This is a genomic window from Streptomyces sp. NPDC054765 (assembly GCF_053612065.1).
The window spans coordinates 1-40,489 of sequence record NZ_JBSHBP010000069.1 but is presented as its reverse complement, the minus strand read 5'-3'; the positions used below and the strand labels follow the sequence as shown (position 1 = coordinate 40,489).

At 69.7% G+C, this 40,489-nt stretch carries 29 protein-coding genes and 2 pseudogenes; 10 read left to right on the top strand and 21 right to left on the bottom strand.

Annotated features, from left to right (window positions below):
- Nucleotides 1-324 (top strand): transposase (locus ACWGJY_RS31250; protein ID WP_453264231.1); only part of this gene is annotated, 324 nt, incomplete at its 5' end.
- Nucleotides 325-364: 40 nt separating this feature from the next.
- Here ACWGJY_RS31250 and ACWGJY_RS31245 read toward each other — a convergent pair.
- The 5 genes from ACWGJY_RS31245 to ACWGJY_RS31225 form a co-directional block, all read right to left on the bottom strand.
- On the bottom strand, nucleotides 365-1,195 hold the full coding sequence (locus tag ACWGJY_RS31245; RefSeq protein ID WP_453264230.1) for an alpha/beta fold hydrolase: 831 nt from the start codon (nucleotides 1,193-1,195) through the stop codon (nucleotides 365-367).
- A gap of 531 nt (nucleotides 1,196-1,726) precedes the next feature.
- On the bottom strand, nucleotides 1,727-2,284 hold the full coding sequence (tpg, locus tag ACWGJY_RS31240) for a telomere-protecting terminal protein Tpg (protein WP_453264229.1): 558 nt from the start codon (nucleotides 2,282-2,284) through the stop codon (nucleotides 1,727-1,729).
- 139 nt (nucleotides 2,285-2,423) lie between these two features.
- The gene (locus ACWGJY_RS31235) at nucleotides 2,424-2,960 is read right to left on the bottom strand and encodes a hypothetical protein (RefSeq protein ID WP_453264228.1); all 537 of its coding nucleotides are present in this window, start codon (nucleotides 2,958-2,960) and stop codon (nucleotides 2,424-2,426) included.
- A 588-nt stretch (nucleotides 2,961-3,548) separates the two neighbouring features.
- Nucleotides 3,549-7,781: an nSTAND1 domain-containing NTPase gene (locus tag ACWGJY_RS31230; RefSeq protein ID WP_453264227.1), complete on the bottom strand. Its 4,233-nt coding sequence runs from the start codon at nucleotides 7,779-7,781 to the stop codon at nucleotides 3,549-3,551.
- Nucleotides 7,782-7,824: 43 nt separating this feature from the next.
- Nucleotides 7,825-8,166, bottom strand: a complete 342-nt coding sequence (locus ACWGJY_RS31225; RefSeq protein ID WP_453264226.1) for a CU044_2847 family protein — start codon at nucleotides 8,164-8,166, stop codon at nucleotides 7,825-7,827.
- 221 nt (nucleotides 8,167-8,387) lie between these two features.
- Here ACWGJY_RS31225 and ACWGJY_RS31220 point away from each other — a divergent pair, with 221 nt between their 5' ends.
- On the top strand, nucleotides 8,388-8,621 hold the full coding sequence (locus ACWGJY_RS31220; protein ID WP_453264225.1) for a DUF6087 family protein: 234 nt from the start codon (nucleotides 8,388-8,390) through the stop codon (nucleotides 8,619-8,621).
- Between the two features lie 9 nt (nucleotides 8,622-8,630).
- Here ACWGJY_RS31220 and ACWGJY_RS31215 read toward each other — a convergent pair whose 3' ends face one another.
- The 5 genes from ACWGJY_RS31215 to tap all read right to left on the bottom strand — a co-directional run bounded on the left by ACWGJY_RS31215 (nucleotide 8,631) and on the right by tap (nucleotide 17,336).
- Nucleotides 8,631-10,940, bottom strand: a complete 2,310-nt coding sequence (locus ACWGJY_RS31215) for a TniQ family protein (RefSeq protein ID WP_453264224.1) — start codon at nucleotides 10,938-10,940, stop codon at nucleotides 8,631-8,633.
- Nucleotides 10,937-12,067: an AAA family ATPase gene (locus ACWGJY_RS31210; RefSeq protein WP_453264223.1), complete on the bottom strand. Its 1,131-nt coding sequence runs from the start codon at nucleotides 12,065-12,067 to the stop codon at nucleotides 10,937-10,939. The genes ACWGJY_RS31215 and ACWGJY_RS31210 overlap by 4 nt, the downstream gene beginning before the upstream one ends.
- Nucleotides 12,064-14,193: a Mu transposase C-terminal domain-containing protein gene (locus ACWGJY_RS31205; RefSeq protein ID WP_453264222.1), complete on the bottom strand. Its 2,130-nt coding sequence runs from the start codon at nucleotides 14,191-14,193 to the stop codon at nucleotides 12,064-12,066. Before ACWGJY_RS31205 ends, ACWGJY_RS31210 begins: the two co-directional genes overlap by 4 nt.
- The gene (locus tag ACWGJY_RS31200; RefSeq protein WP_453264221.1) at nucleotides 14,190-14,972 is read right to left on the bottom strand and encodes a TnsA-like heteromeric transposase endonuclease subunit; all 783 of its coding nucleotides are present in this window, start codon (nucleotides 14,970-14,972) and stop codon (nucleotides 14,190-14,192) included. Before ACWGJY_RS31200 ends, ACWGJY_RS31205 begins: the two co-directional genes overlap by 4 nt.
- Before the next feature lie 189 nt (nucleotides 14,973-15,161).
- Nucleotides 15,162-17,336: a telomere-associated protein Tap gene (tap, locus tag ACWGJY_RS31195; RefSeq protein WP_453264220.1), complete on the bottom strand. Its 2,175-nt coding sequence runs from the start codon at nucleotides 17,334-17,336 to the stop codon at nucleotides 15,162-15,164.
- Between the two features lie 738 nt (nucleotides 17,337-18,074).
- On the opposite strand from tap, the pseudogene ACWGJY_RS31190 reads away from it, so the two are divergent.
- Nucleotides 18,075-18,311: pseudogene (locus ACWGJY_RS31190) on the top strand (short-chain dehydrogenase); the annotation flags it as partial.
- A 45-nt stretch (nucleotides 18,312-18,356) separates the two neighbouring features.
- Here the strand turns inward: ACWGJY_RS31190 and ACWGJY_RS31185 are convergent.
- Together ACWGJY_RS31185 and ACWGJY_RS31180 are read right to left on the bottom strand one after the other, a co-directional pair.
- Nucleotides 18,357-19,091: a dienelactone hydrolase family protein gene (locus tag ACWGJY_RS31185; RefSeq protein WP_453264219.1), complete on the bottom strand. Its 735-nt coding sequence runs from the start codon at nucleotides 19,089-19,091 to the stop codon at nucleotides 18,357-18,359.
- Nucleotides 19,092-19,472: 381 nt separating this feature from the next.
- Nucleotides 19,473-19,751 (bottom strand): hypothetical protein, encoded by a 279-nt coding sequence (locus tag ACWGJY_RS31180; protein ID WP_453264218.1) that lies wholly within the window; start codon nucleotides 19,749-19,751, stop codon nucleotides 19,473-19,475.
- 631 nt (nucleotides 19,752-20,382) lie between these two features.
- On the opposite strand from ACWGJY_RS31180, the gene ACWGJY_RS31175 reads away from it, so the two are divergent.
- On the top strand, nucleotides 20,383-21,144 hold the full coding sequence (locus ACWGJY_RS31175; protein WP_453264217.1) for a class I SAM-dependent methyltransferase: 762 nt from the start codon (nucleotides 20,383-20,385) through the stop codon (nucleotides 21,142-21,144).
- A gap of 240 nt (nucleotides 21,145-21,384) precedes the next feature.
- Here ACWGJY_RS31175 and ACWGJY_RS31170 read toward each other — a convergent pair whose 3' ends face one another.
- Nucleotides 21,385-22,206, bottom strand: a complete 822-nt coding sequence (locus tag ACWGJY_RS31170) for a maleylpyruvate isomerase family mycothiol-dependent enzyme (RefSeq protein WP_453264216.1) — start codon at nucleotides 22,204-22,206, stop codon at nucleotides 21,385-21,387.
- A gap of 466 nt (nucleotides 22,207-22,672) precedes the next feature.
- Here ACWGJY_RS31170 and ACWGJY_RS31165 point away from each other — a divergent pair, with 466 nt between their 5' ends.
- The gene (locus ACWGJY_RS31165; protein WP_453264215.1) at nucleotides 22,673-24,685 is read left to right on the top strand and encodes an ArnT family glycosyltransferase; all 2,013 of its coding nucleotides are present in this window, start codon (nucleotides 22,673-22,675) and stop codon (nucleotides 24,683-24,685) included.
- Between the two features lie 351 nt (nucleotides 24,686-25,036).
- Here ACWGJY_RS31165 and ACWGJY_RS31160 read toward each other — a convergent pair whose 3' ends face one another.
- From ACWGJY_RS31160 to ACWGJY_RS31145, 4 genes are all read right to left on the bottom strand, one after another.
- Nucleotides 25,037-25,429, bottom strand: coding sequence for a hypothetical protein (locus ACWGJY_RS31160; RefSeq protein WP_453264214.1), 393 nt, complete (start codon nucleotides 25,427-25,429; stop codon nucleotides 25,037-25,039).
- Between the two features lie 177 nt (nucleotides 25,430-25,606).
- On the bottom strand, nucleotides 25,607-27,019 hold the full coding sequence (locus tag ACWGJY_RS31155) for a M1 family metallopeptidase (protein WP_453264213.1): 1,413 nt from the start codon (nucleotides 27,017-27,019) through the stop codon (nucleotides 25,607-25,609).
- Nucleotides 27,016-30,990 carry an epsilon-poly-L-lysine synthase Pls gene (gene pls / locus ACWGJY_RS31150; protein ID WP_453264212.1) on the bottom strand — a complete coding sequence of 1,325 codons (3,975 nt, stop codon included), beginning with the start codon at nucleotides 30,988-30,990 and terminating at the stop codon, nucleotides 27,016-27,018. Before pls ends, ACWGJY_RS31155 begins: the two co-directional genes overlap by 4 nt.
- A gap of 425 nt (nucleotides 30,991-31,415) precedes the next feature.
- Nucleotides 31,416-32,189, bottom strand: a complete 774-nt coding sequence (locus tag ACWGJY_RS31145; RefSeq protein WP_453264211.1) for a hypothetical protein — start codon at nucleotides 32,187-32,189, stop codon at nucleotides 31,416-31,418.
- 422 nt (nucleotides 32,190-32,611) lie between these two features.
- Between ACWGJY_RS31145 and ACWGJY_RS31140 the strand changes: the two genes are divergently transcribed.
- From ACWGJY_RS31140 to ACWGJY_RS31130, 3 genes and pseudogenes are all read left to right on the top strand, one after another.
- Entirely contained in the window at nucleotides 32,612-33,694 is a 1,083-nt protein-coding gene (locus tag ACWGJY_RS31140; protein ID WP_453264210.1) for an alpha/beta hydrolase, read from the top strand.
- Between the two features lie 409 nt (nucleotides 33,695-34,103).
- Nucleotides 34,104-34,775 (top strand): fasciclin domain-containing protein, encoded by a 672-nt coding sequence (locus tag ACWGJY_RS31135; protein WP_453264209.1) that lies wholly within the window; start codon nucleotides 34,104-34,106, stop codon nucleotides 34,773-34,775.
- 69 nt (nucleotides 34,776-34,844) lie between these two features.
- Nucleotides 34,845-35,021 (top strand): annotated as a pseudogene (locus tag ACWGJY_RS31130) (FAD-dependent monooxygenase); the annotation flags it as partial.
- Nucleotides 35,022-35,167: 146 nt separating this feature from the next.
- Here the strand turns inward: ACWGJY_RS31130 and ACWGJY_RS31125 are convergent.
- Nucleotides 35,168-35,575, bottom strand: a complete 408-nt coding sequence (locus ACWGJY_RS31125) for a VOC family protein (RefSeq protein ID WP_453264208.1) — start codon at nucleotides 35,573-35,575, stop codon at nucleotides 35,168-35,170.
- Between the two features lie 102 nt (nucleotides 35,576-35,677).
- Between ACWGJY_RS31125 and ACWGJY_RS31120 the strand changes: the two genes are divergently transcribed.
- Nucleotides 35,678-36,739: a helix-turn-helix transcriptional regulator gene (locus ACWGJY_RS31120; RefSeq protein WP_453264207.1), complete on the top strand. Its 1,062-nt coding sequence runs from the start codon at nucleotides 35,678-35,680 to the stop codon at nucleotides 36,737-36,739.
- Between the two features lie 137 nt (nucleotides 36,740-36,876).
- Here the strand turns inward: ACWGJY_RS31120 and ACWGJY_RS31115 are convergent, their stop codons facing one another.
- Complete coding sequence (locus tag ACWGJY_RS31115; RefSeq protein WP_453264206.1) at nucleotides 36,877-37,935, bottom strand: RICIN domain-containing protein; 1,059 nt, start codon at nucleotides 37,933-37,935, stop codon at nucleotides 36,877-36,879.
- A gap of 406 nt (nucleotides 37,936-38,341) precedes the next feature.
- Between ACWGJY_RS31115 and ACWGJY_RS31110 the strand changes: the two genes are divergently transcribed.
- Complete coding sequence (locus ACWGJY_RS31110) at nucleotides 38,342-38,755, top strand: VOC family protein (RefSeq protein WP_453264205.1); 414 nt, start codon at nucleotides 38,342-38,344, stop codon at nucleotides 38,753-38,755.
- 142 nt (nucleotides 38,756-38,897) lie between these two features.
- Here ACWGJY_RS31110 and ACWGJY_RS31105 read toward each other — a convergent pair whose 3' ends face one another.
- Nucleotides 38,898-39,632, bottom strand: coding sequence for a class I SAM-dependent methyltransferase (locus tag ACWGJY_RS31105; protein WP_453264204.1), 735 nt, complete (start codon nucleotides 39,630-39,632; stop codon nucleotides 38,898-38,900).
- A gap of 313 nt (nucleotides 39,633-39,945) precedes the next feature.
- Nucleotides 39,946-40,275 (bottom strand): hypothetical protein, encoded by a 330-nt coding sequence (locus tag ACWGJY_RS31100; protein ID WP_453264203.1) that lies wholly within the window; start codon nucleotides 40,273-40,275, stop codon nucleotides 39,946-39,948.
- Nucleotides 40,276-40,489 lie beyond the last annotated feature (214 nt).

Here is a 40,489-nt window from a genome sequence, read left to right as displayed (position 1 = left end):
CTGCACGGGGCGATCTTCCACAGCGACAACGGGGCGCAGTACGCCTCGAAAGAGTTCGCCCAGGTCTGCGAGGACCTCGGTGTGATCAGATCGCGCGGCGCGGTGGGCACCAGCGCGGACAACGCCGCCGCGGAATCGCTGAACGCATCCCTGAAACGGGAGACGCTGCAGGGGAAGAAGCGGTGGAACAGGGCGCACGAGGCCCGGCTCGCGGTCTTCCGCTGGGCGACCCGCTACAACACCCGAAGGAGGCATTCCCGCCTCGGTCAGATCAGCCCGACCGCCTTCGAGCAACGATCAACTACGCTGGCCACTGCCGCATGACAACCGGTGTCCACGATCAAGGGTCAAGGCCCCAGGACGATCAGGCCGCCGTCGTCGTCTGCATGACAAACGTGTCTGCGATCTGCGCAACCCACTCCGGATTCTCAAGCGGCGGGTAATGCCCGATGTCAGGCACCCGCAGCAACTGTGCCACCGAGCCCATTTCCGCGACCGTGTCATCGACCAGCTGATCCTGCACGAAGAAATCGTCGGTGCCCTGCACGAGCAGGACCGGGCACCGCACATCGCCGAGCCGGCCGCGCAGATCGTGGGAAGCCCACGCCTGACCGTCGCACTGCCCGGCCTGCTGGGCAGTGCTGCGCTGAAGCCACCGAAGCTCGGCTTCCTGCCCGGATGTCAGCTTCTTGCTCGCCGAGGCCACCGCCGCATACTCGAGGTGATCCGTCCAGCCGGCATCGGGCGGGCTCGTCCGACCTGCCAGCAACGCAGCAGCCTCGGCCGACAGCGGTGTCCACGACGCTGCTTGCATCGCGACGACCCCTCGATAGCTGTCTCCATGGTGAGCGGCAAGATCCAGTGCTGTCAGGCCTCCGACAGAGGCTCCGAGTACAAACGGCGAGATTCCAGGCAGCACCGTGCGCACGAACGCGTGCACGAACTCGGCGTGGTCGTGAATAGAAGTCCCCGGCTGCCACTGCGCCGGGTAGGAACGGCAGTGCCCGGGAAGATCGGGGGCGATCGCGCGGTATCCGCGTTCAGCGAGCAACGGCAGAAGGTGCCTGTAGACCCGAGAGTCGGTGGCCCCGGGGTGAATGCACACGATCGGGATGCCTTCCCCAGCCTCGTCGAAGTAGGTGCGTGCACCGTTGACCGCGACATAGCGGCCCGTGATCGGTTCGAAGTTCGTCATTGCTCAAGTCCTTGCTGACCACGTACAGAGATCTTTAGCCGTGCGGTAGCGGCCTGGCGCCAGCATCCCTCATGAGATCCCTGTAAAGCAATCTGGGATCTCAGATTGCGTCCGCAGCTGATCCACGAAGCCCCGTCGAATCGGATAGACGGCACGCTTGGCCGTAACGGCTCCTGGGTGCCCGACCCGCCACGGACAGCGCGCGGCCGGCCCGCGGCCCGGCCGACGCGGGCGGCGCCTTGTCCGCGGGCCAGCCGCGGACAGGAACCAGCGGACCAAACACTCAGCCAGAGGTCTTCGTGGTACTCAGTTGGCGATGCTGGCCGGGTGGACCCGGATCTTCTCGTCGTAGGGGCCGGCCAGCTTCGGCGTTTCCCAGGGTGGTGTCAACCACCAAGATCAGGTGTCACCTATCCCGAAATGTCGCCGTTCTTCGCGGACAGATGCTCGCTGCCGCCAACTCAAGCGCTCATCCGCCAAGTGAAGCGCTCCGTCACACGTGGGTTCCAGGGCCTCACGCATGACACCTGATCAGAAGTCCAGGTCCACATAGTCGATGTCGGTGAAATCGACCAGGAGGCCGTCGGCGCGGCGCCCGCGGTCCTTGAAATAGATCTCCTGCAGACCCTCGGCGGCGATGTTGCGCAGTTGCTGCTCGGTAGCGCCGGCGGCCTGGGCGTCGAAAAGCCGGGCGGCGTAGGCGGGCGGGAGGTGCTGGGTGATCAGCCTGATCCGGCCGTCGTCCGTTGTTCCAGGGGCGGCGCTGAATCCGAATCGGGCCCGGGTCTCGATGGTGATCCCGCCGGTCTGTGCGGCGCGGCGCCGGGCCTTCTCGCGCACCTTGGGCTGCCAGCGTCTGCGGACCTCGCGCTCCATGCGGGCGGCGAGCTCTTTGCGGGGCCGCTTGATCTGGTCTTTGACGTACCGCTCGACGGTGCGCTGGGAGACGCCAAGGAGCTGCGCGACGGCGTTGGTGGAGCCCTTGTGCTGCTTGACCAGGAACCGCATCTGCGGGCCGGCGGATTTCGGGATCGGGCGGGTGGTGTTGGCGGCTGCGGCCTTCTCCAGGCTGTCGCCGAGGATGCCCACGGGAGCTCCTACTCTCCGTCGAGTGCGGCGTCGTGTAGGTTCGCGCTGCCCTTGTCATAACCGGCCGCGCTTACCTGCTGCTTGGGCTGCAGTCTCATCAGATGTCCCACGGCTTCCGTCTCAGTTCGGTGGCATTTCTTCATGCCACATCGTCCTGCTGGTCCTCATCGGCCTTCCAGGTCTGGTCGAACCAGGTGATGAAGTCCATCACGGTGCCGACGCGGGCGATGCGCTCGTGGATGGCTCGTTGGTCGTGTCCCGGGAGGAAGTCGCCGCGCTCGATCGGTTTGCCGCAGCCGCAGCTGCACTTCCGGTTGTCCAGGGAGGACTTGAAGTAGGTGATGGGGTTCTGCTGGGCGCCGTTCGGGGCGGGTTTGCCGACGTAGTGGTCGTACACCGGGTGCCCGGGTCCGAGGATGCGCCCTTCGAAGGCCCGCCGGCCGTCGGGGGTGTCGACGACCCGGTCGATCTCCATGGCCTGCCTGATGATGGCGTCTCCGCTGACGACGGCGAACCGCTCTCGTTCGAGGCGTTCGCCGGGCATCACCCAGGTTCCCCGGGCGATGTCGTGAAGCTGCTGGTCGGACAGCCCTTCGACCCATCCGATCTGGGACCGCGCGAAAGCATCTTTGCGTGGGTCGATCGACCTGCGTCTGCCCAGCGTGATCTGGATCATCGCGCCTCCCTGAGACCGCCTCTTAACGGGGTTGATGTGTCTAAGCCACCCGAGAGACGGCAGACCATCAGTCTCCCTTAAAGCAAGGTCTCATGGTATACCTCCGAGGAACGCAAGGCGCCTTGGGCGGGGGCCGTCACTCTCCCCGCCCCAGGCGCCTGAAGGGCCCGGTCAGGGCCTGGGCAGCGGCAGACCGGGCATCTGCGGGTGCCGCAGGTGCTACCCGCCGTCGTACACGTGCAGGGTGAAGGTCTCCGGGCCCTGCACACCATCACGCTCATCCGGATGCGGCTGGACCTGCGACCAAGACGTAGGTCGCTCGCCGCCGCGTCGCCGAGGGCAAGACCACACGCAACGCGCAACGCTGCCTCAAGCGAGCCATCTGCCGACAACTCCTCAAGATCCTCGAACGCTCCGGCCGAAACACCGGAACGAAAGCCGAGGAGCTCCCTCAAGCTGCTTGACGCGATATAGCAGCCTCGGCCAGGGCGTTGCCGCGCCGGTTCGAGTGACGTACCCGCGGCTGCTCGACCTTGGGCCGGGGCTGCGAAGCTGGCCGCCAAGCCTTGGGCGGCCCTGTTTTCCGGGTCAGCAGGTCCTGCGGTAGGGGACGTCGGGGATGTGGGCTTTCCATTCCTGCTCGGTGAGGGAGCCGCTCTTGGTGCAGAGGTCCCGGATCAACTTCGCAGGCGTTACGGCGTGTGTGAGGAATCTGCCGTCCTGGTCCACGCTGGTCAGCGTCGAACCGTCGGGTGCGAAGGTGACCGCGACCACCGAGCCCAAGGGGTCCAGGGTGCCCGTGAACGGAGGGCCGAGCTGACTGTGGGTGCGGCTGTCCCACACGGCGATCTGTGCCTGCTCGCCCAGGTCGTGGTGCACCGTGGCGAACAGGCGGCCGTCGGGCGAGACGGCGACGGTGTGGCCGGACTCGGTGGACACCGCCCCGGTGCGCAGGTCTTCCCCTGCGGGCAGCAGGGTTCGGGCGTCCAAGGTCCTGAGGTACGGCTGGAATCCCTGCGGATAGGAGTAGACCGTTGAGCCGTCGTCGCTGATGGCGTTCATCTGCAGGTTCCCGGCGCTCTTGGTGATGATGCGGCCGGATGGGAACGCGACCCGCCCGAAGTTGGGCGCGGCGATCACGGAGGTGCCGCTGGGGTCGAAGAGGACTGCTGATCCGTTGCCGTCGTGACCGAGCTTCGCGCGTATGTCCCGGATCCGGCGCATGGTGGTCAGGTCCCAGAACCTGAGCGCGTTGGTTCCGTCGGGCATTACTACCTGGGCTGCGAACGACTGGTTGTCGGGTGAGAAGGCGAATTCCTGCAGCGCCCCGCTGCGCTGTTTCCAGTCGAGGGGAGTGGGGAGAGTTCCGAGCTTTTTCTTCTTGGACAGGTCCCAGATCTCGACTTTGGGGATGCTGCTCTGGACGGCGAGGAGGCGTCCGTCGGGGCTGAGGGTGGGGTTGTCCGCCGTCGGGCCTGGACTGGGGATGGTGGCCCGTTTGGTGTGTGTCAGTGGGGACCAGATCTCGATGTTGCTGCTGTTGAGGAGCGCAAGGGTACGCCGGTCGGCGCTGACCGCGCTCTCCGTGTAGAACTTGCCTGTGCCTTTGGGTGCTTTGGTGACTGTGGTGATGTCGAGTGAACGGACGGCCCCGTCGATGCCGACGCATCGCAGTTCGGAGTCGTCGGCTGTGAAGAGGAGGCCGTTGTCGCTGAAGCACTCGCTGTCGGTGGTCGAGTAGTGCATGAGGGGCTTCGTCTGGCCGAGAGAGGCCGTTTCCCAGATGACGCCGCCTTGGGCGAGGTACCGGCTGTCCTGGCTGAAGTGGAGGGGGTACAGCGCGGGGTCGTCTCCCCCGGTGAGCTCTGTGTCCCAGTAGCCCTCTGCACGGTGGTACACGCGGACCTTCCCGTCCTTCGCGTTCAGGGCGGCGAGTTTGCCGTCCGGGCTGAAGACGACTGGGCCGGGAAATTCCTTGGTGCTCAGCTTGAAGTCAGGAACGGGGATCTTCTTCTTCGTCCGGGTGTCGTACCAGGTGAACGGCTGTCCCTTGCCGTTGGGGTAAGGGAGGGAGAGTATGCGTTCGTCCGGTGAGAACGAGGTGTTCCAGACGGGAAAGCTGCCTCCGGTCGTGGTGATGATCTTCTTGGCCGTACGGGTGTCCCAGATCGCCATGGTGGGCTTCGTGTCGGCGTCGATTCCCTCGGTCCGCAGATAGGTGCCGTGAGGGCTGAGCGCCACTCTCGGCTGGAGCACGTCTCTGCCGCTGGGGTAGGTGTGCGTGCCGAGGGGGCGGGCGTTGGTGGCATCGAGCAGGCGGGTCTTGCCGTCCTCGGTGCTCACGGCGGCCGTCCTGCCGTCGGCAGACAGCGTGACGTAGCGAACCTTGGACCGGGCGTTGTAGTGGCCGGTCTGTCTGTGGGTGTCGACGTTCCAGATGCCGACGCGGGTGCCGTCGGCGGCGATGAGGGTGTGCCCGGTCTCGTCGAGGGTGGCGGTCGACACGACAGGGCCGGGAAACTTGAGGACCTCGTCTTCCTGCTGGTTGTTCAGGGTGAACAGTGCGGACCGCGACTCGGGGGTATCTCCGAGGCGGGCGGAGGCCACCGCCAGTCGGCGCGCGAGCTGGGGGTCGGTGCGGCGGAGCGACTCGGCGGTGCCGGCCACCTGAGCAGAGGCCGCGCGGTCGCGCTGACCGGCGACGATCTGTCGCTGTTGGAACGCGACGCCGGCGGCGATCAGGGCGAGGGCCAGTGCCGTGGCGAGGAAGACGTTGATGCGTTTGGTGCGGCGCAACTGTGAGAGCTGATGCTGCCGACTGGCTTCCAGCAGCACGATGATCTCGTCCGGGAACGGGCGCTGATCCGCCCATTCCTCTCCCTCCGCGAGGAGGGAGCCGTTCAGCAGGTCTCCGGGAAGCCCGCTCTGCGCGTGGCTGGCCTGCTGGTCGGTGGCGCGCTGCAGCCAGACCTGGAACTGGCGGTCCTCGGCGACCCAGTCACGCAGGTCGGCCCAGCCGCGAATCAGCGCATCGTGGATGAGTTCCGCTGCCGGCTCTCCAGGGGGCTCGCCGACGGGTGTGGTGGCGCCATCGGTGGTGATGATGCGGTAGCGGGTGAGCGCCGCGATGGCGTCGTCGAAGGCGCCGTCGGTGTCGGAGCCGGGACCTCTCGGGTCGGCGGCCAGGGCGCGCAGGCGTGTGAGGGGGACTCGCTGGCGGGTGGCAGGGATGCCGCCGGCCTCGTCGGCGGGCCGCACCAGTGCGGTGAGGATCCGGCGGGCGGTGGGTTGTTGGCCTGCGGGCAGTTGGCCGAGGGCGTGGTTGCACGAGTGCGAAAGGCTGCCCGTGACCTTGCCCATCTGCTTGTAGGCCTCGTGGGTGAGGCGGCCGTCGTTGTCGCGGCGCAACCACAGCTGGCGCAGGGCCAGTTGCAGAGGTGGGAGCAGCGTGACCGGTGCCTGCCGTGCCATCGGGTCGATGTCCAGGATGTCGTCGACGATCCGGTCCGCGAGGTCGGGCGCGAGAGGCAGGCCGACGGCGGCGGCAGGCCGCGTGATGATCTCTTGCAGGTCGCGGCGGTTCAGCGTCTCGGGGACGTTGCACAGTCCGGGCAGGGCGACGTCCATCAGGTCGGGGGCGAGGGTGCTGAGGGGAGCGTAGAAGTCATTGCGCATGACCAGGAGCACGGTCACGGCGGTGTGGGACCTGCTCAGCTCCATGAGCTGGTCGATGGCTCGCAGACGTCGGTCCTCAGAGTGTGTCTGCGAAGGCCCGGCCGGCTGGGTGAGGAGTTCCTCGAACTGGTCGATGACCAGGAGCAGATGGTCGTGGTCCGGGTCGCCGTCGAGGCGGGCCCGCGCCGCGCTCGTCAGGCCTTCGGCCACCGTGCCGGGCAGCCCGGAGTCCTCCAGCTCGGTGAGGAGGTCCTGGCCGGGGCGGGCGCGCAGGGCCAGCCAGCGGTCGCTGCCCGGAATGTCCCCCCTGGTTAGGGCGGGCAGCACGCCCGCGTTGACCAGTGAGGACTTTCCCGCCCCTGAGGGGCCGAGCAGCATGAGCAGCCGGTTTCCCCTCAGTGCCGCAATTACGCGCTCCACTGCGGCCTCGCGGCCGTGGAACCAGTCGGCTTGTTTGTCGGTGAACGGCTCCAGTCCCAGATAGGGACATGCCGTGTCCTCGGCCAACTCAGGCCGGACGTCCCGCAGTACCTCGGCCGGGGTGGCGTAGGCGGTGCCAAGCCCTTTCAGATACGGGTCAGGGGAGGCGATGGAGGTGACCATGCCGATCGTCAGCCCGGTCAACTCGTCCACGACCGGTCCGCCGCTGAATCCGGTGGTGAGGTCGTTGGCCTTCGTCAGCTGGAGCAGTCGTCCCGTGGCACCACCCCCGAGCAGCAGGTCGCCGGCCTCTCCGTACCCGAAGCGGCCACCCGGCGGCGCCTGGGAGGGAAATCCGTACGAGAAGACCCGGTGTCCGCGGGAGCCCGCGCTCGCGCCCACGGGCATGCCTTGGGCCCCGGACGGCACTGATTGGAGACGGAGCACGGCGACGTCGTCCGCCTCCGGCGCCCGCCATTGCTCGGCGACCACCACCGCCATGACCCGCGGAGTGTCCGGCAGGCGGGGAAAGAGCACCTCCACCTGCCCCCCGGGGTGCCGCCCCGCGGCGTCGACGACATGCGCGCAGGTGAAGCCGGTCCCGTCCTCGGTGAGGAAGCCTGCCCCGGCGATGCCGCCGTCCGGCGCGAGAACCTGGAAGATGCCGTTGTGGACGGCTGGTTCACCTGAGCCGGCAAGGCTGTTCGCGTCGCTTCGGGAGGTCATCAGGCGGCCGCTTCGGCCCGGTGCCGACGCGCCCCCCGCTTCTTCACGGTGCGTCCTGCCCGGAGTCACCGCGCTCCCACACTATGCGGACCTTGAGGTGGAGGGCCGCCTCCCCGGCCGTAATGACCGCACCGGCCTTCGCCGACAGGTTCACCCCGAACTCCACCTCCACCTCCCGGGGCCCCGCCTGCCTCAGCTGGTCCAGCACTGCCCGTGCCGTCTCGCGTACGGGGACGAGCGACTCGTGCAGGGTCCGGGGCAGTTCGCGCACCGCGTCGCCGACCCGACCCGCTTTGACCGGCCCGTCGAACTCCGGTGCGCCTTCCACCTCTTCCAGTAGAATCGCCCCGCCGCCTTCCAGCGGCATCCGCGCAAGAGCGGGCACTGTCCTACCTCCTTGGGACCTCTACAACGGATCTGATCCATTTAACCGGAAAACGTCTCCCGTCGGCCGCTGGTCTCTCTGCTTCCTCAGAGACCGCCACATACGGATCAGGCGATTCCGTGAGCTGGTTCGTGGGTCAGAAGTTCCGCCCAGCGACGCCCCGTCCGCCTCTGGGCCGAGGCGGTCCAGGTCCATGACCGGGTCGGCTGGCCGTCCCTCGCGTGGACGCCGACGACCCGCTCACCGCGTACCACGAGCGGCGCCGCCCGCCGATGGACATCTACCGCCGTCACCGTCCGGTGCACGGCGGCGCCGGCCACCTCCGCCCTGACGAGCCAAGGGTCCTGGAGGAGTGGGACGACTTCACCTATCAGGTGGTCGGCACGGCATCGAACCTCGCCGAGGCCCAGCACTGGGTTGCTGAGCTGGCGCTCGACGACGACCCCGCCGCGTGACGCGGCAGGTCACCCCTTCCGGGCGGGCCCGCGACCGGGCATGTCATGCCGTCGGCCCAGGTAGCTGATCATCCCGAGCGAGAAGCCAGTCTCCTCGGCAAGCTCGCGGCAGGTGCGTCCGGCGGCCCGTTGATCGCGGAGCCAGCCGAGATCGACCTGGCGCCACCGGGTCGCTTTGCCCTCGCGGCTCATGCCGTACTCGCGGACCAGGACCTTGATGGCCTCCTCGTTCACGCCGACGTGCTGCGCGATCCACTTCAGCGGGCGGTACTCCTCGAGGTAGAGGCGGGCGAACGTGTCCCTGGGGAGCGCGGCGCGAGCACGGCGAATGGTCGCTCCTCTCTCCCACATCGCGGATTCTTTCGGGGGTGCCGGCTGCTCCTGCAGGACGAAGCGGACGGCGTCGTGGCTGACGCCCAGGCTGCGGGCCGCCCCGGCTGTCGTCAGGGATTCCTCCCGGATGAGGCGGTGCAGCGCGTGGAGGTCGATGTCCCCAAGGTCGCACCCGGGCAGCTCGAGAACGTCGATGATGTCCGTCGGCGGCTGCCAGGTGAGGGGCTCGTCGTGGATTCCCTGCCGGGCGAGGAACTCGCGTGAGTGCTCTTCGAGTTGGCTCACCAGTGCGGGGGTGAGATCTGTTTCGAAGGTTCGCAGCATGGTCCGCAGCTCCGTGGTGGCGGGCGCGTAGGCGGCCGGGGCGAGGGTTGCCGGAAGTCCGCTGATCCGCTCGAACAGCAGCGCTCGGGCGAACTGGTGCCGCCGCACGCCGCCGGCCTCGAATTCGACATCCCGGCAGAGCTGTGTCCAGGCATCCAGGGGCAGCAGATCGCGGTAGTCGGTCGCGCGGCGGCGGTCGTAGTCGATCGGTGATCCCTCCTGGTCGAGATAGTCCGCCAGCACGGACAGGCCGCGACTGATCGCCTTGAAGTGCCCCCGCTTCGTGAGCCGGTGCGCCATGTGGGAACCGAGCCGGTCTTCCGCCGGGGACCGGAGGATCCGGGTCGCTGTGGTGAAGTCCCCTCGCGCGCCGCCGATGAGCAGGAGGTAGCACGACAGGGCCGGGCGGATGGTGCGCGACAAGGCCCCGCTCGAAGGACTCAGCCGCGCTGACCACGCCGGCCAGAGCTGCGTCGGGATCCAGCGGGCCCGCGCGGCGACCCGGGCTGAGGCCGAAGGGTCGGGCCTGCGGGGAAACCGGTCCGCGGTGCGGTAGCGCAGCTGGTCGCTGTGTTTGATCCGGGGCGCCAGTGCCGCGAGGTGGATCGCGTCGAAGACCTCGCTGGCGTGACGCCACCGGTGTGCGACCTTGAGCGGCATGGTGCCGTCGGTGTCGCTGATCAGGTGGCGAAGGGCGGCTCCGGACGCATGTGCATCGTCGTGCCCGAGGATGTGCAGGGCTGCGCTGACGGCGAGGGCGGTGGTCGCGGCTCGCCGTGGGGCCAGGCGGCCCGGCAGGGTCTCCTCGGCGGGGTCGAAGGGCTGCCGTTGTTCGGGCCCGAGGTGCTGATGAGCCAGCAGGATCTCGGGTGGGACGAAGTCCACCAGCCGCTCAGGGACGCGGCGAAGGAGGATGCAGGCCAGGGCCCGAAGGTCACCGAACAGCGCGAGACTGGGCTGGGGCTTTTCCTGGTAGACGCCGAAGTCCGCCTGCCCGGAGGCGATCGCGTTGTTGATGAGTTTCTGGGCCGCGATCACCAGCCCCTGCCCGGTCAGCTCGATGGCGTCGGCCTCCTCGAGTGGCTGACCGCAACGCGCTGCCCGCGAGGCATCGTCCTGCGCCGGGCTGTGGCAGTGCCCCGGAACAAGCGGATGCCTGGTGGTCGCGGGGAAGTGCCGTGGCGTACGGCTGCAGCGCGGGCAGGCGTCGACCAGCAGCAAATGGTGATCCAGGCAGGCGAAGGACCAGCCGAGTCTCCAGCTCAGCAGCCATCTCCCGCCGTTCTCGGCCAGGCAGGCCGGGCAGTAGCGGGAACCGCGGGCCCGTCCCCAGACATGCCGCGCCGCGACCCGGCGCCGCCCAGGATCGATCACGTGGACCCGCCGGTCGTAGCGAGCCAGGGTCATCGCGTGCGCCTCCGCCGGGGTGACGCCGGCCGACCAGGCGGCCCTCGCCGCCTGGTCCTGATCGAGGAGAGTGACGAGGTGGCCCAGAATGCCCGAGCTCACCGGCCGGGACGGGCTGCGCGGCAGCAGGCCCATCGCGGACAGAACGTCGCCGGTGTTGGTGCCCAGCCGGTGGGCGATCGCCTCCCACCAGGAGTCGAGCGCCTCGCCCGGATGCGGGGCCAGGCGGATCGGCAGGGTCCGCGCGTGCGTCACCGGCGAACCGCCTTCTGACCGGTTCGTCGAGAACGCTGGCCCTTCAGGAGATTGCGTACGTCGTCCTGCGCCAGGTGGGCCGCCTGGTCGATCTTGACACGGCTGAGCAGGTCCTCGTCGAGACGCTCAACGCCGATGCGGACGGCCCGCTGACAGCCGCGGTTGATGAGCGTCATCAGCGAGCCGATGTGGCCACTGGAGCGGATGAAGAGGTAGTCGAACAGGTCGTCGGCAAGCATGCCCCGGTACTTCTCCCTGAGCACCAGGCGCTTCTCCAAGGCCAGCAACAGCTGCCGCCACTCAGCCCGTCCCTGATCACTCTTGAGCTCGAAGGAGCGCATGTCCAGGCGGGTCGTGCGCCGGCCCGTCTGGGCCAGCACCGCGTTGTCGTAGGTCTCGCCCTCTGAGAACAGGCCGCGCGCGGCCAGGCCGACGCCGACGAACAGCAAGGTGACCGGGAACTCGTTCGCGATGTACTTGAAGTGGTTGCTCACCTCGACGCCGCCGGTCGCCCTCCATCGGAGGAAGTGCAGATCGTCGACGATCAAGAGCTTCACATCACACGAGAGCACGCAGTCCAGGGCGCGCTGGGCGAACTGGGCCGTGGTGCCGGTGGTGCGTCCGGGGTGGCCGAAGAACTCCAGCATCGCCCGGTTGAAGTCCTTCATCCCGGTGTTGCCGGTCAGGCCCACCCGGCAGACGGGCAGCCGTTCGTGCCCGCCGGCGGTGAACGCGCCGCCCTCGGCGATCTCCCGGCGGTGGAAGTCCCGGGCGAAGGCCAGCACCGCGGTGGTTTTGCCGAGCCCGGGGAAGGCGTCCACCGCGACGGCGCCCTTGGCCTTGTCGCCGTCCTGGGCGTTGCTGTCGACGATGTCCCACAAGTCCTCGTGCAGCTCGGCCAGCTGCGGCGTGCGCAGCGGACCGAGGTTCGCGTGCCACAGTCGCCGGGCCCGGTCGTACTCGGCCCGCGCCCGCTCCCCCAGCGCCAAGTAGTCGCTGCGCGCCAGCAGTTCGGGCTGGATACGCGCCTCCGTACCGGCGAACGCCGTCCAGCCCTCCTTGCGTGACAGGGTCAGCGCGTCCAGGCGGTGAGCGTCTCCGGGCGTCCACGTCCCGTCGCTGTTCACGCGTCCTCCAGGGCGTCGGTGTAGAAGTCGCTGTCGTCTTCCAGGTCGACCAGCTCGGCGTCCTCGGCCACGTCGTCGTCGCCCGCCTCGGGTGCGGCCTCGGCCGCGGGCTGCGGCTCCGGCGTGTCGGTCAGTTCCATCAGGCGCCTCACGCTCGGCAGCGTGGCGACGCTCTCCTCGGCCTCGGGAACGTCAAGGGCGGCCTGTTCCCGGGCGAGCCGCAGCGCCATGCGGCGTTCGACCAGCGTGGTGCCCAGGCCGAGGTTCCACCGCTCGAACAGGTCGCGGACCGCGGCCTTGTCGTCCGGGAACCGGTCACGGGCCGCGGCCAGGCGGCGCGCGAACTGCAGTGCCTCCTCGCTCACCGGCATGTCCCGGCCCGGTGCGTGCTCCCAGGCCAGCGCGTGCCACCTGCGGCTCGCGGGATCGCGGAAGTAGACCGTGTTGATGTCGTCCGGGTTCACCGCGATCGGCCACTTACCGTCCCGCTCATCGCTGGGCAGCCCACGGTAGGGGTCCAGGGCCGGGCCGTTGTAGCGGCGTGCGTCGAGATCGATGCCGTAGTGCTGGATCTTCCGCCGCTCCACTCGCAGGAACTCGAACGCCAGGTCCGGATCGCGCGGGACCTCGATGTAGCCGGCCCTCGCCAGTCCGTGCTCGAGCATCGCCACCGGCGACATCCGCAGTCCCGGCACCCCGGGATCGATCAGAGAAGTGTGTGGCCTCACGTGATACACGCAGGCCACCCACTCGCGGATGATCGCCTCAAGTTCGTGGAGGAAGAAGAACGCGTCCCCCTCCGGACGCTCTCCGCGCGAGTGCAGGTCGGGCCCTTTGTAGCCGGGCAGGCCCTGCAGCAGGTCCTCGCGCAGGGTCAGAAAAAATCTCTCCAGCGGGCCCTTGTCCCGGCCCGTCCGCAGCCGGGCCGGCTGCACCGAGACCCCCAACCGGCGACAGACGCTGGTCAGATGCTCCGACACGAACACCTTGCCGTGGTCGACCAGCACCGTCTCCGGCACCAGCGCGGGCGACGCCGCTGAACGCATCGGCCCCTCCAACGCCGTGACGTCGATCAGCACCGAGCGCGGGATGCCGTGCTCGGGCCAGAGGGCGTGCGCCGGCCAGTCCGCTCCCGCGGGCCGGGGCCGAAACGCCTGGTAGAAGGCGACGCTGGCGTCCACCGCCTTCGTCAACACCGGGGTGATCCTGATCCCGCAGATGCAGCGGGTGTACCAGTCCATCGCGACCGTCAGCTCCGCCTGCAGCCATTGCAGCGTGACCGGGTCCAGGGCAAACACGTCCAGGCGGTTGGTGTCCATCAGCAGGTACTCGCCCGGCCGGGTCGGCCGCAGCTTCCCGTAGACCCCGCCGGGCCGGGCGGCAATGTCCCGGTTGCGCTTCGTACTCAGCCGGAACGTCGGATGGCGCCGCTCCAGATCCTCCAAGAGGCGATAGGCCGTCGCCCGGCTGGGCAGGTCCTCCTCCTCGAATCCCCTGGCCAGCAGCCTGGCCCGAGTCCGCTCGATGACCATCTTGCGCGACGGCTTGGACTGGCCCGTGTGCTCGACCATCACCTCCAGCGCCGTCTCCGACCACGGCTCCGCATTCCGGTGCCCGGACCGCGGCCCGCTGCGGGCCGGCACCAGTCCCGCCTCGCCGTCCCGGCGGAAGGCCGAGGCCCAGCGCTTGACTGTGCGCGCGGCCACCTCGAGCTCGGCCGCCTTCGCCGCGTACCGGCTCTCCATCGACTCGCCCGCCGTGTAGGCGGCGCGGGGCTCCCCCACGGCCGCCAACTCCTCGCTGCCGCTGCGGAATCCGGTGAGCACCTCCCTCACGTGCGCGGCCCGCTCCAGCACCCGCTCGCGCTCAGCCGCGTCCAACTGGTCCAGCACCACCGCGGCCACGTCCTGCGGGTCGTCGGATGCCGGTCCGGGCCCGTCCGGGATGATGCGGGCGCGGTCGGAGAGCAGCAGTTCCTTGACGGCCAGCCGCAGCAGCCGCCCCCGCCCGTCCTTGAGGACCACCTCGCCGCCGGCCTGCGTGCTGGCGAGCTCCACCACCTCGACGATCTCGCCGTCGTAGGAGAAGCGACTCCCCACTCCCACGCGCACCGCGGCCCGGCTCACGACGCGCTCCTCAGCACGCTGCGGGCACTGAGCGGAACGCTCAGGTCGGTCAACCACTGCTGTTTCCACAGGAGATGCAACACCGCGGCGCGCACCAGGGGCGCCGGACGTCCCGGCAGGCAGGCGAACGCCTCCCCCAGCGTCTCTCCGTACGCGACCCGGTCGCGTACATCGTCGAGCATGGCCGGGTCGAGCAGTGGCTCCGAGGGCGGCTCCTCGTCCACCGCCTCGTCGTGTATCTCCTCGAGCGGGTCCGGCTCGAACAGCCAGTCGCGGCGGTAGCCCGCCAGGAACCGGACGTTGGCCAGCTCAGCGTCCGGCGGTTCGCTCCACACCTCGTAGCGCCAGCCGCGGGACTCGACCGCCTCGCGGGTCCAGGCGAAGGTGAACGCGTGCTCCGGCCTGGCCGCACGGTGGCGCGGCTTGACGTCCACCACCAGCGGGCCCGTCGTGGTGGCCAGCAAGTAGTCCGGGATGTGCCGGCGCAGCGCGCCGTCCACTTCGGCCCTCAGCAAGAAGGGCTGGGCCACGATCGCCGTCACGTCCCGGTCGAAGTCCGCGTAGAGCAGCCTCGCCAGCTCCAGCCGCGACTCGTAGATCACGTGATCCGACTGCGTACTCGACCAGTACGAGCCCGAGTAGTGCTTCTGCCCCATGTACCAGCGGAACGTTCGCCACGGCTCGGCCGCGCACAGCATCTTCAGCGGCGCCGACTCCCAGGCGAGGCCCTCGCGCACCTCGTCCTCGGCGAGCCGTATACACACCTCTACATCCACCATCCGCCTCCAGTGCCCGTGTAACTGACCTTGATCCGCAGGACAGTTACACGGGCACTGGAGTACGAACGGCCACACGCACTTTCGATCACCCGAAAGGGTGATCATTCCGAGCCGGGTATTCTCAGCAGCGCGTCATAAGTGCTACTCAGAAGTCATCGCTCGCGAGAACATGATGCGGATTCTGAGTACCTACACGTCGGTGCCCTTGATGTGGCGGGCGGGGTTGTGTCCTTCATCGAGCATCTGCACGGCCCACAGCATGTCCTGGGTGCCTTCGTGCTTGACCATGCCGGGCGAGACGCCGAGCCGGAAACTGCCGGGGGCCGGCTTGCCGTCGGAGGTGTGCGGCAGGAAGTCCAGCGGGCTGGGTCCGCCGGAAAGGTAGACGGCGCAGTCGGACAGCAGCGCGACCGGGACAAGCGCGTCCTGGTCGAGCATCAGATTCCCTGACGGCGCCGGGGTCTGCTGGGTGGCGAGTGCCGTTTTGAGGATCTTGCGGTGCATGTTGATGCGGGCCGCGGAGATGACGGCGGCACGGATGTCGGGGCGCCAGGTCGGGCGCTCCAGCGCCGGCCAGCATTCGCCGAACCGGTGCTTGATGCTCTTCGGTCGCTCGCGCAGCTTGCCGATGCCGCCCTTGACCGTCGACTTGATGGCGGAGAGCACCGCGGCGAGGGCCAGGTCAGTGACCTTGTGGTGCTCCATCGCCGCAAGGAACTCGGCCTCCGACAAGCCGGGGGTGATGCCGAGGTCGGCCATCGTCGCCTTGTACGCCTCGCCGATGCGTTTGTACCAGGGGTCCAGGTACGGGCCGGACTCGGTGCGGATCCACGCCTCCTCGGGCCGGATCCGGGCCGGCAGGCGGTAGGTGTCGATGAGTTCCTGGGCGTAGGCCACGGTCGGTGTCGCGTACCAGGCCGGGCCGTCCGGCCGTACTCCGTGCGGTGTGAAGGGGTTGGGCAGGCGCGGGTCGAGCTCAATGCCGGACAGGTCCACCAGCCACGAGCCCGGCGTCTTCTTGTCGAAGGTCGGCGCCTTGACATGGACCGGCGCCGAGAGGCCGACGACCAGCCTGTTCGCGGCGGCGAGGAATGCGGTGTTGACGTCGATGCCGACCGCGTGGGGGCGGGTGCATTCGGCGTCGGTGAGCAGCTGCGGGTCACGGATCCACTCATACGCCTCCTCGTCCAGGACCTCGCCCGGGGTGCGCTGATGGCCGCGGGGGAAGAGGGCGGCAGCGACCGGGTGCTCATCGGGGGCCTCCACCGGCGCCGGGTCGACCGCTTCGGTGAGCGAGCCGGGCATCGGGCCGGAGACCCAGCTGCCGGTGGACTCGTCCTTGACTGCCCGGGTCGGTGGACGCAGCGCAATCATGGTCTCCAGACCGGAGACGGCGGTCGAGCCGCGCGGGGTGATGACGCGGGAGGCGTAGGTGCCGAGCACGCGGGCGATGTCGGCAGGCTCCAGCTGGTCGGTACTCCCCCACGAGCGGGCATCGAGCGCACCCCAGGGCAGGACGGCCAGCTGTACGCACTGGCGCCGGCCGCCCTCGGCGGGCCGGTAGATGCGAGGCCACGGCCCGAACCCGCGCTTGGTCAGCTGCCACTTCGCGCGGGCGAGCTGCTTGAGCACCTTGTGGTCCTCCGGCAGGCGCAGCCCACGACGGTCCTCCAACCGTTCGGGCAGACCCAGCCGTTCGGCGGCCGCGGCGGTCAGCACGATCAGCGGGTCGGCGTCCTTGCCCGACGGGTGCAACCTGGACGCGCCCAACTGCGCCTCGGACAGGGTCCAGTCGACCAAGGCCGGGACGGTCTTGGCCGGGCAGTCCAGGACCAGACCGCCCACGCAGTACAGCGAGCCGTCCCCATCCAGCACGCCGAGCGGGCCGTTGACGAACCTCTCATCGACAGCAGCCGGCGCCACCGGGGGCTTCGAGACGGCTTTCTTCACGGCCGGACGACGCGGCATCGACGGCCTGGTCGTGCTCGCCGGTCGCGCGGGTTCCGAAGCCGGCACGGGCGCAGCGGAGGGCCGGGCCGGTTCGTCCGGCGTCAGCTCCGGCGCGGGCGGCTGCTCCGCAGGGCCGGTGTGCGCCTCGGGTCCCGGTGCGGTCGGGGCCGGGTACTTGACCGCCCAGCCTTCCAGCAGCCGCTGATACGCCTGCAAACGCGGCGGCCGCGGCTCACTGCGGCCGTTCTCCCAGTTCTTTACCGTCTGCGTGGTCGACTTCAGAACCTGGGCCAGGCGGGCCTGAGTGACACCGGCAGCCTCCCGGAGCCTGGACCGCTCCGCCGGCGGCGGCAACTGCGGCTCCCCCTCCAGCAGCGCATCAACCGCCGCGAACAACTCTTCCTCGGTGGACACACATCACCTCCACGCCCAATCCTAGCATGAAGTTACCCCTGAGTTTATCCTCAATTTTACCCACGTGGGAAAGCCGCCCCACCACAACAGCAACCACCCCACCCCGCACCCCGCACCCCGCACCCCGCACCCCGCAGGCAGGCCACCGCGCATCCCCGCTGACGCCCACCTACTGGTGTCCTGAGTCGGGTTGAGATCTTCTGTTTTCGCATTCCGGCCCGGGACCGGGTACCGGCCCGGCAGAAGGCTGGGGTGACTCGCCCTGAAAGGACTGATGCCGAATGGGAGTTCATCGCACCGCATGTTCCGGCCGGGGAGTTCAGCCCCTATCCGGAGCATCTGCAAGATGGCTTCGTTCACTTTCAGCAGCAGCGTTTGTCCGGCACTTTGGGCAGCAGCTGGAGGTCGACGGCTTTGCGAATGTTCACGAGAAATGACGTCAGTGCATGGGACGGCCCGCCGCCAGTGAGGGCGGCGGGCCGTTGAGAGGGAACCGCGGCTTGATGCTGGAGCATCCGAAACGAGAACTGACGCTACGCGGTAGCCGTGCAGGTCGGAGCGGTACGGCCAGGTGTCGTTCGGGGTGTGCAGGGTGGTTCCGCAGACAGTGCGGTAATACGGGCAAGTCGCTCTGGCGGAGCCGGACACGACACGGTCAGGGCCCGCAGGGCGATGCGGCAGGAGCGGGCCGTGTCGGGATGGGGACCCCGGCCAGAAAGGGGTCGGCCGAGTTCGGCGCGGACACCCGGCGGCGGTGCTGGCGTCAACACCTCGAGCATCGGCAGCCGCCGCGCGAACCCCGCCCTCCCCGCTTACGGCGCCATGAAGCGCGCTCAACAGCATCACCGGGACCGCGGCCGTGACCTGGGGCCGTCAGGGAATCTGAGTGATCTGAGTGAACGGCATCATCTCCGTGGCGGCACCGCCACGGAGATGATCGACGCGTGGGAGGCGGTGTCCCCGGGCATCATCGAGGACCCCGGATCCGTGTACTTCAGGGTCGGTGTCCAAGCTGGAGCCTCAGCTGTTGGCCAGGGTGCGTTCGAGGAGGGAGAGCAGGCGGTCCCAGTGACGCTGCAGTGCGGAGGGGTTGAAGGCATCGGTGTCGGACATGGTGAACCCGTGGTTGGTGCCGGGGTAGATCTCGGAGGTGTAGCCGACCCCCGCTGCGTCCAGGGCCTGGTTGAGTTCGCCGAGGGCCTCGGGCGTCATGTCGCCTTCGGCGTGGCCGAGGTGGACCTGGGCGGTTAGCTTGGCGAGGCTGTCGGGCCCGTCGGCGCCCACGGGGCCGTGGAATCCGGCGACCGCAGCCACCTGTCCGGGGTGGGCCACGGCGGTACGCATCGCCAGGAGACCGCCTATGCAGTAGCCGGTCACCCCGACCGGTCCGGCGCCGACCTCGGGCTGGGTGGTGAGGAACCTGAGGTAGGCGTCGGCGTCGCTCAGGACACGTTCGCCGGTGTGCGCCTCGATCAAGGGCATCAGCCGGGCGAAGACCGCGGGCCGGATCTCTTCTCCGATGTGGTCGGGAAGTTCGATCACCGGTGCCGGGCCGTTCCGGTAGAAGAGGTTGGGGACGAGCACGTAGTACCCGTGCCCGGCCAGTTCGCGGGCCATCTCCCGCAGCACGGGCCGGATGCCGAAGCCGTCCGCGTACATCAGCACCCCTGGGTACCGCTCACCGCCGTCGGGGAAGGCAGCGAAAGCGTCGGCCTGGCCGTCCGCGGTGGGAATGTGCAGCGTCTTGGTGGGCATGAGTTCTCCTGTCGTGGTTGACGTGTCGAGCTGTGATCAACACGACAGGAGGCGGAGCCCGCGCAGCAGCGCCGGATCCTCGATCCAACAGCGGGCCAGCATCGGCCCGTACGGCGCTCAGAGGAGCGCCGGGTCACCAATCCGTGTGTGGCGCAATGCCGTCCCGGTAGTCATCGCCGCACAACGTAGCCCACCGGACAGGATCGATGCCAACCCTCCCCAGTCCACAGTGCTGTTCGCGAGAATGATCTCGGCCACCATCTCGGACCCTGTACCCGGTCGACGCGCTGCCCGTGACGGAAATACCGATCTTGCGGCTGCACGCTCCTGACCGCACTTCGAAACACTCCCTGATTCCGAGCTGGGAATCTCAGTACCGCCTCATAAGTGCTCTTCAGAGGCCATCAGTTGCGAGAACATGACGCGGATTCTGAGTACGTACACGTCGGTGCCCTTGATGTGCCGGGCGGGGTGGTGTCCTTCATCGAGCATCTGCACGGCCCCACAGCGGCTCCTGGGTGCCTTCATGTGTGACCGCACCGGGCGAGACGCCGAGCCGGAAGCTGCGGGAGCCGGCTTGCCGATGCCCCCCTTGACCGTCGACTTGATGGCGGAGAGCACCGCGGCGAGGGCCAGGTCGGTGACCTTGTGGTGCTCCATCGCCGCAAGGAACTCGGCCTCCGACAACCCGGGGGTGATGCCGAGGCCGGTCTCGTCGCCTTGTACGCCTCGCCGATGCGCTTGTACCAGGCGTCCAGGTACGGGCCGGACTCGGTGCGGATCCACGCCTCCGGCGGCCGGACGGTGACCGGCAGGCGGTAGGTGTCGAGGAGTCCTGGGCGTAGGCCACGGTCGGTGTCGCGTACCCACCTGCCAGCCCCAGGACGCCCGACGAGGCCATCGAGATGGCCCGTCCGCACTACGGCCGGCGTCGGCCCGACGGCAGTGCCGGGCCGCTGGCCGCCCGGGAGCTCAGCCACACGGGTCCCGGGACGGGGAAGAGCGCGCGCCCGCGGGACAAGTGCTCTGTGCCGGGACTTCTGCGCCGCTTCAGCTCGTGCCTGAGGTCTACGACGGCGCCCCCGCCGACCGCCGAACTCACCGGCGCCGCCGCCGTGGAAATGCCCTTGCCGGCCAACGTCTTCGGCGCGCTCGCCGTCCGTGCCCTGGGCTCTGCCGCTCCTTGCCGGCCGGTGACCAGGTTTACCCTCGCTGATGCGGTGACCGGAAATGATTTCCGGGTCGGGTGGTCAGTGCCTGCTGTACAGACTCAGGCGACGAAGATGGGGAGATGACTGTCAGCTCACGCGCCCATTCGTTCAATGCGGCCGCCGCCCAGTACGCGGGAAGTCGGCCTTCCTATCCGCCTGCGCTCTTCGACTCCATCGAGGAGTTCACGAGCCGTCCCCTGGCGGGTGCCCGTGTCGCCGATGTGGGAGCGGGCACCGGAATCGCCACCGGACTCCTGTGTGAGCGCGGCGCCGACGTGATCGCCGTTGAGCCTGGCGAAGCTATGGCCGCCCAGTTTCGCAGAGCGCTCCCGGATGTCCCGATCGTGCGAGGCGACGGCAACGCCCTCCCCCTCGCCGACGCCTGCCACGACCTCATCACCTACGCGCAGTCCTGGCAGTGGACTCATACCACCCGCGCTGTTCCGGAGGCGCTGCGTGTCCTACGTCCGGGGGGTTCGCTCGCGATCTGGTGGAACACCACCGCCTTCGATGTGCCGTGGATCCTTGCGCAGCATGAACGCATGGCACACCACTGCGGCGTGAAGTCTTCTCCCAGGGCGCGTCCCGACGACAGCGATGCCATCCGGCTCGCGGGCCTCTCGGGCCTCCAGGTCGCGCGCCGCCAGGTGCGCTGGAGTCGCGTGATCCCTCTCGATACCCATCTCGCCAACATCAGTAGCCGCTCGGCGTTCCTTGTCCTCGGCGAAGCCGCCAACCGTGCGTTTCTGGCCAATGAGCGTCGACGGCTGTCTGAGGCTTTCCCTGACGAAGTGGTGGAAGAGATCTATGTGGTTGATCTGTTGGTGGCGGCTCGTGCGTGACATGGCGCAGCATCCTTGACAGCCACCCGGCTTGGCCTGTCCAGAGTGTTACCGGGCCACGCTCGTGAGACTCGTCCAGGACGCGTTCGTCGGGCGTTGCTTCCGGGTCGTCGAGGGCTGGTACTGCCACGGTGTTTGTGCTGATGGTGGGGTAGTTCTATGGGCTGTGGCCGCGGTGACGGTGCGCCGGCCGGGCCGCCGGAAGAGGTGGCAAACGGGCGGCTGTCGCGCCGGCTGTGTTCAGGGCGCCTTGAAGAGAGCCGGGAAGCGGGGAGCGAGCCAGGGCTTGCGGCCCCTGACGAGGATGCGGCCCCGGGTGAGGGCGCTCCACTGGTCGCGGCGGCCGAGTGCCATGAGCAGGAAGGTGACCGGCTCGATGAGGATGGTGCAGTCCGGGCGGGTCGGCGGCTGCGCGCCGACAGACACCACGCCGTTGGTCAGCGTCACGCCGAATCGGGCACCGCCCCACAAGCGGATCGTGTAGCGGGCGGTCAGCCCGGCCGTGCGGGCGGTGTCGGTCACCCGTGGCATGGCCGTGATCAGGAACGGCAGGGTCAGCTCGACCCTGGCGCGGTCGATCATGTGCGGACGCCCCAGTGCACGGGCGAGGTCGTAACCGTGGCCGAGCATGTGCGTGAGCAGGTACGACCCGAGCACGTCCGGGCCCATCGGGCCCAGCGGGGTGACGACGGTGGTTTCCGTGGTGCCCTCGTCCCATGCCTTCAGGTAAGCGCCGGCCTGCGCCACGATCATTGCGGCCAGCGGCTCGGCTCCGCGCTCGTCGAACTCGGCGAGTGCGCGCTCATTGGCCGCGGCGAGGCTCTGGGGCGTGCCGTCCCCGTAACGGCGTGCATGTCCTGCCGCGATATCTGCCATCAGTTCGTTGGCCTGCGCTAGGTGCGCTGCCGCCTCCCCGACGTTCCACTCCGAGCGGGGTACCGGAAGCTCCATGTCGGCGCCCGGACGCAGCAGCGCGGCGATCTCCTCCGCGGTGTCGCGTATGGCCGCAGCCAGCCCCTCGGGCAGAGTGCCCCGGATGTCCTGCCCAGCCACTGATTCCACGCCGTTCCCGTTCTCGGTCTCGTACCCGCGCCACTTCGGCTTCGCGCCCGCGCCGCTTCGCTCTCGTGCCCGTGCCGGATGCGTGCGTCATCGGGCTGGGCACGCATCCGGATCGCACGGAGCACGCGCGTAGGGGTTACCGGGGTACAGAAGACCAGGCAACGGAAGCTGCGACAAGACCCTGAGCAGGGAGATCGGACGGGGGTGCATCCGGGCGAGCGTCGCCGGACGGTCGAAGGCGCCATGGCCTGGCCCGTCAGCTGCCATCGGCCGCCGACGGCCGCCATCGGCCGCTGCCGGCTGCCGTCCGTTCCAACGGCGCCACGAATGGACCGCCGGCCGCCTTCTCGTCTTTCCTCTGACGCCCACCTGAACGTCCCGTGAACAGAACCCGGCCCAAGGCACCCGACGGGCAATTCGGCCATCTGGCACAGCGACCGGTGAGTTTCCCAGGGAAGGTTCGTCCATGGCCAGCAGCACCACAGCGATCATCGCGTCGGCCCGGCGTTCGGGCGGCCGGCTGCTCGCCGGTACCGGGGCGCCGGAGCGGGGACCGGCTGGCCGGCCGGGTTACGCCAGGCCCGTGCGGCTGGCGATCCTGGCGGTGGCGGCAGTGCTGTTCACCTGGGACATCCAGCACAGCGCCTATCACGCGTTCTACGCGGAGACCGTGCGCAGCATGACCGAGAGCTGGAAGGGTTTCCTGTTCGGCTCGTTCGACCCGGGCAACTCGATCACGATCGACAAACTGCCGGGCTTCCTGTGGCCGCAGGCGCTGTCCGCGCGGATCTTCGGGTTCCACCCGTGGGCGCTGACCCTGCCCCAGGTGATCGAGGGTGTACTCAGCGTTGCGGTGATGCACCGTGCGGTGCGCCGCTGGGCAGGGGAGAACGCGGCCCTGCTCGCGGCGGGTGCCTTCGCCCTCACCCCGGCGATCGCCGGGCTGTTCCGTACGGAGGTCGAGGACCCGGCGTTCACTCTTCTCGTGCTGCTGGCCGCCGATGCCACGCTGCGCGCGGCCCGCGAGGCCCGGCTGCGCCCGTTGCTGGCGGCCGGTGTATGGGTCGGTCTGAGCTTCCAGGCGAAGATGCTGGAGGCCTGGGCGGTGCTGCCGGCGCTCGGTCTGCTGTATGTGGTGTCGGCCCCGGTTGCGCTGCGCCGCCGGCTGGCGCACCTGGCGGGGGCGGGCGCGGTGTGCGTAGCGGTGTCGGCGTCATGGGTGCTGCTGGTGACGCTGACCCCGGCCCAGGACCGTCCGTATGTGGACGGTACGACGAACAACTCGGCGGTCAGCCAGGTCGTCGGCTACAACTTCGTCACCCGCTTCTCCGGTCTCGGCGTCAGTGCCAGGGACACCGGAAGCGTCTCCGTGCTGACCATGGCCGGGACGGCTCCGGCGAAGGCGTCCGGCCGGCCGCCGACGCGGGCCACGGCCGCGCGGTGGGGCAAGATGTTCGGCCCGTCGCTGGTTTCGCAGGTCGGCTGGCTGTACCCGGCGGCGGCGCTCGCCGCGGTGTGCGGGCTGGCCTGGCGGCGCGGCCGTCCGCGTACGGATCCGCTGCGGGCGGGCTTTGTGCTGTGGGGGATGTGGCTGGCGGTGTACTTCTTGGTGTTCAGCGCCGGGGCGGTCGGCGGCCACACGTACTACATGGGTGTGGTGGCCGTGCCGCTGGCGGCGCTGTTCGGCGCCGGGATGGTGCAGTTCTGGCGTGCCTGGCGGCGCGGGGGCCGGGCCCGGGTGTGGGCGCTGCCGACGGCGGTGGTGAGCACGGTGGTCTGGTCGGCGGGCATTGCGGAGCTGTTCCCGTCGTTCCTGCCGTGGCTGGCCCCGGCCGCGATCACGCTGGGGGCGGGCGCTCTGGCGTTGCTGGGGCTGTCCTGTACGGGGGACAGCGGGAAGCGGCGGCGGATGGCGGTGCTGGGTCTCGGCGTGGGCCTCGTGGCCATGCTGCTGCCGTCCGCGGCCTGGGCCTCATCGGTTCTCCAGCCGGAGTACGGCCACTCCGGCATGGGCGCGACCGGGCCGGTGGCCGCCAGGCACCACACCGTGCCGCACCGGCCCTCCCCCGCCCCGGCCTCTTCTCCCAGGGCGGCCGTGAAGGCTCCCGGCGGGACCTCACTCAGCAGGAACCAGCGGCGGCTCCTGGCGTACACCCGGGCCCACCAGGACGGCGCCACCTACCTTTTCGCGACCACGAGTTGGCGCGTTGCCTCCCCGTACGTCCTCCACTCGGGCGCGAAGGTGCTCCCCATGGGCGGCTTCACCGGCGCCGTGCCCTCGCCCACCGGCTCCGGGTTCCGCCACCTCGTCGCCACCGGCCGGCTGCGTTTCGTCGTACTCGGCGGCCCGGCGACCGCACCGGGCCGCGCCCTTGCCCCCTGGGTGCGCGCCCACTGCGCGCCGGTGCCCCACCAGACGCCGGCCCTCTACCGCTGCTCGCCGTCGCAGGCCACGTCCCGCGCGGCCCCGGGCCGGTGACGTCCCGCGCGGCCCGGGGCCGTTGACCGACGGCGAAGACCGTGTTGATGTGGCGGGAGAGCGCGTTCGCGCCCGGAGTCCGCCGCCGACGGCTTCCTCTCCTGCCTGATGCCGTTTGCTCTCCTCATGCTGTTTACGGGGCATCTGCGCCCGCGTATAAGGGTCGTCTGCGCCCGCGGGGAGGTCGCGGCGCGCTCCGAGTCCGGCCGGTGACCCTCGTGTGGGGGATCCCCTTCGGCGTGATGGCGCCGGACCATGGCCTTGGCCGGCAGCTGACGGGCCGCCGCCGGGTAGGGGCACAGGGGGTTGCAGATGAGGCTCAGCGGGGTCATCGCATGCATCCGGCGACGTCTACTGTGTGAAGAGGCCGCCTTGATGGCCGTGTTCGCGGTCTGCGTCGCCGGCGTGGTGCTGGTGGCCGGCCATCAGGAAGCCGGGCTCGAAACCGGCTCCGCCCCACTCCAGAGGGAAGCCCCGTCCCACCGGGGCGCTGCGGGCCCTCACCCGCCAGGCCGCCTCCCGGGCATGGTGACCAGGGAGTATGCGCAGCAGGCCGCGTTGGCCACTGACCCCGATGCCCGGGTATCGGGGACGCACCTGGGCCATAAGGTCGGGCGCCGGGTCTGGGAAGTTCACCTGGCCGAGGACGGGAGCGTGCGGGATGTGGACGTCGATGCGGGCAGTGGGATGGTCCTGCAGACGGAAGGCCGTCTCCGTACGGAAAGCCCTCTCCGCGACGCCCATTGACCGGGCGGGGCTGGGCCCGAGTCTCCAGGGCGGCAACGGGGCCATGGCGTCCTGCCTCCGCCCCCACCCAGCCCAGCCGAACGCGGCAGAGCGGGGCGGAGCGGGGCGGATGCAGGACGCCAAAGACGCCAAAGACGCCAGGGCGGAAACGCGTTCCGTCCCGCCCCGGCGTGCTCAGCCGAGGCCGGGCGGGAACGCCGGCAGCGGCCTTTCGTAGAGCCATGAGTGCAGCAGGGGTTTGACGGGGCGGGTGGCCCAACGGCCCGCGTGAGCGACGAATGCGTCGGTGTCGGCGCTTTTGCCGCGGTGGGTCTGGTGCCAGGTGCGGAGCATGCTGAAGAAGCGGTGATCGCCCATGGCTCGCCGCAGGGCGTGCAGGGTGCAGGCGCCGCGTACGTAGATCCTGTCGTCGAAGATGCGGCGTTGCCCGGGGTCGGCGATGCGCAGGTCCTGGCTGCGGCGGTGGAGTGAGTGCCACTCCTGCCGGGCGAGCTGGTCGGCACTGTCCTCGCCGAGGTGTTCCGACCAGAGCCACTCCGCGTAGGTGGCGAAGCCTTCGTTGAGCCAGATGTCGCGCCAGTCGCGCAGGCTGACGCTGTTGCCGTACCACTGGTGGGCGATCTCGTGGGCCACGAGGGTCTCCCAGCCGCGCCGTCCGTCGATGTGGTTGCTGCCGAACACGGACAGCGTCTGGTTCTCCACCGGGGCGCCGAGTTCGGCGTCGACGACCACCGCGCCGTACGCCTCGAAGGGGTAGTCGCCGAAGTAACCGCTGAACGCCCGGAGCATGTCGGGCTGGCGGGCCAGGTCATGCCGTGCGCGCTCGGCCAGCCGTGCGGGGTAGGCGTTGTGCAGGGCGACGGACGAACCGGCCGCGCCGAGGTGTACGGAATCGCCGTCGTGGCTGAAGCGGCCGGTGTAAAGGGCGGCGAGATAAGGGGCCATGGGCCCGGGGTGATGGTAGGTCCAGCATTCCGAGCGGCCGCTTCGGCGGCGCTCGCACAGGGTGCCGTTGGCCAGGGCGTGGTGACCGTACGGGACGCTCACCCGGAAGGTGAAAGCGGCCTTGTCGTCGGGGCGGTCGTTGCACGGGAACCAGGAGGAGGCGCCCAGGGGCTGGGAGGCGACCAGCGTGCCGTCATGCGGGTCGCCGGTGCGGTCCCAGCCGATCGGTCCGAACGGCGAGCGGACCGGCCGCGGCCGCCCCCCGTAGCCGACTTCCACGGTGAAGGGGGCTCCCTGGGCGAGTGGGTACGGCGTGTCCAGGAACAGCTTTCCCCTGTGCTGGCGGACCCGGACCTTGTTCCCGTCGATCCGTGCGCTGTGTGCGGCCAGTCGTGCCAGATCGAGTTCGACCCGCTCCAGGGGCCGGTCGGCCACGGCGTTGATGCGGGCCCGTCCGTCGAGGCTGCCGCTGCCCGGGTCGTAGGCCAGATGCAGGTCGTAGGAGACGGTGTGGTGGGCGTAGGTGCCGTGGCTCGGGAAATAGCGGTGGTCGGGCGGTGACAGGAGGCCGTCGGCGACGGTCGCGGCGAGCGGCAGCACCGCCGCGCCCCTGATGAGGGCGCGGCGGCTGCATCGGGTCACGCGGCCACACCGGCTTCGGTACGGGCCGGTCCGGGCCGGTCCGCACGTTCGCCCGCGATGGGGTTACCCGCCCACCGCGTGCCCTCGGGCACGCTCTCACCCCGCATGACCAGGGAGGACGCCGAGATGGCGGCGCGCGCCCCGACGGTGGCGCCCGGCAGGACGATGCTGTGCGGGCCCAGTGAGGCGCCCTCGGCGAGGTGCACGGTGTCCAGCCGCATGATCCGGTCGTGGAAGAGGTGGGTTTGCAGTACGCAGCCCCGGTTGACGCTGACGCCGTCTTCGAGGGTGATCAGGTCCGTCTCCGGCAGCCAGTAGCTCTCCAGCCACACCCCGCGGCCGATCTTGGCACCGAGGCTGCGCAGCCACACGTTGAGCACCGGGGTTCCGGTGAAGGCGCCGGCCATCCACGGCACGGCGAGGGATTCGACGAAGGTGTCGAACAGCTCGTTGCGCCACACGAAAGACGACCAGAGCGGGTGCTCGCTGGTGGTGAACCGGCCGACCAGCAACCACTTCGCCGCCGTGGTGGTGAGCCCGGCGGAGAGGGCCGCGACCAGCAGCAGCGGGGCGCCGACGAGCGCGGCCAGGGTGAGTCCGCCCGTATCGAGCGCGTCCTGTTCTCCCAGCAGTACGGCCTCGGCGAGCGCCACCCCGCACATCAGCGGCAGCACACGGCACAGTTCGACGGCGGCGCGTGCCAGGACCAGCCGCCGCGGCGGCGCGAAGGTCCGTGCGGGGTCGGCCTCGGTCGCCACGCGGGGCAGCGGCATGGCGGGCCGGCCGAGCCAGGACATGCCGGGCTCGCTGTGTGCGGGGGCGTCGGAGAGCACCCCGATGAGGCTCTGGTCGGGAACGTCATGGCCGGGACCGACGATGCCGGAGTTGCCGACGAAGGCCCGCCGTCCGATGCTGACCCGCCCCAACTTCAGCCATCCGCCGCGCAGTTCGAACGGTGCGACCAGGGTGTCGTCGGCGAGGAACGCCCCGTCCTCGATGTGCAGCAGGGACGGCAGCGGCAGGACGGTGGAGATCTCGGCGTGTTTGCCGACGCGGGCGCCGAGCAGCCGCAGCCAGTGCGGTGTGGCGAGGCTCGCGTAGAGCGGGAAGAGACTGCCGCGGGCGCCGTCCAGGAGGCGGGTGGTCAGCCAGGCCCGCCAGGCCACCCCGCCGCTCGCGGGGTGCAGCCCCGGTGTGATGCCGCGGCCGAGGATGCGCACCACGGCGGCGGTGAGCAGGATCGAGCAGCCGGTCGTGACGACGGCGAACACCGGCACGGCCGCGAGCAGGCTCAGTGCCGCGTCGGAAAGGGTGGCGCAGTTGTGGACCAGGGCGTACGCGCCGATGAGCGCGGGGGCGGCGGTCAGCAGCGCCAGCAGCGGCAGGCCCACGAGGGAGAGGGCGTAGGCGGCGCTCCATCGCCGCGAGCACTGCCAGGAGGGTGCGGGCCAGTCGGTGCCGGCGAGATGTTCGGCGGCCTCGGCAGGGCGGGCCGGGGAGCCGGTCCAGCGGCGGCCGTCCGGGATCTCACCGTCCAGGCAGCCACCGGGTGCGAGTTCGGCGCCCCGGCCGATGACGGCACCGGGCAGCAGCATGCTGCGATGACCGACGCGGGCCCCGGCCCCGATGCGTACGGCGCCGATGTGCAGCGTGTCCCCGTCGAGCCACCAGCCGGAGATATCGGCCTCGGGTTCGACGCTGCAGCCGTCGCCCAGCTCGGCGAGGCCGGTCACCGGCGGCATGGTGTGCAGTGCCACATCACGCCCGGTGGCGCAGCCCAGCGAGCGGGCGTACAGCCGGGCCCAGGGGGTGCCGAGGAGGGACGGGATGCCGAAGGCGGCCACCGTCCGCTCGGCGGTCCACAGTCGTAGATGGGTCCGGCCGCCGCGTGGGTAGGAACCGGGGGTGAGGGAGCCGGTGAGCGCGCGGGCGGCCCCCGCGCCGATCGCGCATCGCAGCGGTGCGCTGAAGAGCACCACCCAGCCGACGATGACGAGCCACCATGCGGTGTGCGGAGCCCAGACGTGCGGGGCGAGCAGCCCGAGTACGTTGTCCGCGGCGGCGAGCCCGACGAGCCCGCGCAGTCCCGCGACCCCGTACAGGGCACCCTGGACGAGGAGTTGGACGGCGGCGGCCCGGCGCGGTACCGGGCGCACCTGGCGGGTGTCGTCCGCCGTGCCGCCGAGTGAGTCGAGGTGGTCGGCCATGCGGTGCAGCACGGGATGGCGGTAGAGGTCGGCGACGGAGACACCCGGGTGGTGCTCACGCAGCAGGGATGCCATCCGGGCGGCCGTCAGGCTGGTTCCGCCCAGCGCGACGAAGTCACTGTCGGGACCGGGCCGGACGCCGAGCAGCGCTTCCCATACGGCGGCGACCCGGGCGGCGGTGCCGTGCAGTTCCTGCGGCCCGCCGGGGTGGCCGGCCTCGTCGGGGCGAGGCGGCAGCGGCCAGGGCAGGGCACGCCGGTCGACCTTGCCGGACGTGCGGGTCGGCAGGCTGTCGACCTCGGCCAGTACGGGCACCAGCTGGCCCGGCAGCCGCTCCGTCAAGAGAGCCCGTGCCTTGTCCTGTTGGAAGCTGGAGCCGCCCTCGGTGCGCAGGTCGGCGACCACATAGCCGACCAGCACCTGGGTGCCGGCCGGGGTGGTCTGTACGGCGGCCGCCGCGCCGCGGACGCCGGGCAGTGCGTTGAGCGCGGCGTCGATCTCGCCGAGTTCGATGCGCCGGCCGCCCAGTTTGACCTGGTCATCGGCGCGGCCGACGAAGACGAGACCCTCGCGGTCGGCGCGTACGAGGTCCCCGGTGCGGTAGGCGCGCACGGTCTGAAGGACCTCGGAGGGCCGGAAGCGGCTGGCGTCCTTGACGGGGTCGAGGTAGCGGGCCGTGCCCACCCCGGAGATCAGCAGTTCGCCCTCGTCGCCGTGGGCCACCGGCCGTCCGGCCTGGTCGGTGACCGCCAGCTGCCAGCCGTTCAGCGGCAGGCCGATGCGTACGGGCGCACCCGGCAGGAGGCGGGCGGCGCAGGCGACGACCGTGGTCTCGGTCGGGCCGTAGGTGTTCCACATCTCGCGCTCCGGGCCGGCGAAGCGGTCGACGAGCCCGGCCGGGCAGGCCTCACCGCCCACGATCAGCAGCCGTACCCGGCGCATGGCCTCGTCCGGCCACAGCGCGGCGAGCGTGGGCACGGTGGAGACCACGGTGATGCCCCGTTCGACCAGCCACGGGCCGAGTTCGTGGCCCGCGCGGACCAGGGAGCGCGGGGCCGGTACCAGGCATGCGCCGTGGCGCCAGGCGAGCCACATCTCCTCGCACGAGGCGTCGAAGGCGACGGACAGGCCCGCCAGCACCCGGTCGCCGGGGCCCAACGGCCGGTCCTGGAGGAAAAGTTCCGCTTCGGCATCGACGAAGGCCGCGGCGGAGCGGTGACTGACCGCCACTCCCTTGGGTGCGCCGGTGGACCCCGAGGTGAAGATGATCCACGCGTCGTCGCGCGGGCCCGGCGGCCGGGGCGGTTCGGCCGCCACTGGCCGGCACAGGCCGGGCGGCTCCTCGTCCGGACTGAGTACGGCGCACACCCCGGCCTCGCGGAACACGGTGGCGGCACGCTCGTCCGGGTCGTCGGCGTCCACCGGCACATAGGCGGCCCCGCTGCGCAGTACGGCGAGGATCGACAGGTACAGGTCCGCCGTGCCGGAAGGAACTCTGACACCGACCCGGTCCCCCGGGCCGATTCCCCGGTCCGTGAGCTGCTGTGCGCGGTGTCCGGTCTCCGCGCACAGTTCGCGGTAGCTGAGCACCTCGGTACCCGTGTCCAGGGCGGGTGCCTGGGGGTGTGCGGCGGCCGTGGCGTCGAGTATGCCGAGCAGTGTCCGCGCGACGGGGGCCGCCGTACTGCGGTACACGGCTCGTTCGCGCAGCGGCTGGGGCGGGTTGACGGATGGTTCGGACGGTTCGGGAAGGGACGGCGACATCGATATGCCTCTGTTCGGTGCCGGTAGGCAAAAACCCTCGGATTGTTCGTCCGTACAGATGGCGCCGACCGGTGCCGGGTTCGCATGCCGGGCCGGAATTCCGCTAATCGAACGCGCGTGAATCCGGGCTGCGGCCTTGGTTTGGTAGGCAGCGCCTCGGGGCAGCCGCCGGAGCCTGACCGCCCCATGGGAAAGAATTGGCCGGTCGCGGGGATTGTTTTCGGACCGATGCCCTTCGTCGGGTAAAACCCCAGGTCAGAGGCTCGACACTGCCCCGTAGCCGAGCCGGCCGGTCAAGCTTTGGCCATTTAATGCCACAACGACCGCATTCTTCACCCGGATGTCACCACGGCACCTCCCCGAAGCCTCCCCGCCGTCACCGGGGTGCGGGGTGCGGCTGTCGGCTGTCGGCTGTCGGCTGTCGGCTACTTCAGGATGTTGACCGCGCGGGCGACAACCAGGACCACGGTCAGCAGCGAGACCGCCGACTGCACAAGCATGAGCATCTTCGCCCAGCGGCTCAGCGGCATCACGTCAGTGGGACTGAACGCCGTGGCGTTGGTGAAGGACAGATACAAGTAGTCGGGGAACGCGGGCTCCCAGTGCTCCGGCACGAGTTCGGCCGCCTGCATCTGCGGGAAGAGGAAGTCGGGATACGCCTGGGTGGCGTGCATGCGCGCGACGGGCCCGCCCCGGTCCCACTCCCAGTACCAGAGCGCGAAGACGATGACGTTCGTCAGCCAGATGGCACCGCCGGTCGTCAGCAGCGGTCCGGCATCGGTGCCTCCGGCCCCCTGCACCAGCCCGATCACCAGGTGCACCGCGGACCAGCCGTTCGCCGCGCTGATCATCGCGATCAAAGCCAGCCCCGCCAACCGGTACAGCCGCGAGACCCGTTCGATCCGGTAGGGGTTCGCAGCGATGAGCGCGATCAACAGGGCGGTCTCCAACGACGGCAGCAACCACTCCGGATGAATCGTCAGCCGCTCGGGCAGCAGCCACTGCAGCCCGATCGCTGCCAGCACCGCGAGCGTCGAGGGCCAACGCGGTTCACCACGGGTCACCCGCCGCCACGCGGGCAGCATCCGGCGCCCCGTCTGCCCGGTCCCTGACCGGGCGGGCGCCAGCAACGCCTCGATACGGGTGAGCCGCTCGGACAGAGCATCGCCCGGTTCGCCGGGCTCCGGTTGCTCAGACATGCGGCTCATGCTCGCCGCTGACCGGCCGGGTGTCCACCTGCCGCTCGGTCCGTGGCGGCGCCGGACAGGTCCCGTACGCGGGCGGGCCGTGCGGCGAGGGCCACGGCGACGTCGCCGAGGCCACGGCGGGAGCCGGTGGCAGCGGCAGCTGGTGGCAGCGGCAGCCGCCAGGGCACGGACCGGGCGCGACACCGTGGCCAAGGTTCCCTCACCGGCGAGGGCGAGAGGCAGGACGGCCGGACGTGGCGGAAGGGCTACCTGGGGCATCGGCCGGCTGCCCGGCGGGCCCGCCGCGAGCCTGTGCCGTGCGGTAAGAACTTCATTTCATGGTTCGGGGCCGGAACCCCTTCGGCGGCTTCACCCATCAAGCAGGAGGGAACCACCCTCTTGCCCTTCGGGGCAGCAGCATCCGGAGGCGCACGATGAAGCATTCTTCCCGGGGAGCCCACCGCTCCCGTGGCCGTCAGCGGGCCGATCGGGCCAAACTCTGGTTGATCGGGGTCGCCGCCCTGACGGCTGTCGGCATTGTCACCTGGACCGTGATCGACCACTCCACCGTCGGCCCCGCCCAGAGTGACCACGTGACCTACGGTCAGCAGACATCGGGGTCCGGCGGGAACGGGGGCGGGAGCGGCGCCACCACGGCCAAGACGTTGATGCCGACCGGCCCCCAAGCCGACTTCCGGGTTCAAAACCGCCTGTCCGATGGCACCACGATCGGCGTGGTGACGCTCAAAGGCCCCAAATCCGGGTTCACCGGCAAGGTGTGGGTGTGGGCGCCGAAGCAGTACAGCGAGCCCAAGTACGCGAAAAGCGGTTTCCCCGTGATGGTGGCGCTGCCCGGAGGCGAGGGCTACCCGTACAACTACTGGATGGGTACCGACCTCAAGCTGCAGGCGACCATCGCCAAGTTGTCGAAGGAGGGCAAGAGCCTGCCCTTCCTGCTCGCCATGCCGGTGCTGAACCCGAATGCCAAGAACTACTACGACGGCAGTGACATACCCGGCCAGCCCAAGATGGGCACCTGGCTGACCGAGGACGTTCCGAACCTGATGAAGGCCAATTTCCGCACCCTCAAGTCGCGTGACGGCTGGGCCTTCATGGGCTCCTCCTCCGGTGGTTTCTCGGGGCTGAAAGCCGTACTGAAGTACCCGGGCAAATTCAAGGCCGTGATTGCTTCCGGACCGGACATCGTGCCGGACTCCCCGCTGTGGGCGGGCTACGGAGCCGCCGAGCAAGCGAACAACCCGGAAAAACTGGCCCAGAAGCTTATCGCCAAGAAAGGCCCCGACGTCTTTGTCGAATTCCAGGTCGGCACCCTTGAGCGAACCGTGATACCGAAGGTCGACAAGTTCATCGCCCAGTACGGCCATGGCCCCGTCAAGACACACCTGTTGAAGATCCAGGGCGGCCAGCACGACGCCAAGAAATATGTGCAGGGAATGGCCGACAGCAGCCTGCAATGGATCAGCGCGCGCATGGAAGGGCCAACCGCCGCGTCCTGACGGCAACTCGTGCCTGTTCTCCGGCAGGCAGGCATCTGCGGGTGCGCTGGTCCTACGCATCTCCGATGCCCGTTCTCACCGAGCGCGTATACGCCGGGTGGTCCCGTCTCTACTGTCAGTTCCCTCCGGGTTCGGCGGTTGGTAACGCCCGGCGCCTCCCGCGCAGGGCGCTCACGACGCTCAAGGCGCCGGGGTCGTTCCGCACGGGACGCTCAAGATGCCGGGCGCGGGATCCGGCGCTTAACTGGTGTGGTGGCTTGAGCAACAACGGATCGCATGACAGGCCGGACTGGTGAGAATGCCCCAGCCGGTACCCCGGGCCACCTCGGAGCGGCCGACCCGGCCGCCGATCGTATATCCCTGGCTCGCACCGGGGCCCTTCCCCCTCACGCAGGAAGAGGAATTCGGCATGGAGTCAAACCGAATCCGTCACGCCATCGTGGCCGCGGCCGCCGCGCTCGCTCTCCCGATGTCACTGGGCGCCCTCGCGCCTCAGGCATTCGCGGGCGCCGCGACGCCGAGTCCGTCCGGCTCCACACCAAGCTCATCCGCGTCCCCATCCGCATCCGTATCACCGTCGGCGTCCGCGTCGCCGAGCGCATCCCAACCCTTCGGCCCGGTATGCTCGTCACTGCCGAAGAACGGCGCCGGCAGCGTCGAAGAGGCCGCCAAACAACGTCTCGCGACCGCCGCGGCCAACAACCCGGATCTGACCACGCTGGTCAGTGCGCTGAAGAAAGCCGACCTGACCGACACACTGAACAACGCGAAGAACAAAACCCTGTTCGCGCCGACGAACGAGGCCTTCAACAAAATGGGCAAGGCGCAAGTCACCGCGCTGCTCAACAACAAGGCCGAGCTCAAGAAGCTCCTGACCTACCACGTGGTCGACAAGGAGATCACCCCCAACGAGCTCCCGCACGGCAGCTTCACGACCCTGGAGGGCTCCAAACTCACCACGTCGGGCTCCGGCACCTCTTTCAAGGTCAACAACACGGTGCCCATCTCCTGCGGCAACATCACCACGGCCAACGCCAAGCTCTACATCATCGACGGCACGCTGACCCCGCCCGGTTCCTGACAAGGGAATCCGCGGATACCTGCCGGGTGGTGTGCGGCCACCCGGCACACGCCGCCGACGTGGCCGGGGATGAAGCCGAAGGCGCCCTCCCCCTGCAGAGGTCATCCTGCCGACGTCATCGTGATGGACACTGGACCGACCGGGCTGATGCTCGCCTGCGAGTTGGCGCTCGCCACCGTGCGGATCCGGGTCGTGGAGCGCCGTACCGAGCCGCGCGATGCGCGTGCGCTGACCCTGCAGCGGCGCTGCAATGGAGCGCCCGTCACCTGACCCGCAGCCCCCTGACATCACCGGCCCCGGCCCCGGCCGCATCCGCATCCGCATCCACATCCACATCCACATCCACATCCGCATGGTGCTCGGCCGCGAGAGCGGAGAAGGCCCGGTGCGTCTCATCCTCCTTGGCGGTCTTGCCTCTGCACGGCTTCGGGGGTGACGGGCGTGAAGAAGTTGATCAGATTCCCATCGGGGTCCCGGAAGAGCAGGGAACGGTTGCCCCACGGCATCGTCGTCGGAGTCTGGACGAACTCGCAGCCGAGGGGCATCAGACGCCGGTATTCCGCATCGACGTCGGCAACCCGGAATTCGGTGATCACCGTGCGGTTGGCGGCCGGTCGGGCGGAGTCGGTGCCGAACAACGCCACGGTGCGGCTGCCGGCGACCGCCAGCGTGCACGACGGCGTCACGAGCTCGGCGAATTCAGGGGTCGACCACGTCGCCGTCACGGCGGTGACCTGTTCGTAGAACGCGACGAGGCGAGCGACATCGTGGGTGATCACGCGGATCGAAACGAAGTTCATGAGTGGCTTCCTGCCAGGGGTGATTCCGGATGGACGGACGCCTCGAACGCTAGGGCCCATACCGGACAGAATCCGCCCGGTATCTGAGGCAGACTTCCTGAGGTGACCACATCGACCGCCCGGGTGCTCGCTCTGCTGGAAATCCTTCAGGGCGGCGGCATCCGCACCGTCCCCGACCTGGCCGCTCGCCTGGATGTCGACGAACGCACTGTCCGTCGCTACGTCGGACATTTGCTGGATCTCGGCGTGCCCGTCGACTCGGTACGTGGCCGCTACGGCGGCTACCGGCTCGCTCCCGGCTACCGGATGCCTCCGCTGATGCTCACCGACGAAGAGGCCCTGGCCGTCCTGCTCGGCCTCGTGGCCGGGCGGAGGGCCGGGCTGACCACCGCGTCCGCCGCGGCGAGCGAGAGTGCCGCGGCGAAACTGCGGCGCGTACTGCCCAAAGCCCTGGGGCAGCGGCTGGCGGCGCTCCTGGAAACTGCCGACTTCACGGCACGCCCCCGTCCCGGCGCCGCCCCGGAAGCAGGGGTGCTGCTCGAACTCGCGGAGGCCGCACGTCATCAACGGCCGGTGGCACTCAGCTACACCGACCGGAAGGGCCGCAGCAGCGACCGCACCGTCCTGCCCTACGGTCTCGTGGCACATTCCGGACGGTGGTACCTGACCGGCGCCGATCCGGACAGCGGAGAGGTACGCACCTTCCGGCTGGACCGGATCGCCGCCATGACCGTGCAGTCCGGCTCGTTCGTCGTCCCGGCAGAATTCGACCCGGCGGCCACCGTGCTGGACAGCCTCGCCCGCGCGCCGTGGACCCACGATGTATCGCTGCGGATCCACGGCAGCGTCCAGCACATTCGCAGCCATCTCCCGGCCGGTATCGCGACCCTGTCCACGATCCCGGCCACGGCCACGGCCACGGCCGACGACGACCACCGGCCCGGTACCGGCGAGACCTGCTCCGACGGTTCAAGCGCTCCCTCGGCAGCCGACGAAAGCGCCGGATGGGTCCACGTCCGGATCCGAGCCGAGCGGCTGGACTGGATTCCCCCCGTACTCGCCGCTCTTGACCGCCCGTTCACCATCGAACACCCCGCCGCCCTGCGCGATCTGGTCCGCGCGCTGGCCCGCCGGCTGGACGCGCACGCCGCTGGCGCCGACTAGGTGTTCTGTTCACGTAGATGTTTTGTTCACGTAGATGTTCTGTTCGCGGAGACGGGTGACAGGGCACACGGTTGAAAGCCATGAAATGGGCGCGGGCCCGTTGGGGGCCCGCACAGCCGTGCGGGCCCCCTATCTGTTCAGTTGTTGCAGGATGTGAAGTCCGGGCTGGTCTGGGCCAGATAGATGCTGGACCGGCCCTGGTCGTCGCTCTGCAGGGGAACGGTGACGGTGTCCCTCGCCTTCCACGGGAAACCGTTCGCATCGAAGGTCCACTCGCCGGTCACCTTCGTCGCCAGCTCCGACAGGGCCACCCATCCGTACTGACGCGACGGCACGGTGATCATCAGGCTGTTGCCGAGATCTTTGCGCAGGTCGTAGGTGACCTGACCGGAGATGGTGAGGCTGACGCTGGTCTGGACGGGGCTCGCGCCCCCCGCGCCGATGCTCGAGGTGAAGGACACGCCGAGCTGGCTCGACCAGCCGGTGGAGGTGTTCAGTGAGAACGTCCACGGCACCGGCGCCTCGGTGCCGTTGTACCAGACGGGAGAGATGCACTGCTTGGGAAGCGGCTCGGCCGGGGCCTGGGAACCCTTCGTCCACGAGCAGGTCGTTGCGTCCTTCTGGCAGCGCTTCGAGGCATAGTCCACAGCGGCCTTGAGCGCAGGGCCGGCGGCCGACGAGGGGATCTTCCACTGCTGCGCCTTGCTGCCGTTGCAGCCGTAGCTCTGGGTCCACGCGTCGTCATACTGGGCGGCAAGGACGACGTCGATGCACTTGTTGTCACCGGCGTTGCGGATCATGAACGTGTCGCTGGTGCCGCTCACCGGCTGGAAGTACCAGCGCAGGCCGGACGATCCGGAACAGGTCTGCTGCTTCAGCGGGTAGCCGGCTTCGATGCACTTGCCCGTGGCGTCGTTGGCGAGGGTGAACGACCCGTCGGCCTGCATGCCGGCGTTCCACTTCTGGTGGTAGCCCGGCGCGGAGTTGGTGACGATGAAGACGCCGTCCCCGGTGTTGCCGTTCTGCACGTCCAGGTTCCGGCCGCTGTTGACCGACGTGAACGCCAGGCCGCTCAGGTCGGAGCCGTCGTCGGCCTGGGCCGTGCCGGTCTGGGCGGCCAGTCCGAGGGTGACGGCGAGCGCGGCCATGAGGACGGCGAATGTGCGGCGTAAGCCGCTGCGTCTGGGCGGTTTCATACCAGAGCAACTCCCTTGTCAGATCGGAGTGTTGGTGGTGTAGTCCACCTTTTTCAGCACACTATCGCTCCCGGTGAACCTGCGGCAGTGCCTGGCACGTTCGACGACGGTCACAACAGGGCTCACTCGTTGGCCGTGCGGGAGAAGATCTGGCCTGCCGGGGAGTCGGCCGCGCGTCACGGAGCCGGCGCGCCTCACATAACCGGCGCGCCTCACGAAACCGGCGTGCATGACGAAACTCGTGGTCGGGCGCGCGCCTGATCTGATGGGTAACCACGAGGTTCCCCTCTCACCGAAAAGTGCGTTCTTCCACGTCGGAGCACGCTCACCTACGGTTTCTGACGAACCAGAAGAGACCATTGGCCGCCCGGACGACCACCGCGGCCCTCACGGCAAGGAGCCGCTCATGAGCATCCTCAAAACGTATGCCCGCCTGTGGACCGACGACCTCGACCGTGCGCTGCCGCTCCTTGCGGAACTCACCGGCGCGGAGCCGGACCTGCGGCTGGCGTTCCACTCCGTCGAACTGGCCGCCATCGGCAACTTCCTCGTCATCGCCGGCCCGGCCGAGGAGCGCGCAAAGTACGCGCACGCCTCCGCCACCGTGGTCGTCGAGGATCTCGACGATCTGGCGGCGACCCTCCAGCGCGCCGGCGGCACCGTCACCACTCCCATGAGAAACGCCCCGACAGGGCGGTTCCTCTACGCCCGCCACGCCGACGGGGCAGAGGTCGAGTACGTCGAGTGGACCCCGGATCTGGTCCGGCGGATCATCCACGGTGCCCCTGGCACATCCCGTACTTCGCACGACATCGGGTGAGGGCCGGGCTCTGTGCATTCCTGTTCGGGCGGCGGGTGCCACTCCCCCACGGCCCCGCCGAGCGAACTCGCACCTGCCCGAGCCGGTCGCCCGCCAGGGCGACGGAGCGACAGGGCGCCAGAGCGACAGAGGTGGAGTCGTTTCAGACCGTGCCTGGGCGTCGTGCGAGGAAGACGAACTCCCGGCCCGGACGGTCGGGAGCGTCGCGAACGTCCTCCACCACATACCCCTGCATGGCAAGCTCCCTCTCGACCTCTCGCCGCTCACGGAAGCGCAACGTCGAATCGGACGTCAGTACCTGTCCGTCCGCAGCGAAGACATAGGTCCAGCGGAACGTCACCAGCGGCCCCCGCACCTCGGTCAGCTGGACCCAGCTCTCGACCGTGCCGACGCCCGCGATCTCCGTCACGCTGTATGAAGCCTCCCGGTTCCACTCCTCCCAGGCGCGCTTGGCCGGATCGCGGGTTTCGCACACCAGATGTCCGCCGGGCCGCAGTGCTTCGTAGGCCGCCCGCAGGGTCTGCTGCCACGCCCGCGGATCGACTATCTCCTGGGCAACGTTCGCCGTCATGGTCGCGAGGTCGGCCCGCAGCGGCGGGAGTGCTGTCGCCTCACCGCAGATCCAGCGCACCCGCTCGCTGCCCGGCTTGGCCCGTGCCACGTCAACGGACGCCTGGGCCGGATCGACCCCGACGACCTCGATCCCGCGAGCGGCCAGCAGGAGGGCGAACACACCCGTCCCGCAGCCGATATCCAGCACCTGACGCGCCCCGAGCTGCTCCGCCATACGGACGTATACATCGAGATCGCTGCGATCAGGGTCGAGCGGGTCATGGATCGCGGCGAGCCGTGGGTGTCTGAAGCCCTCGTCAACCATGCGGCCGAACGTATACGGAAGGGGCTCTGAACGGCTACGCGGTTTCGCCGGCCCAGGGGTAATGGTCTTGCCCACCGCTGACGGCGCGCCCGGCGGGACTGTCGTGCCGGTGTCGAAGACGAGGTGGTGGCGTCCGTACGGGACGGCGTCCGGTAGCAGCAGCCGCGGCGCGGAGGGACCACGGAACCGTCGCGACCACCACGGCGGACCGGCCCTGTACTCACTGTGACTCAGTGTGACGGCCCGGTGGACCTGGCAGAGCGCGAGGGCGCCGGATGCGGCCGTCGGCGCCGAATGCGGCCGTCGCTGCCGGTCAGGCCCCGAGGTCCAGGCGCGGCCCGCTGCGCCGGGGCCGTCCACGGCGGGGCAGGGGCTCCTGGCCGGTGGTCGCAATCCGGTCGAGGACCCGCTGTCGTAGCGCGGCGGGCGGGTCAGCGGCTTCCGCAGCGGCCAGGTGCGCGACGACGGCCTCCAGGGCGGCGGCCTCCCGGGCGCAGGCGTCGCAGCCGGCGAGGTCGTCCCGGTCCTCCGGTCGTCGCCGATGCCGCCCCGCCGGTCGGCCGCACACCACCGGTGCGGTCACCGGAGCCTGCGCCGCGCCGGCGGCGCCGGCGCCATGAGGCGTGAGGCCCAGACACCGCATCCGGCCACTGGCGAGCCGGACCACGCCGTCGCACAGCTGTCCCGCGCGCCTGCGCGTGCGGTGCGTTGGTGGCTCGGTGGCTCGGTGCGTTGGCCCGTCGGTTCGTTGCTCAGGGCGGGGGCTGCGGCTGCGGCTGCGGCTGCGGCTGCGGCTGCGGCTGCGGCTGCGGCTGCGGCTGCGGCTGCGGCTGCGGCTGCGGCTGCGGCTGCGGCTG

What these genes read in the sequence shown, in the direction of transcription:
- ACWGJY_RS31235 (WP_453264228.1), bottom strand. Translation starts at nt 2,960, where the DNA reads ATGATCCAGATCACGCTGGGCAGACGCAGGTCGATCGACCCACGCAAA.
- pls (WP_453264212.1), bottom strand. Translation starts at nt 30,990, where the DNA reads ATGTCGCCGTCCCTTCCCGAACCGTCCGAACCATCCGTCAACCCGCCC.
- ACWGJY_RS31175 (WP_453264217.1), top strand. Translation starts at nt 20,383, where the DNA reads ATGACTGTCAGCTCACGCGCCCATTCGTTCAATGCGGCCGCCGCCCAG.
- ACWGJY_RS31160 (WP_453264214.1), bottom strand. Translation starts at nt 25,429, where the DNA reads ATGGGCGTCGCGGAGAGGGCTTTCCGTACGGAGACGGCCTTCCGTCTG.
- ACWGJY_RS31200 (WP_453264221.1), bottom strand. Translation starts at nt 14,972, where the DNA reads ATGGTGGATGTAGAGGTGTGTATACGGCTCGCCGAGGACGAGGTGCGC.
- ACWGJY_RS31105 (WP_453264204.1), bottom strand. Translation starts at nt 39,632, where the DNA reads ATGGTTGACGAGGGCTTCAGACACCCACGGCTCGCCGCGATCCATGAC.
- ACWGJY_RS31165 (WP_453264215.1), top strand. Translation starts at nt 22,673, where the DNA reads ATGGCCAGCAGCACCACAGCGATCATCGCGTCGGCCCGGCGTTCGGGC.
- ACWGJY_RS31110 (WP_453264205.1), top strand. Translation starts at nt 38,342, where the DNA reads ATGAGCATCCTCAAAACGTATGCCCGCCTGTGGACCGACGACCTCGAC.
- ACWGJY_RS31185 (WP_453264219.1), bottom strand. Translation starts at nt 19,091, where the DNA reads ATGCCCACCAAGACGCTGCACATTCCCACCGCGGACGGCCAGGCCGAC.
- ACWGJY_RS31230 (WP_453264227.1), bottom strand. Translation starts at nt 7,781, where the DNA reads ATGACCTCCCGAAGCGACGCGAACAGCCTTGCCGGCTCAGGTGAACCA.
- ACWGJY_RS31180 (WP_453264218.1), bottom strand. Translation starts at nt 19,751, where the DNA reads ATGGAGCACCACAAGGTCACCGACCTGGCCCTCGCCGCGGTGCTCTCC.
- ACWGJY_RS31125 (WP_453264208.1), bottom strand. Translation starts at nt 35,575, where the DNA reads ATGAACTTCGTTTCGATCCGCGTGATCACCCACGATGTCGCTCGCCTC.
- ACWGJY_RS31140 (WP_453264210.1), top strand. Translation starts at nt 32,612, where the DNA reads ATGAAGCATTCTTCCCGGGGAGCCCACCGCTCCCGTGGCCGTCAGCGG.
- ACWGJY_RS31100 (WP_453264203.1), bottom strand. Translation starts at nt 40,275, where the DNA reads ATGCGGTGTCTGGGCCTCACGCCTCATGGCGCCGGCGCCGCCGGCGCG.
- ACWGJY_RS31135 (WP_453264209.1), top strand. Translation starts at nt 34,104, where the DNA reads ATGGAGTCAAACCGAATCCGTCACGCCATCGTGGCCGCGGCCGCCGCG.
- ACWGJY_RS31145 (WP_453264211.1), bottom strand. Translation starts at nt 32,189, where the DNA reads ATGTCTGAGCAACCGGAGCCCGGCGAACCGGGCGATGCTCTGTCCGAG.
- ACWGJY_RS31245 (WP_453264230.1), bottom strand. Translation starts at nt 1,195, where the DNA reads ATGACGAACTTCGAACCGATCACGGGCCGCTATGTCGCGGTCAACGGT.
- ACWGJY_RS31115 (WP_453264206.1), bottom strand. Translation starts at nt 37,935, where the DNA reads ATGAAACCGCCCAGACGCAGCGGCTTACGCCGCACATTCGCCGTCCTC.